Below are 52181 nucleotides of genomic sequence, written 5' to 3' on the forward strand. Positions count from 1 at the left end.
GGTGCGTGCTCATGGGCATGACTATGTGGCTCGGTACCGTCCCACGCAAAGTTATGCACATGCTGGTGGTGCTCATCGTGTGTATGGCGATGACCGTGCATGAGGGGATCGTGCTGATGCTCGTGCGCATGATGTTCCATCAGATGAATCCACACCCCGATGGCCATCAAGGCGGCCGCGAGCAAGAACATCAGCGAAACTGACTCGCCCAGGATCAGGATCGAGATGACCGCGCCCAGGAAAGGAGCCGTGGAAAAATAGGCGCCGGTGCGCGCACTGCCAAGCCCGCGCAGAGCGAGCACAAACAGCACCAGACTCACGCCATACCCAAGCAGCCCAACCACCATGGTTGACCCGAGCGTGGCCACCGCTGGCAGTTGCGACCCGATGGCCAACGCCAAACAGCAATTGACCACACCCGCCGCCAAGCCTTTGCTGCCGGCGATAAACAGCGCATCCGAGGCAGAGACCTTACGGGTCAGGTTATTGTCGATGGCCCAACAAAAACAGGCGAACGCCACGGCCAGCGGCCCCGTCCAATCATGAGCCGTCGCTGTCCCGTGCGGCCATGACAAAACGATCCCGCCCAGAACAATAGCGATCATGCCGATCACGATGCGGCGATCTGCGTTCTCTTTGAACACGACCCACGCCAGCACGGCCGTGAGCACCGACTCAAGATTGAGCATCAGCGATGCGGTGGCGCCCGCTGTGCGGGTGAGCCCGTACATGAGCGCCACAGGCGCAAGCACGCCCCCAAAGACAATGGCGCCCACCAACCAGGGCCACTCTCCGGCTGCAAGCCCGGGCCGTTTCCAGCCGTGGTCGCGAGCAAACCGAACGATGGCCAGGCCCAGGCCGCTGCCCAGATAGAGCAGCCCGGCCAACAGGATGGGCGGCGTATCCACCCCTAGGAGCTTGGCAAGCGGAGTGCTGGCGCCGAACAACGCCGCCGCCGCCAACGCGTAGAGAATGCTCACATTCATAATGGGTCGCCCTGTCAGGCTTATTGCATAAGGACGAGCATCATAGCTGTGCCCGGGTAAGAATTATGTGAATGCCAGCCTGGCTGGATTCTGTACGACTGAAGCGGCAGGATAGCCCGGCTGGCAAACCACAAGAAGGTGACGCATGACATTCCCCGCTACCGGCATCAGCACTGACCGCCTCTTACTGCTGGGCGCCCACCCTTCCCACGCTCGCGCCCTGCAAATGTACCTGCTGCAAAATCGCGCCTTTCTGCAGCCTTGGGAGCCTTCGCGTGACGACGCCTTTTTTGAACTGGACGCCATCACCGAACGCCTCCACGCCATTGCCGACAAAACCGCCAGCGGCGAAGCGTTGCACCTGCTGATATTCAGCCAGGACCAAATCATCGGCGCCTGCAACTTCAGCAACATCGTGCGCGGTGCGTTTCAGGCCTGTCACTTGGGTTATGCCCTGGCTGAATCCGCCCAAGGCCAAGGCTTGATGCACGAAGCGCTGACGGCGGCGATTGCCCATGTATTCGATGAAATGCAGCTGCACCGAATCATGGCCAACTACCGGCCAGAGAATGAGCGCAGTGCGCGCCTGCTGGCACGGCTGGGGTTTGAAAAAGAGGGCGAGGCGCGGGCGTATCTGAGGATCAACGGGGTCTGGGCGGACCATGTGTTAACGGCACTGATCAATCCGGCAAGCGACCGTCTATTGCAGCCCGAAGTTTTAAACCACTAGAATGGGATTAATTCTCACTTACGATTCTCTCTCATGAAGCTGTCTTCGCCCACCGACGCTCCTACGCTCGATGCGCTGTACCGCGGCTACCACGGCTGGTTGTTGACCTGGTTGCGGCGTCGTGTGCATTGCTCCCATCAGGCGGCCGACGTGGCGCAAGACACTTTCGTACGCTTGTTGGCATCGGGTACTTACGTGGCGCCGGGTGAGCCACGGGCTTATCTGGCCACCATCGCGCGCCGGTTGCTGATGGACAATGGCCGCCGCCGACGCCTGGAACAGGCCTACCGCGAAGAGCTCGAACGCTGCGCCGCGTACCTTGAACAGGCGCCTTCACCGGAGCAGATCCTGCAAGCCGCGCAAATGCTTGAGGCGATCGACCGGGCCTTGGCACGCATGCACAAGCGGATCCGCGACACCTTCATCCTGCGTTACCTCGAAGGCCTGGACCAGGCGCAAATCGCCCAGCGCCTGGGTGTCTCGGTGCGCACAGTACAGAACGATCTGGTGGAAGCCTTGCTGGCGTGCGATGCGTGCGCCCAGCCATGAACCAGCCTCTGCCCCACGCTGTGCTGCGCCAGGCCGCCGAATGGCTGGTGCGGCTGGATCACGAAGGCAATGCCGCCAACGAACAGGCGTTTCGCGCCTGGCTGGCCGCCGACCCGCAGCACCCGCAAGCCATTGCCCGCCTTCAGGGCCACTTGCTGCCTCTCAAACAAGCCCCGGCCCGTGCCGCATTGCGCCGGGCCCGGCAGCCTCGCCAAGGGGCAACGCTGGTCAAGTGTCTCGCCCTGGCCCTGCTGCTCGCGGGGGTGCCGGCGTACCAGTACGAGCAACGTGGCTATCTGTTCGCCGACCTGAGCACCGACCGTGGCCAATGGCGCCAGACGCTGCTGGCCGACGGCAGCGACCTGCAACTGGAAGGCAGCTCTGCGGTGAACCTGCACCTGGACGCCAGCCAGCGCCGCGTGCAACTGCTGCATGGTGAGATTCTGGTAACAGTGGCCAAGGACACCCAGCGCCCGTTTTATGTCGACACCCCGCAGGGCAGCATTCGCGCCCTGGGCACGCGTTTTATCGTCGAACTCAGCGACACCGCCACCGTGGTCAAGATGCTCGAATCCTCGACCCGCATCGACAGTGCCGGGCATACGATTACCCTCGGCCCCGGCGAGCAGGTGCGCCTGGATGCAAGCGGGCCCGGCACGCCGAAAAGCGTTGATGTGCAAGCGCAGCAGCAAGCCTGGACGGCCCACCAGTTGCTGGCCAACGACGAGCCGCTGGCGGATGTACTTGAGCGCCTGGCGCGGCATCGCCCGGGTGTGCTGATGTTCGATCGCCAGGCGCTGCAAGGCATTCGGGTGACGGTGATGCTGCCGACGGACGACAGCGACCGCGCATTGCGCCTGCTCACACGCACCCTGCCGATTGAAGTCAGCACCTACACCCCGTGGCTCACACGTGTGCGCCTGAAATCCCCCGCCGGATAATTCTTACGCACCGTTGCGTGTTTTCGGTTTTGCCGCGTCCTTTCCTTGGCCAACATCCAAAGGAGCACCGATAACATGTCTTCAACCCCCACACGCGGCGGCCTGTTGCTGGCCAGTCGACTGTTGCTTGGCTGCCTGCCCCTGGCGGTGCCGGGCCTGGCCTACGCGCAGCAGCAGGTACAGGCGTTCGACATCGCCCCCGGAAAACTCGGTGACGTGCTGACGCGTTACGCCCAGGCCGCCGGCGTGCCGATCTCGTTCCTGTCGCAACAAGTGGCCGGGTTGGACAGCCCCGGCGTGCGCGGCAGCTACAACGTGGAGGACGGGTTCGCGCAGGTGCTGGCCGGCACCGGCTTCGCAGCACGCGGCAATGCCGATGGCTACCAGCTGGAAAGCCTGCCGGTGGCCGGCGGCGCGCTGTCGCTGGGTGCCACAGAGATCACCGCGAATCAGTTGGGCACCATCACTGAGGGCAGCGGTTCCTACACCCCGGGCACCATCGCCACCGCCACGCGCATGGTGCTGACCCCACGGGAAACCCCGCAGTCGATCACCGTGATCACGCGCCAGCATATGGATGACTTCGCGCTCACTTCGATCGACGACGTGATGCGCCATACACCGGGCATCACCGTGTCGACCTTCGACAGCGAGCGTAACAATTACTACGCCCGCGGCTTCTCGGTGGAAAACTTCCAGTACGACGGCATCCCGACCCTGCGCAACTCCGCCTACTCGTCCAGCCAGACCCTCAGCGACATGGCGATCTATGACCGCGTGGAAATCCTCAAGGGTGCCACCGGACTGCTGACCGGCGCCGGCGCCCCTGGCGCGACGATCAACCTGATCCGCAAAAAGCCCACGCGGGACTTCAAGGCCAGCGTCGAACTCGGCGCCGGCAGCTGGGACAACTATCGTTCCCAGATCGACGTGAGTGGCCCGCTGACCGACAGCGGCAACGTGCGCGGGCGTGCGGTGGCGGCGTACCAGGACAAGCACTCGTTCATGGACCACTACCAGCGCAGCACCAATGTGTATTTCGGCACGCTGGAAGCCGACCTGACCGACGACACCCTGCTCACCGTCGGTTTCGATTACCTGGACAGCGACCCGCAAGGCTCGGGCTGGTCCGGCAGCCGTGCGCTGTTCGATCGCAACGGCAACCGCATCGATGTAAAACGCTCCTACAACAACGGCGCCAAGTGGAGCCGCTGGGAGCAGTACTCCCGCAGCGTGTTCTCCACCCTGGAACACAACTTCGACAATGGCTGGGTGATCAAGGGCCAATACACCCACCAACTCATGGGCTACGACGCGCCCCTGGGCTCGATCATGAGTGGCCCGTTCCCCGCCACCGGACTGTCGTCCCTGTACGCGAACAAGTTCACCGGCAACACCCGCGCCGACTCGGGCGATGTCTACGCCAGCGGTCCGTTCAGCCTGCTGGGCCGTACCCATGAATTGGTGATTGGCGCGTCGGCCTCGAACTCCCACTGGACCGGAAAGGACTACGGCGCCCCCACTTATGTGGGCAACAACGAGATCGATTTCTGGAACTTCGATGGCAACGCTCCGGAGCCGAACTGGGGTGAACCGACACGGATCATCGATGCCACGACCCGCCAATCCGCAGGCTATATGGCCGCACGTTTCAACCTCATGGATGACCTGAACCTGTTCCTCGGCAGCCGCGTGGCCAACTACAAATTGCGTGGCGAAGACGACTCCACCGAGACCGGCAAGCTGGTGCCCTACGCCGGGGTCACCTACGACCTGAACGACAACTTCACCGCGTATGCCAGCTACACCGACATCTTCATGCCGACGACCTACAGCCGCGACCGCAACAACAAATTGCTGGAACCGGATGAAGGCAAGAACTACGAGACCGGCCTCAAGGGTGAGTTCTTCGAGGGCCGGCTCAACACCAGCATGGCCTACTTCGAAGTGCACGAAACCAACCGTGCGGAGCCGGACGCCGAATACAACGCCGCGCCGACCAACCCATCCCTCGGGTATGCCGAGAAAGGCATCAAGGCCAAAACCAAGGGTTTCGAGGCCGAGATGTCCGGCGAGCTGGCGCCGGGCTGGCAGGCCCAGGCCGGCTACACCCACAAGATCCTGCGGGATGAGCATGGCGACAAGGCTTCGACCTGGGAGCCGGAGGACCAGCTCAGTTTCTTCACCTCGTACAAACTCAAGGGTCCGCTGGACCGCCTGACCGTCGGCGGCGGCGCGCGCTGGCAGAGCAGAAGCTGGCAAGTGGTGTACAACCGGCCCAAGGCGCAAAACGAAGAGTTCTCGCAGGAAGCGTATTGGGTGGTGGACGCGATGGCCAAGTATCAGGTCAGCGAACATCTTTCCGCGACGCTGAACGTCAACAACCTGTTCGACAAGCAGTACTACACCAACATCGGCTTCTATAACACGGCCTATTACGGCACCCCGCGCAACGTGATGCTCACCACGCGCTGGGACTTCTAACCGGCCAGGCGCCAGCGCCCCGTGACGTGGGGCGCTGTTGCGTCAAACAGCGTGCCGCACAAAACACTGCTCCACCACAGACTTGCCCCACTGCTGCCCCTCCTGCTCGGACGCCAGCACAAAGCCCGCGCTTTCATAAAGCTTGCGCGCCACATCCAGGCCCTTGAACGTCCACAGCCGCACCGCCGGGAACCGGTGCCCGTCACAGAAATCCAGCGCCTCTTTCAACAACCGTTTACCCAAGCCCTGGCCGTGAGCCGACGGGTCGAGGATGAAGCAGCGCAGGATCGCCTCGCCGTTTTCGCCCTCGCCATCAATCGCGATCGAACCGACGATCTGCTCTGCGTCCAGCACTGCCCAGACTTGGTTGCGCGGGTTGGCCAGGCGCCCCATCAACTCGGCCATGTCCGCCGCCACCAGGCTTTCAAACGGCTGGCCAAAATTCGCATGCTGGGCGTAGTACTCGGCGTGGATCTGCGCGATACGCCCGATGATGCCTGGCCGGTAGCCATGGGCAATGCGGTAGTGCCTCGGCTGCCGGGCGCCAGTACGTTGGGTTTGCAGGGCTGCGGCGTATTGATCGAGCCCACGGCTGACGGCCTGTTGCTGTTCGCTGGACAAGTCGCCAATCGCCTCGCCCACCTGGCGCCGGGCAAACGTTTCGATGTCGCGTAACGTCTTCTGGCCTCGTGTGGTGAGCCGCAGCTTTTTCGAACGGGCATCGTCCTCGTTGGCAAACTCTTCCAGCTCGCCCGCCTCGACCAGCTTGCGCACCATGCGGCTCACCGACGACTTTTCCAGCCCCAGCAACATGACCAGTTCAGCCGCTGTCAGCGCGCCACGCTCGCCGATTTCAACAATCGTGTGCACCGATGACGGTGGGTAACTGCTGGCCGCCAACTTCGGCTGCATGAAGCCCAGCTCTCGCACCATAAGACGCGAGGCACAGCGGATCTGATCGATAAGGTCTGGCTTGGAACGGTTCACGGGTGGGAAACCTCCTGCCCGAATGACGAGGGATATAGTTGTACCGCACAACCAAATACAGATCAATCTCCCAACCTGCAAACCACTGAGGTACATTCCCTCCCCACGGACAACAGATCATTCTCAAATGAACGGAGTCATCGCGTGTTTTCGATTTTTCGCCGCCAACGCCTTACCACCCTCTCGCTGATCACCGCCGCCCTCACCCTCGCCGCCTGCCACAGCGCCACCGCGCCGGAACTGCCGCCCGCCCCGGAGCTCGGCTCGGGCTATCGCACCGACATGAGCCCCCGCCACGCCGAGCGCCACATGGCCGCCGCCGCCAACCCGCTGGCCGCCGAAGCCGGGCGCGAGATATTGCGCAAGGGCGGCTCGGCCATCGACGCCGCGATTGCCATGCAGGCCGTGCTGACCCTGGTGGAGCCGCAGTCCTCCGGGATCGGCGGCGGCGCGTTCATCATGCTGTGGGACGGCAAGCAGGTGCACGCCTACGACGGTCGCGAAACCGCACCGGCGGGCGCTACCGAGCGGTTGTTCCTCAACGCCGATGGCACGCCGATGTCGTTCCCGCAGGCGCAGATTGGCGGGCGTTCGGTGGCCACCCCGGGGGTGTTGCGTGCCCTGGAAATGGCCCATAAAAAGACCGGCCACCTGCAATGGGCCAAACTGTTTGAGCCGGCCATTCGCCTGGCCGAAGAGGGTTTCCCGATCTCTGCGCGCCTGCACAGCCTGATTGCCGCTGACCGCTACATCAGCCGCTCGCCGGAAATGACCGCGTACTTCCTGAATGCCGACGGCAGCCCGAAGGCCACCGGTACGCTGCTGAAAAACCCGGCGCTGGCCAACGTGTTCAAGCGCATCGCCAAGGAAGGGCCGGACGCGCTGTACTACGGCCCGATTGCCGACGAAATCACCCGCAAGGTACAAGGCAACAGCAACGCCGGCAGCCTGACGCTGACCGACCTCAAGGGCTACAGCGCAGTTGAGCGGGCGCCGTTGTGCACCGACTACAAACGCTGGAAAGTCTGCGGCATGCCGCCGCCGTCGTCGGGCGGGATCGCCATTGCGCAGATCCTCGGCACGTTGCAGGCCCTGGAAACCCGCGACCCGCGTATGACGCTTGGGCTGTTGAAGCCGGTGAAGAACGATTCCCCGGCCGGCCTGGAACCGGTGCCCGAAGCGGTGCACCTGATCGCCGAGGCCGACCGCCTGGCCTATGCCGACCGCGCCCAGTACGTGGCGGATTCCGACTACGTGCCGGTGCCGGTGGCCGGGCTGGTCGCGCCGGACTATCTGGCCGGCCGTGCCGCATTGATTGGTGAGCGCAGCATGGGCGTCGCCAAGCCGGGCAAGCCTGCGGGAATTGAAGTGGCCTACGCGCCGGATCGCTCGCCGTTGCGCATTTCCACCTCGCAAGTGGTGGCGGTGGATGACGTGGGTGGTGCGGTGTCGATGACCACCACGGTGGAGTCCGCATTCGGTTCCCATGTAATGGTCCAGGGCTTTTTGCTGAATAACCAGATGACCGACTTCTCCTTCATCCCCGAAGAGAACGGCCAGCCGGTGGCCAACCGGATCGAGCCGGGCAAGCGCCCGCGTTCGTCGATGGCACCGACCCTGGTGTTTGATCGCCAGAGCGGTGAGTGGGTGGCCACGGTGGGTTCGCCGGGCGGTTCGCAGATCATCGAATATGTGAGCAAATCCCTGGTGGCCATGCTCGACTGGAACCTCGACCCGCAAGCGGCCGTCGGCCTGCCCAACTTCGGCAGTCGCAACGGCGCGACCGAGCTGGAAGCCGGGTTGTTCAGTGCTCAGCTGAAACAGGCACTGAAGGACAAGGGCCACGCCCTGAGCGAAATCGACATGACCAGCGGCGCCCAGGCGATCGTCCGGGTGCGCGATGCACAGGGCAAGGCGTCGTTGGTCGGCGGGGCTGATCCACGCCGTGAAGGCGAAGCGCTGGGGGATTGAATTGACTCACTGGAGAGCTGCGCGTGCACAAGGCAAATAACCTCGGCGCCCTGGCTGGCGTCGACCATGGGTTTTGTACGATTGACGATCCATTGCGGCCCGACGAGGTGTTCATCTGCAAGCAGGTGCACAGCGCCACGACCATTGAATGGCACCCGCAGCTTACGCCCAACACGGTGGAGGCTGACGGGGTTTTCAGCCGGGATGTGCAGCCGATTGCGGTGATCACCGCCGATTGCCTGCCGTTGCTGATGGCCTCGGAGAGCGGGGATTTTGTCGCGGCGATTCATGGCGGCTGGAAGGGACTGCAAGGCGGGATCATCGCCAATGCCATGCAACGGTTTGCCGCCGAGGGAGTGGCGTTGGACCAGTTGCGGATTGCGATCGGGCCGTCGATCAAGCCGTGTTGTTATGAGGTGAGTGGCGAGTTTGTGGCGCAGTTGCAGGCGAGCCAGGGGCATTTGTGGCGGGATGGAAATGCGCCGTGGACGTTTGAGCAGCCGGGGCCGTTGTTGGCACCGCAGATTCAGCCGCCAGCCCCCAGGCAGGCGTTGAGTGCGTGGTTTGATTTGGGCCGGTATGCGCTGATCTTGCTGGAGGCGGCAGGGATAAAACCTGAGCAGGTTGAGGTGAGCGAGGTGTGTACGTATTGCACCTCACCGGCGTTTGCGAGTTACCGCCGAAGGACCCATGACAGTACGGAGCGCAAGACGTTGTTGTATTCGTGGATTTCCAGGACTGCGCAAATCTAGTGTGGGAGCTGGCTTGCCTGCGATGACGGAGTGTCAGTCAATATTTTATTCACTGATCCACCGCTATCGCAGGCAAGCCAGCTCCCACATTTGATCTTTAGCGGCTGATCTTCAACCCCTTACGCCCCGCATGCCGCTCCAGCGCCAGCTCGATCAACCGGCTCACCAGCTCGCTGTAGCTCATGCCTGCCGCCTGCCACAGCTTCGGATACATGCTGATGCGCGTAAAGCCCGGCAACGAGTTGATCTCGTTGATCAGCACCTCCCCCTCATCCGTCAGAAACACATCCACCCGCGCCAGCCCGGCACAGCCCAGGGTTTCAAACGCTTCGATAGCCAACGCACGAATGCGCTCGCTGGCTTCAACGCTGATATCCGCCGGCACCACCACCTGGGCTGCCTGGTCATCGATGTATTTGCTGTCGTAGGAGTAGAAACCTTCCCGTACCACGATCTCGCCGCAACCACTGGCGATGGGATTCTCGTTGCCCAACACGGCGCATTCGATTTCCCGGCCTTTGACCGCGGACTCCACCAGCACCTTTTCATCAAACCCGAGGGCCAGTTCTACGGCGGCATGATATTCAGCCTCGCTGCCCACCTTGCTCACACCCACGGACGAACCCTGGTTCGCCGGTTTCACGAACATCGGCACTCCGAGTTTCTGCCGGGCTTGTTCGAAGGTGGTTCGCGCCGCCGTGCGACGGTTGAGGGTAATGAACGGCGTCACGGCAATCCCGGCATCGCGCAGCAGGCGTTTGCTGATGTCCTTGTCCATGCACACGGCCGAGCCCAGCACGTCGGAGCCGACAAACGGCAAGTCGGCCATGCGCAGCAGGCCTTGCAGGCAGCCGTCTTCGCCGAGGGTGCCGTGGACGATCGGGAAGATCACATCGACATGTTCCAACGAGGCCTGGCTGGCGGTTTCCACCAGTTGCTGGCTGGCCTTGCCCGGCACCACGGCCAGTTCACGATTGGATTGATTGAGAGCGATCAGCGCCGGGTTTTCTTCGTTGAGCAGAAAGCCCGAGGTGTCGTTGAGGTGCCAGTGGCCGGCCTTGTCGATGCCGATCAGGATCGGCTCGAAGCGCGAACGGTCCAGTGCATCGACGATGTTGCGCGCCGATTGCAGCGACACTTCGTGCTCGGCCGAACGGCCACCAAAAATAATCCCTACCCGCAGCTTGCTCATGATCGGCCTCACGTTTGAAAAGTAAGGCTTCTTACCATGAGCCGTCAGCGATTCGCTACCAGCGTGGCCCCGAACAGCACATAACAACCACCGGCAAACCGGTCCAGCCACTTGCGCGAGCGGGCATAGACGTTGGCCATCCGCTCACTGGAAAACACCAGTGCCACGCAGGAGTACCAACTGAATGACAAGGTCGCCATGGTGATCACGGCCAGGGTCAGCAGCGTCGGCGACGGTGACTGCGGCATGGTGGATGCAAAGATCGTCGCGACGAACAGCGCCGCCTTGGGGTTGGACAGGTTGCCCAGCAAACCCAGGCGCCAGGCGGAGAACAGTGACCGCCGAGGTTCGTCGGGCAACAGGTTCTGGGCCATCGACGGTGCCGAGCGCCGGAACAGTTTCAAGCCCAGGTAAATCAGGTAGCAGCCGCCGATGATCTTGAACGCCAGGTACAACATGGGTGCTGCGGTGAACAGCGACTTGATCCCCAAACCGCCTGCCAGACCCCACATCACGGTGCCGGTGGCCACGCCAGCCGACGCCACCACGCCATGGCGGCGTGAACAACTGGCGGCCAGTTGCGCGGTGTTGAAGAAGTTCGGGCCAGGCGTGACGACCGCGACGGTCCAGAGCAGGGCCAGCGAGACCAGAGGAGCCGCGTAGGCCGGATTGAACAATTCCATTTGGGATTCCGCCGAGGGCAGTGCAGGAATCAGGATCATATGCCCGGTACCCGCCCTGCACAATCGTACAAGACCCCGGCAGACAGCGGATTCAGACTGGGTTACCGTATTTCCATCTCTTTGCGCGACAACTCATCATGGCGACCAATATCGACTGGCTGCACCGCGCGCCCCACGCCAGTGGCCTGGAGCGCATCGAGGCGTATTTTGCCGGGTTTGGCTTCGACCCCCATCGCCACGACACCTATGCCATCGGCCGTACCCTGTTCGGTGTGCAGAGCTTTCACTATCGCGGCGGCATGACCCACAGCCTGCCGGGGCGGACCATGGTGATCCATCCCGATGAAGTGCATGACGGCTGGGCCGGCAGCGAGGAAGGTTTCAAATACCGGATGATTTACGTGGAGCCGGCGCTGATCCAGCAGGTGCTCGGCGGCAAGCCGTTACCGTTCATCCCCGGCGGATTGTCCAGCGACCCGTGGCTGTACCGCGCCAGTGAAGTGTTGCTGCAAAGCCTGGATTGCCCGATTGACCCGCTGCAGGAACAGGACGCGATGTTTGACTTGGCCCAGGCGCTGAATAACGCGTCGGGCATCACGGTCAATCGCAAGACCTTCGACTACCGGGCCGCCGAGCGCGCACGGGAATTTATCCACAGCGCCCTGGGACGGCCGATTACCCTCGATGAAATGGCGGAATACGCCAACCGCGACCGCTGGGCGTTGTCGCGGGATTTTCGTTTGTTGTTCGGCACCAGCCCCTATCGCTACCTGACCATGCGCCGCCTGGACCTGGTGCGCAGCCTGCTGGGCCAGGGCCAGTCATTGGTAGATGCGGCACTGACCGCCGGCTTCACCGACCAGAGCCACATGACCCGCCAGTTCCGCAGCACTTTCGGCATGCCGCCGTCGCGCTGGGTGAAGATGCTCGGGCGCTGAAATCCCGCCTTGAAACGCGATCAACCTGTAGGAGCTGGCTTGCCTGCGATGGCGGTGGATCAGTTAATAAATTGTTGGCTGACACTCCGCTATCGCAGGCAAGCCAGCTCCTACAGTTGAACTATGTCGCTGCCGAAATCGTATTCGACGCTGGAGCTCGTTCCTTAAGGGCCAACGCCAGCACCGCACCCGCCAGGGCAATCGCCGCGCTCCACCACAACGCCAGTTCAATCCCGCCCGCCTGCGCCGCGCCCGTCGACCCTCCGGCGTTCGCCAACGACACCAGCAACGCCAGCCCCAACGCACCGCCAATCTGCTGGCTGGTGGACGCCATGCCTGCCGCCACGCCCTGCTCGCCCGGCCGGATGCCCAGCCCGGCGGCCACCCACATCGCCGTCCAGGTCATGCCCTGGCCAATACTCAGGATGAAAATCCCCGGCAGCAACGACCAGAACCCCGCCCCCGTCGGCAACGCCACACATACCAAAGCGATACCCACCGCGCCCGCCAACTGGCCGCTGACCAGGGTGTTGCGCAACCCCAGCCGCGCCAATGAACGCTCCGCCAGCCAGATACCCGCGGTGCACACCAGCGTCGCCGGCAAAAACGCCAACCCCGCCTGCAACACGCTGTAGCCGTAGACCTGCTGGTAGCACACCGCCAGAAAGTAGTACTGCACGCCAAAGCTGCTCATGAACACCGCCGTCAACACCATGGCCATGCGCAACTCGCGATAGCCCAACAAGCGCAGCGGCATCAACGGATCACGGCCCCGGTGTTCGATCCACCCAAACAACCCGAGCAGCACCAACGCCAGGGCCATGCAGCCCAGGGTTGACGGCGCCGCCCAGCCCCACTCCGGCCCCTGCACCAGGGAGAACACCAGCAAGGTGCCGCCCAGCGTCACGGTCAACGCACCGCTGATATCAAAGTTGCGCCCGCGGGCCCGCTCGCCATCGGCGGGAATCCAGTAGCGCGCCGCCAGGGCACAGGCACCGGCCAATGGCACGTTCACCAGGAACACCGCTTCCCAGCCCCAGGCCTGGGTCAGCACGCCGCCGAGCAACGCGCCCAATGCCAGGCCCGCCGCAGACGCCGCGCTCCACACGGCAAACGCCCGATTACGCGCGGGCCCTTCGGCGTAGTGGGTGTTGATCAGCGCCAGCGTGGCCGGGAACAACAGCGCCCCACCCACACCCTGCACCGCCCGCGCCAGCACCAGCAGCAAGGCGCTGCCACCGAGCACCGCCGCCAGGGAAGACAGCGCATACAGCGACTGGCCAAGCATGTACAAGCGCCGCTTGCCCAACAGGTCCGCCGCCCGACCGCCCAGCAACAGGAAGCCACCAAACGCCACGCTGTAGGCACTGACCACCCACTGCAATTGCTGGGCAGAAAAACCCAGGTGGCTGCCGATTTGCGGCAGCGCGACAAACACGATGGTCGCGTCGAGGGCGATGATCAGTTGCGCGGTTGCCAGCAGCAACAGCATCCAGCCAGAGGGTCGAGAAGAAGACATCACAGCGTCCTGCCTGAAAATGAGAGGCGCCAGTTTCTTTCATGCCCAACAGATGATAAATACCCCTATCACTCTTTCAGTAATGACTTTAATCATGGATCTGAATGCTGTTCGCCTGCTGGTGCGCGTCGCCGAAACCCGCAGTTTCACTCGCGCCGCCGGAGACCTGGGGCTGACCCAATCGGGCTTGTCCCGGGCCATTTCCCGACTGGAAAACCAGCTGGGTGTGCGCCTGCTGCAACGCAACACCCGCAGCGTCAGCCTCACGCCCGACGGGCAGATGCTGTATGAACGCAGCGCGCCGCTGCTGGCGGAACTGGCCGAAGCCGAGCGGCAAATGCTCGACCGCCGTGCCTCACCGTCCGGTTTGCTGAAGATCAGCACGCCATCGTTGTTTGGCCGCAAGGTGGTGATGCCGGTGATCGGCGAGCTGACCCTGCAATACCCCGATCTGCGCATTGAAGCGGTAATGACCGACCGCCTGGTGGACATCGTCGACGAAGGCTTTGACGCCTTGCTGCGCACCGGCGATATCCAGGACCAACGCCTGATCGCCCGGGCACTGCCACCGCTGCGCTGGGTCACCGTCGCCGCACCGGCTTATCTCGCGCGTTTTGGTACGCCGCAGACCGTCGATGAACTCAAGGACCATAATTGCCTGACCGTACGTAACCTGCGCACCAGCCGGCTGGTGGACTGGCAGTTCATGCTCGATGGCAGGGTGCAGGACGTGAGTGTCGAGGGGCGGTTGATCTTTGATATCGGCGATGCGCTGGTGGACGGTGCGCTGGGCGGATTCGGCATCGCCCAGGTGATGGACTTTGCGGTGCGGGAAGATCTGGCGGCCGGGCGCCTAGTGCCCTTGCTGGAGGAATTTGCCGGGCGCAGTCGGGCGATATCGCTGGTGTATCCGCCATCGCGGCAGTACTCGCCGAAGTTGATGGCGTTTGCCGAGGCACTCAGCAAAACCCAGTGGTAACACAACCTTTGTGGCGAGGGAGCTTGCTCCCGCTCGGCTGCGCAGCAGTCGTATATCTACCGACCAAGTGTATTGGAAGGAAACAATGGGACCGCTTCGCGCTCCAGCGGGAGCAAGCTCCCTCGCCACAAAACCAGGCTGTACCGGAAGAATTGGCACTGGGCTTAAAGCTGTCGCCCATCAATCGGCTCACCAATCGTCAGGAAATGCCCGCCCGCCACATGGTGCAAGGTACGCAGCGCATCCTGCCCTTCGAAATGCCAGCGACCGTCGCTGAATACGCGCTCATCAGCCTGGGCGGCCACCACTTCGGCGAGGAACAGATCGTAGGTCTGCTGGTTATGCGGTTCCGGCAGCAAGCGGCATTCCAGCCACGCCACGCAGCCTTCAAGCATCGGCGCTTCGGTGTGTTCGCCGCTGAACGTCTGCAAGTCATATGCGGCGAACTTGTCGGTCTCGCTGCCGGTGGTGTTGCCCACGGTCTGCACGATATCGGCCTGGGCCGCACACGGTACGTTGAGCACGAAAGTGCCGGCGCCTTCGAGCAGTTGCCGGGTCCAGGTGGCCTTATCCAGCACGACGGCGACTTTGGGCGGCTCGAAATCCAGCGGCATCGCCCATGCCGCGGCCATGATGTTGCGCTGGCCGTTGTGCGCGGCGCTGACCAGTACGGTCGGGCCGTGGTTGAGCAAGCGGTAGGCCTTGGACAGCGGGACGGGACGGCGATGGTTAGGGCTCATGGACGAAAGGCTCGGAAAAAAAACCTACGATACCTCAAGCATGAGCCCGGGTGACTAGCTGCTCAGTTGATTGGCGAATTGCCCTACAGCGCTGACCACTTTCTGGGCGCCGTCCTGGATCTCGACGATCACTGTGCCCGCCTCGGCCGCCAATGCCAGCCCTTGCTCGGCCTGCAGGCGGCCATCGGTCATCAGCGCCACTGCATCGCGGGCCATGTCCTGGTTCTGGCGCACCACGCCGACGATTTCCTCGGTGGCCTTGCTGGTACGCGACGCCAGTTGCCGAACCTCATCGGCCACCACCGCAAAACCACGGCCTTGCTCACCGGCGCGGGCGGCTTCGATGGCGGCGTTGAGTGCCAGCAGGTTGGTCTGCTCGGCGATGCCGCTGATGGTCTTGACGATGCTGCCAATCACCTGGGACTGGGCGTTCAGCGCTTCAATGCCCTCACCCGCCTGCTCCATGTGCTTGGCCAGGTCGCGCATCACCTCCACCGCCTGGGTGACCACGGTGGTGCCGCGCTGGGCGCTGCTGTCGGTGTGCAGCGAGGTGCTGTAGGCGATGTTGGCCGCGTCGGCCACGGCCTGTTCCTGGTTGACCTGGTCGGTGATCACCGTGGCGAACTTGACCACTTTGTACAGCCGCTCGTTGGCGTCGAGCACCGGGTTATACGAAGCCTCCAGCCACACCACCCGCCCGTGGCTGTCCACTCGCTTGAAGCGGCCCGCGACGAATTCACCGGCGTTCAGGCGCTTCCAGAACTGCTGGTACTCGACGCTGCCGGCATCCTGCGGCTCACAGAATATCCGGTGATGTTTGCCCTGGATCTGCGCCAGGCTGTAACCCATGCCGTTGAGAAAACGGTCGTTGGCCGTCAGTACATTACCGTTGAGGTCGAACTCGATCACTGCCGTGGAACGCACCAGCGCGGTGATCAGGTTTTCGTGCTCGCGGGACGCCTCGATAGTGCGGGTCAGGTCGCTGGAGTACATCGAAATATGCTTGATACGCCCGTCACTGCCACGCACCGGTTGCACGATGGAGCGCAGCCACGCCTCATTGCCGTTGCCGCGCATCAGGCGTACGGAACCGGCGAAGTGTTCGCCACGCACCAGGGCGTTCGTGAAGCGCAGTTGAAAAGTGTCGTGCTTGACGTGCGCCGGCACCAGATCCTCGATCAGGCGGCCTTGCAGCTGGCTTGCCTGGTAAGCCATCTCTTGAAGGAAGATGGCATTGACGGATTCGATGCGCCCTTCGGGATCCAGGGTCAGGGCCATCATTTCGCTTTCCAGGCTCTCCTTGACCTGCTGCAAACTGGATAATTCTTCGCGAAGAGCAGACAGCTCCTGCTTGAGACGGGTGTTGAACATGGAGGCACCGGTGGGCAAATGAGGGCGGGATCTGACCTGCATCGGCGCTGCCGGCATTTTCTTAAGAGAGCTTTAGCCCATTGCCCAACTATATTTTTTCAGCCCCTCAACTGCCGTTGTTACGGCAGATGCCCATCACTTGGTAGTGGAGCGTGTTGAGCTTGCCGGTGGAGTCTTCGTAGGTCATGCGTGACGGCACCGCGCTGCACGAGCGGATCGGCGGCGTGACATTCACCACCTTGGCAATGTCCAGCTTCATGCCGTAGCGATACACCATCACCTCGGGCGCAGGCTTGCCCTTTCTGGCGGCGTAGGCGGCCATGGCTTGCTCATTGTTTTGCATCAATTGGGCGAAGGTGCGGTCGCCTCCACCTTCGGCCATCGCGCCAGCGGAAACGATCAGGGCCAATGCAGCGACAGTGGTTTTCAGGGTATTCATGAGGGCGTCCTCGTCTGACTTATTGAATTAAAAGTTCAGAGCAAGAATAACTAACCAAGCCTGTCGCAAAGTTCACCGACAGATTACTTATCCGTTATGTTTTATTGAAATTCCAAAATTGTAATCTGTGCGCCACCTCGCCGTTATCTCGTGTTTGCAACTATCTGCCCGGGCGCCATCACAACAAGAATGCCCCATCGATAAGAAGCTGATAGCTGCCACTACCGAGGAGCGCTACATGAGCACTAACCGCACATTTTCACTCTCCATGATTGCCGCCCTGGCGGGGCTCACCCCGCTGTCAGGCATGGCCGTGGAAGAAAAACCCGAAGGGTTTATCGAAGGCAGCACCTTGAACGTGCTGGCCCGCAACTTCTACTTCAACCGCGATGACCGCAAGGGCCAGTCGAGCCCCACCGGCAATGGCTATTCCGAAGCCTGGGCCCAGGGTTTTATCGGCAAGTTCGAATCCGGATTCACTCAGGGTCCGGTGGGTTTCGGCCTCGATGCGTTTGCGATGTATGGCCTGAAACTCGACTCCGGCACCGGCCGCAGCGGCGGCAAGGGCTCGTTCGGCGTACTGCCGGTAGACAGCGACAACCACCCCGAGGATGGCTACAGCAAGCTCGGCGGCGCGGTAAAAGTGCGTCTGCTGGATACCGTGATCAAGGCCGGTGACGTGTTCCCGCTGACCCCGGTGGTGGCCTACGGCGACTCGCGGGTGTTGCCGGAAAGCTTCCGTGGCGTCACCGCGCAAAACACCAGCATTGACGGCTTGAGCTTGCAGGCCGGGCACTTGAGCGGCATGAGCCAGCCTACTCAAAGCGGCATGGATAAAGGCTTCGCGACGTTTTATGCGGGCAAGGTGGATTCACCCTGGATCGGCTATGCCGGCGGCGACTACCAGGTGAACAAACACCTCAGCGTCAGCCTGTACACCAGCCGCCTGAAGGATGCCTGGGACCAGTACTACTTCGGCAGCGCCGCCAGCTACCCGCTGAACGATGACGTGTCGCTGTTTGGCGACTTCAACTATTACAAGGCCGTGGACGAGGGCAAGAAACGCCTTGGCGAGTTCGATAACAACATCTGGAGCGCCAGGCTCGGGGTCAAGGTCGGCGCCCACAGCCTGGCCCTGTCGCACCAGCGCAACAACGGCGATGACGACTTTGACTACCTGCGCATGTCGGACTCGATCTTCCTCAACAACTCGATCCAGTACAGCGACTTCAACTCGCCCAGGGAACGCTCGTGGATGCTCGCCTATAACCTCGACATGCAGGCCTTCGGCATTCCTGGCCTGACCTTCATGACCCGCTATGGCAAAGGTACCGGCGCCGACTACAGCAACGCCAACAGCGTGTACATGCGCCGTGACGCGGCCGGCGACCCGCTGACCGATCAACGCCGCTGGGAGCGGGATATCGAGGCGAAGTACGTGGTGCAGGGCGGTAACTTGAAAGACCTGTCGCTGCGTTTGCGCCAGGCGACCGTTCGCTCAAGTGCCTTTGAGTCGGACTTGGAAGAAGTTCGGTTGATTGTCGAATACCCATTGGCAATTCTGTAAATGAACACAACGGCAAATGCTTACATTCATTTGCCGTTGACTAACATCTGTTCACAAATTGAAGCCTGTCAGAACTGTAATATGCGCCTCACCTTCTCGTTAAGTTGCGCTTCATATACTGGTCACAACTAACGGCACACGCCTTATTTGGAGACACGTCATGAAGCCATCCCACCTGTTATTGATCAGTTTTCTCGGCGCCACTTCCACCCTCGCATTCGCCGACGACGGCGCCGACCGTTCCCGGCAGTTCCTCGCCGAGTTCCGCCAGCAACAGCAGCAGGTCCACGGTGAACAGTCCGTGGCCGAGACCGCGCCCGCCGACGCACAGAAGCAGTCGATCTGAACGGCGCACACCGAGCACATTCATCTCTGAAGCTTTTGTGTAGCTCCTTTGGAAAGAGATGAATTTTTAACGCCCCGGATGGGGCGTTTTTTTTGCCCGCCCGTTCTGCAACGCAACAACCAGTCACAAACTGGCTGATTGACCCTGTAGCTACTTCAGCCTTCAGGCTTCGGAAAATTCGAATTTCAGTCTCTCTCTATCAGTAAAAGGTAAACCCCCATGCGTATCCTTGTGGTTGAGGACGAGCAAAAAACCGCCGCCTACCTGCAGCAGGGCCTGACCGAAAGCGGTTACGTAGTCGACTGCGCCGCCAGCGGCGTGGACGGCCTGCACCTGGCCGGGCAACACGCTTATGAACTGGTGATTCTCGATGTAAACCTGCCGGCCAAGGACGGCTGGGAAGTGCTTGAGCAACTGCGCCGCGACAGCAACCAACGGGTGATGATGCTCACAGCCCGTGGCCGGCTGACTGACAAGATCAAGGGCCTGGACATGGGCGCCGATGATTACCTGGTCAAACCCTTCGAATTCCCCGAATTGCTGGCCCGGGTGCGCACGCTGTTGCGCCGCAGCGAGCACATACCGGTGCCGGAAGTCTTCCGCGTGTCGGACCTTGAACTGGACCCGCGCCGCCACCGCGCCTATCGCGGCACCCGGCGCATTGACCTGACCACCAAGGAGTTCGCGCTGCTGCATGTGCTGATGCGTCAGTCCGGCGAAGTGCTGACCCGCACGCAGATTATTTCCCTGGTGTGGGACATGAATTTCGACTGCGACACCAACGTGGTGGAAGTCTCCATCAGCCGCCTGCGGGCCAAGGTCGATGACCAGAGTGACGTCAAGCTGATCCATACCATTCGCGGCGTGGGCTATGTGCTGGAGGCCCGCCAATGAAAGCCAGCAGCCTGTCGATGCGCCTCGGGCTGACGGTGAGCCTGATGGGCGCGGGCCTGGTGGTGCTGCTCGCGACACTGGCCTACCTGGCGCTGACCCACGAGCTTGAGAAACTGGCGCGCAAGGGCCTGGAAAGCAAGATGGAGCAGATCCAGCACAGCCTCGCCCTCGGCCTGGACACCCGCGACATAAAGGCCCGCCCGCATTCGCTGATGGACCTGGTGATGGGGCATGACAATTTCTACCTGACCATCGTCGGCACCGCACCCGATGAAGCGGTGCTGCTGAGCGTCGGTGCCAAGCCACAGGAACCGTTGCTGACCGACTTCGCCCCACGCCAGACCCTCGGTTACCTGAACTGGGACGACAGCAACGGCAACCAGGTGCTCAGCGCCTCCAGCCTGATGCGCCTGTCCAGCGGCGAACGCGTGCGGGTGCTGCTGTCCCTGGACCGCAGGGACGATCAGGCATTGCTCAGTGCTTACCTGCGTTCCACGGTGATCGCCCTGCCGCTGCTGTTGCTGCTGATCGGCATCGGCGCGTGGTGGGTGGTGCAACGCGGGCTCGCACCGCTGCAACAGTTCAGCCGCGTCGCGGCCAAGGTCACCACACAGGATCTGACCCACCGCCTGGCTGTGGATAACTTGCCCAACGAGTTGGGCGAGTTGGCGCAGGGCATCAATTTCATGCTGCAACGCCTGGATGGCGGTGTGCAGCAGCTGTCGCAGTTCTCCGATGACCTGGCCCATGAACTGCGCGCGCCACTGACCAACTTGATGGGCAAGGCCCAGGTGACGTTGTCCCGGGAGCGCCCGCCCGAGGAGTACAAGGCGGTGCTGGAATCCAGCACTGAAGAAATGGAGCGGCTGGCGCGGATCGTTTCCGACATGCTGTTCCTGGCACAGGTCAGCCACCCGGCGGCGCGGGTTTCGTTTGCGCCCGTGTCCCTGGCCGCTGAAGCACGCCGGGTGATGGAACTGTTTGCGTTGAGTGCCGAAGACAAGCAACTGAGCCTGAGCCTTCACGGTGATGCCTCGGTGCATGGCGATCGCCTGATGATTCAGCGGGCGATTTCCAACTTGTTGTCCAATGCCATCCGTCATACGCCACACGCTTCCACGGTGTCGTTGCAGGTGGAAACCCACGGGCAGCAAGTCTCGCTGTCGGTGGGCAACCCGGGCCCGGGGATTGAAGCGCACCACCTGCCGAACCTGTTCGAGCGTTTCTACCGCGTCGACAGCAGCCGCGCCCGCTCCGAAGGGGGGACCGGGCTGGGGCTGGCCATCGTGCGGTCAATCATGACCCTGCATCAAGGCCTGGCAGAAGTCAGCAGCGAGCCCGGAGATTTCACTGTGTTTCGGTTGGTGTTTCCCCTTCATACCAACGCTATCTGCCAATAAACCATTGTGGTGAGGGAGCTTGCTCCCTCACCACAGGTTATTGGCCAGGCATCGGGCGGTCTTCCTGTTCTTCACGCCGGTGCGCCCAGTGATACAGCGCCGGCAATACCAGCAGGGTCAGCAGCGTCGACGAGATAATCCCGCCAATCACCACCGTCGCCAACGGGCGCTGCACTTCGGCGCCGGTGCCGGTGGCCAGGGCCATGGGGATAAACCCCAGCGACGCCACCAACGCCGTCATCAACACCGGGCGCAAGCGCGTCAGGGCGCCTTCGTTGATGGCCACCGACAATGAGCGCCCCTCTTCCCGCAGGTTGCGAATGAACGCAATCATCACCAACCCGTTCAGCACCGCCACCCCCGACAGCGCGATAAAACCCACGCCCGCCGAGATCGACAACGGAATGTCCCGCAGCCACAGCGCCATGATCCCGCCGGTCAACGCGAAGGGAATCCCGGTGAACACCAGCAGCCCGTCCTTGAGGTTGTTGAACATCATGAACAGCAAGCCGAACACCAGCAGCAATGCCACCGGCACCACGATGCGCAAGCGCTCGGAAGCTTCCTTCAACTGCTCGAACTGGCCGCCCCAGCTGGTCCAGTAGCCCGCAGGAATTTTCACCTGGGTGCCGATGGCCGTCCCGGCTTCCTCGACAAACGAGCCGATATCCCGCCCACGCACGTTGGCGCTGACGATCACCAGGCGCTTGCCGTTTTCGCGGCTGATCTGGTTGGGGCCGAGCACCAGGTCCAGGCTGGCGACTTCCGACAGCGCGATAAAACCCAACTGCCCCGCCGCGTTATTCGCCAGCGCCGGGATCGGAATCAACAGCCGCGACAGGCCTTCGATATCGGTGCGCAGCGCATCAGACAAACGCACGACCATATCAAAACGCCGGTCGCCTTCGTACATCGTCCCGGCCTGGCGCCCACCCACGGCAACGGCAATCGTGTCTTGCACATCGCCCACGTTCAGGCCGAAACGCGCGGCCTTGTCGCGGTCGATATTGATGGTCAGCACCGGCAGGCCGGAGGTCTGTTCCACCTTCACTTCCGAGGCGCCCTTGAGGGTTTGCAAGGTCTCGGCGATTTCCCCGGCGGTCTTGTTGAGCACCGCCATGTCGTCACCAAACACCTTCACCGCCACGTCACTGCGCACGCCGGAAATCAGTTCGTTGAAGCGCAGCTGGATCGGTTGCGACAGTTCATACACGCTGCCCGGCACAATCGCACTGGCGCGCTGGATGTCGGCGATGATTGCCTCGCGGGACTTCTTCGGGTCGGGCCACTGGTCCTTGGGCTTGAGCATCACGTAGCTGTCGGAGATGTTCGGTGGCATCGGGTCGGAGGCGATTTCCGCGGTGCCGGTGCGGGCGAATACCCGCTCGATTTCCGGCACCTCGGCCATCAAGGTCTTTTCCAGTTGCTGCTGCATCTGTACCGACTGCGTCAGGCTGGTGCCCGGCACCCGCAACGCTTGTTGGGCGAAATCACCCTCGCTGAGGCTGGGGATAAATTCGCTGCCCATGCGACTGGCCACCAGGCCCGACGCAACGATGGCCAGCACCGCCAGGCCGAACACCAGCGGCCGGCGCGCCATCACCCAATCCAGCACCGGCGCGTAGACACGGCGTGCGCTGCGCATCACCAGGTTTTCCTCTTCCTTGACCTTGCCGGTGACGAACAGCGCAATGGCCGCCGGCACGAAGGTCACGGACAGAATCATTGCCCCCAGCAGCGCGATCACCACGGTGAACGCCATCGGGTGGAACATCTTCCCGGCCACCCCGGTGAGGGCGAAGATCGGCAGGTACACCACCATGATGATCAGTTGCCCGAAGATCAGCGCGCGCCGCGCTTCCTTGGCCGCCGCAAACACTTCATGCAGGCGCTCGCTGCGGGTCAGCAATCGCCCGTGGCGCTGCTGGGCGTGGGCCAGGCGGCGGATGGCGTTTTCGACGATCACCACCGCGCCATCCACGATAATCCCGAAATCCAACGCGCCGAGGCTCATCAGGTTGGCGCTGACCTTGTTGGTAAACATCCCGGTAAAGGTGAACAACATGGCCAGGGGAATCACCATCGCGGTGATCAGCGCAGCGCGGATATTGCCGAGGAACAGAAACAGCACCGCCACCACCAGCAGCGCCCCTTCGAAGAGGTTTTTCTTCACGGTGCTGATGGCTTTTTCCACCAGGTTGGTGCGGTCGTAGACGGTGACGGCCACCACACCTTCAGGCAGCGAACGGTTGATCTCTTCGAGTTTTTTCGCGACCGCCAGGGACACCGTGCGGCTGTTTTCGCCGATCAACATGAACACCGTGCCCAGCACCACTTCGCGGCCATTCTCCGTGGCGGCACCGGTACGCAGCTCGCGGCCAATGTCGACCTGGGCGACGTTGCGCACCCGAATCGGCGTACCGTCGGAAGTGGTGATGACGATGTTGGCAATGTCGTCGATGGACGCGACTTGCCCCGGCGCACGGATCAGCAATTGCTCGCCGCTGCGCTCGATGTAGCCGGCGCCGACGTTGGCGTTGTTGCGCTCCAGCGCCGTGACCAGGTCGCCCAAGGTCAGGTTGTAGGCCGCCAGGCGCTTGGGGTCCGGGGCGATCTGGTATTCCTTGGCAAACCCGCCGATGGTGTTGATCTCGGCCACCCCCGGCACGTTGCGCAGTTGCGGCTTGATGATCCAGTCCTGGATCACCCGCAGGTCGGTCGGCGTATAGGCTGAGCCGTCCTCCTTGCGCGCGCCGTCTTTCGCCTCCACGGTCCACAGGAAGATTTCCCCGAGCCCGGTGGAGATCGGCCCCATCATGCTTTCGATGCCATCGGGGAGTTGCTCGCGAGCCACCTGCAAGCGTTCGTTGACCAGCTGGCGGGCGAAGAACAGGTCGGTGCCGTCCTTGAAAATCACCGTGACCTGGGACAAGCCCGAGCGCGACAGCGAGCGGGTCTGCTGCAAGCCCGGCAGCCCGGCCATGGCGGTCTCGATGGGAAAGGTGATGCGCTGCTCGGTTTCCAGCGGCGAAAAACCCGCCGCCGCCGAGTTGATCTGCACCTGGACGTTGGTGATATCCGGCACGGCGTCGATGGGCAATTTCTGATAGCTGGCGATACCGACACCGGCCATCAACAGCACCGCCAACAGCACGATGATGCGCTGCTCGATGGCGAATTGGATAAGGCGCTCAAACATGGGAAATCACTCGCAGGGTCAATGGGCGTGCTCGGCCGAGGCCTTGCCCAACTCGGACTTGAGGATGAAGCTGCCGACGGTGGCCACCTGCGCGCCGGCGTCGAGGCCCTGGCGCACTTCGACGAAACCGTTTTCGCTGACGCCCAGTTCGATATGCCGGGTCATGAAGCCGTCGCTGGTGCGCACGAACACCGAGGGTTTGTCCTCGACGGTCTGGATCGCCTCCTGGGGGACGGTGACCTTGGCCGGGTAGGTGTCGGTGGCGACCTGCACGGAAACGAACAGCCCTGGACGCCACGAAGCATCAGGGTTCGGCACCGTGACGCGCACGGTGGCCGTGCGGGTCTGCTCCCCCAGCAAGTTGCCGACATAGGCCACGGTACCGAGCACTTCGGTGCCCATTTCCGAGGACGTGACCTTCACCGGTTTGCCGACCCGGACCTTGTTCAAATCCTTGGGGAAAACGCCGAAGGTGACCCACACCTGGGACAGGTCCGACAGGGTGAAGGCGTTGCTGGTCTCGCTCACCACTTCGCCGACACCCAGGTGTTTTTCCACCACCACGCCGTCGAACGGCGCCCGCAGTTCGTAGCGATTGCCACCAACCAATACGGCGCTGCCGCTCAGGGCGTTCATCTTTTGCCGGGCATTGTTCAGGGCGATTTCGGCCTCTTGCAGCGCCTGGCGCGCCAGCAGGTAATCCTGTTCGGCGGAGATCCTGTCCTGCCACAACTGGCGCTCGCGCTGGAAGGTGGTGCGGGCCAGTACCACCCGGCGCTCACTGGCCGCCAGTTCACTGCGCTGATCGGAAATCTGCTGGCTGGCGATCACCGCGAGCAGCTCGCCCTTCTTCACCGATTGGCCGAGGTTGACCTTCACCAACTCCACCACGCCGGCAGCACGCGGCACGATGTGGGAGGTGCGGTCTTCGTCGAAACGCACCTCGCCCGGCATCGAAAGCACAGTGCTGATCTGCCGGGATTGCGCCGGGGCCAGTTGAATACCGGCGGCCTGGACCTGCTGTTCGGTCAGCTCGATCTTGCCTTCCTCTTCCGCCTCTGCCGCACCGCTGATGGCCGGCCACGCCAGCATCAGCGCAACGGCCAGCGCCATCCTGTGTTTGTTGTTCATGGAACGCTCCTGAAAAAATCAAAACCGGGCGAGGTCGCCGTAAATCCGTTCGATGCGCACCCAGGCTTCGGTGGCCTGGGCGGTCGCCGCGAGGTATTGGGTGCGGGCCGCGATCAAGGTGCGCTGGGCGTCGAGTACGTCGAGGAAGTTGAACTTGCCCATCTCGAAACCGCGGGTGGCGCTGTCCACCGCGCTTTGGGCGGCGGGCAGGATCTGTTGGTTGAACGAGCGCACTTCGGTATTCGCGGTTTGCCAAAGGTCCAGGGCCTGGCGGGTTTCGGTGCGCAGGCGCAGTTCGGTAGCGTTGCGCAGGTCGCGGGCCTGGTCGGCACGGCGACTCGCGGCCAGCACGTTGCCCTGGTTGCGGTTGAACAGCGGGATCGGCATCGACACGCCCACCACGTTGACCCGCTCGCGCACGCTGGCGTCGTATTGGCTGCCGATGGACACGTCGAGGTCGGGAATGCGCTGGGCTTTTTCCAGGCCCAGGGCCGCTTCGCCCTGGACGATTTGCAGCTCGGCCAGGCGCAGTTCGGCGGTCTGTTCCAGGCGCGCCAGCAGCTGCGCGGGCGACGGTAATGCCGGGGCGGCCTGGGCTTGGGTGGCGACGGCCTGGAAATCGGTGCTGGCCGCGCCAGTACTGGCCGCGAGGCGCCGGTAGGCATCGCTCAGGCCCATCTGCGCGCGGTTGAATTCCAGGCGGATTTCCGAGAGTTGCACCTGGGCGCGGGTGGCTTCCACCGGGGACGTTTTGCCGGCGGTGACGCGACCATTGGCCACCACCAGGCCGCGCTCGGCCAATGCCACTGAGCGCTGGGCCAGGTCGAGGCGTACCTGGGCGCGAAGTGCACCGTAGTAACCGTCGATGACCTCCGCTCGCAGACCGTTGCGGCGCTGTTCCAGGGTGAGTGCGGCCGCCTCCTGGGCACGGGTGGCGACATCAATCCGGGCGCCGCGCTTGCCACCCAGCTCCAGGGTTTGGCTCAGTTTTACGGTGGTGGTGCGCGAGTTGCGGCGGGTGTCTTCGGCGTCCCAGGAGGCCACCGGATTCGGGATCAAACCGGCCTGCTGGCGACCGCCTTGGGCGATGTCGATTTCCCACTGCGCAGCGGCCATGTCGGGGTTGTTAGCGAAGGCGGTTTGCAGGGCCGATTCGAGGGTCAGGGTTTGCGCGTTTGCGCCCTGGACCGTCATCAGCAACAGCACCGAAGCGCCGATAAACGTGCGGACAAAAGTTGGCATAACAAGAGTTCCATGCCCATGAATTAACAGGTGGGCAATGTAACTTTCGGTACTTATCAGAGGAGTGGCCAGAACATTACAAATCCGTTAGCAACGGCTCTGGCGCGGGCTTTTGCTTTAAGCTCCGGGCAACTTTTCCACTGCCCAGCGGGATCCTCGACATGCGTATTCTGGTTATCGAAGACGAACCTAAAACCGCCGATTATCTACATCAGGGATTGAGCGAAAGTGGCTATATCGTCGACTGTGCCGCCACTGGCGCCGACGGCCTGCATTTGTCTCGCCAGCACGCCTACGACCTGGTGATGCTCGACGTGAATTTGCCGTTGATGGATGGCTGGGACGTGCTGCAACGCATCCGCCAGAACAGCAGCACCCGCATCATGATGCTGACCGCCCAGGGCCGCCTCGCCGACCGGATCAAGGGCCTGGACCTGGGCGCCGATGATTACCTGGTCAAGCCGTTTGAGTTCCCCGAATTACTCGCGCGGGTGCGCACCTTGATGCGCCGCAGCGTGCATTCGCCGGTGCCGGATGTGTTGCGGGTGGCCGACCTGGAATTGGATCAGGGCCGCCACCGGGCGTTTCGCGGTTTGCAGCGCATCGACCTGACCACCAAGGAGTTCGCCCTGCTGCACCTGCTGATGCGCCAGAGCGGCGTGGTGCTGTCGCGCACGCAAATTATCTCGTTCGTGTGGGACATGAACTTTGATTGCGACACCAATGTGGTGGAAGTGTCGATCCGCCGCCTGCGGGCGAAGATCGATGACCCGTTCGAGCGCAAGTTGATCCATACCTTGCGCGGCGTGGGTTATGTGCTGGAAGACCGTGAGTGACGGTCAGGCGTGCACCTCGTCGTGCTCGTCATGCTGAAAACCTTCGCCTTCGATCTGGATCGTGGCGTGGGAAATATCGAATTGTTCATGCAGTAACTCCGTCACCTGGCTGAGGATCTGTTGCTCGCTGCCTTGCGCCGAATCCGCCACCAGATGAGTACTCAGCACATTTTTGCCGCTGGTGAGGGCCCAGATATGCAGGTCGTGCACGTCCTTGACGCCGGGAACGCCGCGAATCGCCTGCTCCACCTTGTCGATATCAATGCCATCCGGCACACCTTGCAGCAGCACGTTCATGCTTTCCTTGAGCAGCGTCCAGGTGCGGGGCAACACCCAGAAGCCAATCGCTGCCGCCACCACCGAATCCACCCAGCCCCAGCCGGTGTACATGATCACCAGCGCCGCGATGATCACGCCGATGGAGCCGAGCATGTCACTCCAGACTTCCAGGTAAGCGCCCTTCACATTCAGGCTTTCGCCGCTGGCCGCACTCAGCAAGCGCATGGAAATCAGGTTGACGATCAGCCCCAGCACCGCGATCACCAGCATGCCGGTGGACTGGATCTCGGCGGGCGCCTGCAAGCGTTGATACGCCTCATACAGGATGTAGAACGCCACGCCGAACAGCAGCAGCGCATTAAACGCTGCCGCCAGGATCTCGAAACGCGCATAGCCGAAGGTGCGCTTGCGGTCGGCGGCGCGCTTGGCGACCTGGATCGCCACCAGGGAAATCCCTAGCGCCAGGGCGTCGGTCATCATGTGCGCGGCATCGGACAACAGCGCCAGGCTGCCGGTGATAAAGGCGCCGATCACCTCGGCGATCATAAAGCTGCCGGTCAGTGCCAATGCGATCCATAACAGCCGTTCGTGGCCGGCGCGTACCTGGGCGTGGCTGTGTCCTGCACTCATGAAATATCCTCGTGGGTGGTCGTCCGGTTGATCATAGAGCTCTAGGCCAAAACCACCGGCACGAGTTGCAAAATTGTCATCTCGCCGTCAGCTGGGCGTTAAGCCATGCGCACCAAAATTGAACATGAACGCTCTGGAACCGTTGTATCAGGTATGCTTTTCGAGCAGGAAACAAAAAGAAACACATTAGCCAACCTGTTCGATAAGGAGTCCCGTTTTGGAGTTATCGACTGCCGCGTGGATGGTTCACGACACCCGCCTCATGTTCTGCGTATTACTGGCCATCGCCAGCATCATTGTGTTGATCAGCGCGACCAAGCTGCCGCCCTTCCTGTCGATCCTGATCGGTACGTTTATCGCGGGTGTCGGCGCGGGCTTGCCGCCGGAAGAAGTGGCCAAGGCCTTCAGCAAAGGCGCCGGGGCGATTCTCGGTGAAGCCGGGATCATCATTGCCCTGGGCTCGATGCTCGGCGCGTTGATGGCCGAGTCCGGCGCTGCCGACCGTATCGCCACCACCCTGCTGGGGTTGGGCAAAGGCAAGTCATTGCCGTGGGTGATGGCGCTGGTGGCGATGGTGATTGGCCTGCCGCTGTTCTTCGAAGTGGGCCTGGTGATGATGGTGCCGATCATCTTCGTGATGGCCAAGCGTTCGAACCAGCCGCTGCTGAAAATCGCGATCCCGGCGCTGGCGGGGATGACCACCCTGCACGCCTTGATGCCACCGCATCCGGGGCCGCTGATTGCGGTCAGCGCGTTGCACGCCGACCTGGGCCTGACCATGTTGCTGGGCTTTTGCCTGGCAGTGCCGGCCGTGATTCTGGCCGGCCCGTTGTACGGCAACTGGCTGTCCAAGCGCATGCACGTGGATGAGCCGGCCGACATTGGCGCGCTGTTCAGTGCTCCGCCCAAGGCGCCGCGCCAGCCGAGTTTTGGTGTGTCGCTGCTGATCATCCTGTTGCCGGTGATCCTGATGCTCGGCAGCACCCTGGCCAAGGTTGCCATGTCGCCGGAAAGCCCGGTGGCACTGACCTTGAAGTTCCTCGGTGAGCCGTTGATCGCGCTGGGCCTGGCGGTGATTGCCGCGGTGATCTGCCTGGGCTGGGCCAGCGGCATGCCGCGGGCCGATGTCGGCAACACCCTGCGCAAGGCGCTGGCGCCGATCGCGGTGCTGCTGCTGACCATCGGCGCCGGTGGCGGGTTGAAGCAAACCCTGCTGGATGCCGGCGTGAGCCAGACCATCAGCAAGGTGGCCGAAGGCGCGCACATGCCGTATCTGTTGCTGGCCTGGTTGATTGCGGTGGCGCTGCGTCAGGCCACGGGGTCGGCGACCGTCGCCACCACGACAACGGCGGGCATCCTCGCGCCGATGATGGCGGGGTTGGCTGCGACGCAAAGCTCACTGGTCGCCCTGGCGATTGGTGCCGGCTCGGTGTTCTTCTGCCACGTCAACGATGCCGGCTTCTGGATGGTGCGCGAATACTTCGGCTTGCAACTGAAGCAGACGATCTGGGTGTGGTCGGTGTTGCAGACCATTGTGTCGGTGGTGGGCCTGGTGGGCACGCTGCTGATGTGGCACTTCCTGACGTAATGATCGTTCCCACGCTCCGCGTGGGAATGCATCCGTGACGCTCCGCGTCACACGAGCGGACGCGGAGCGTCCAGTGAGGCGTTCCCACGCAGAGCGTGGGAACGATCAGGTAGGTTGGCGCTTGCCAAAATGCGCCGCACTCACTGCGCCCACCGCGCCCATCGCCACGCAATACCCCACGCAGATCCACGGGCTGGTCGGCATCAACGCGATCAACATCAGCGGCGTGGTACTCGCCCACAGCGCATAGGCAATGTTGTAGGTGAAGGAAATCCCCGACACCCGCACCTGCGCCGGGAACAGGTTGACCATCACCGACGGCACCGCGCCCACCACCCCGCAACTCAAGCCGGCAATTGCATACGCTGCGCCCAGCCACACGCCACCGGCAATCAGGCTCGCATAGAGCACGGCAATCCCCACCGGCAGCAGCAGGCTATAGACCAACACCGCACGCCAGGCGCCGATGCGGTCCACCAGCAGCCCGGCCAACGCGCAACCGATATTCAGGAACACGATGCCCAACGCGCTCAGGGCGAAGGTGTGGCTGGGGCTCATGCCGAAGGTTTTCTGCATCATGGTCGGGGTGATCACCACCAGTACGACGACGGCCGAGGTGAGCACGCAGGTGAGGATCATCGCCGGCAGCAGCGCGCTGCGATGTTCCCGCAGGACGGTACGCAGCGGCAGTTCGGCGCCGGCCTGGCGACGGGCCTGCATTTGCAGGAACACCGGGGTTTCGCTGAGCCAGCGCCGCAGCCAGACACCGATCACGCCGAACACGCCGCCGAGCAGGAACGGGAAGCGCCAGGCGTAGTCGAGGATTTCGGCCGGGGTGAAGACTTGCGCCAGCAGCGTCGCCGTCAGCGCGCCGAGCAGGTAGCCGAAGGTCAGCCCGGCCTGGAGGAAGCCCAGGGCATAACCACGATGGTTGTCCGGAGCGTGTTCGGCGACAAACACCCAGGCGCTGGGCACTTCCCCGCCCACTGCCGCACCCTGGAGGATGCGCAGCGCCAGCAGGATCAACGGTGCGAAATAACCGATTTGTGCGTAGGTGGGCATGATGCCGATCAGCAGGCACGGCAGCGCCATCATCAGGATGCTCAGGCTGAACACCCGTTTACGCCCCAGGTGATCGGCGAAGTGTGCCATCAGGATTCCGCCCAGCGGGCGCGCGAGGTAGCCGGTGACAAAGATGCCGAAGCTTTGCAGCAGACGCAGCCACTCGGGCATTTCCGGCGGGAAGAACAGCTGGCTGAGGGTCAGCGCGAAAAATACGAAGATGATGAAGTCGTAGATTTCCAGGGCCCCGCCCAGGGCAGCCAGGCCCAGGGTTTTGTAGTCGGAGCGGGAGAAACGCTGCGCCTGTGGATAAGAGGTGGCAGTCATGGAAAAGCTCGGCAGACAAACGAAATGGCCTGCAGGTTATGAGCTGGGCCCGGTGATGGCAATCTCGCCGGATATATTTGCTTTACTCATTGATCAATGAAGATAACTACATTCCCAAATGAATAGCCGTAGAGGAACATGCAGCAAAACTGCCGCCCCCATAATAAATACAAATAGAGGTACTGAACGTGGCCGATGCTATCGAAGACAGCCGCTACGCCCGATTCGCCCTGCGTTGTTCAAACTTCGCCGAGCGCTGGTTCCCTGACTCCTGGGTGTTTGCCGCCCTCGCCGTGATCATTGTCGCCGTGGCGACCCTGGGCATGGGCGCCGCGCCGACCGAGGCCGCCAAGGCGTTTGGTGACGGTTTCTGGAGTTTGATCCCGTTCACCATGCAAATGGCCTTTGTGGTGATTGGCGGTTACGTGGTCGCCAGCTCCCCGCCCGCCGTGAAGTTGATCGACCGCCTGGCGCGCATCCCGAAGAACGGCCGTTCTGCCGTGGCCTGGGTGGCGCTGATTTCGATGGTCGCCTCGTTGCTCAACTGGGGCCTGTCCCTGGTGTTCGGTGGTTTGCTGGTGCGTGCGCTGGCCCGGCGTACGGATTTGCGCATGGATTACCGCGCGGCCGGTGCTGCGGCCTACCTCGGCCTGGGTGCCGTTTGGGCGCTGGGGCTGTCGTCGTCAGCGGCGCAGTTGCAGGCCAACCCGGCCAGTTTGCCGCCGTCGATCCTGTCGATCACCGGGATGATCCCGTTCACCGACACCATCTTTCTGTGGCAGTCCGGCGTGCTGTTGCTGGCGCTGATCGTGGTGTCGCTGATCATCGCCTACGCCACCGCGCCCGGGCCGAACTCCGCCCGTGACGCCAAGGCTTGCGGTATCGACCCGGCCTTCAACATGCCCAAGCCGCAACCGCCGACCCGTCCGGGCGAGTGGCTGGAGCACAGCCCGTTGCTGACCATCCTGCTGGCGTTGCTGGCCGCCGGTTGGTTGTTCCACGAGTTCTCGACCAAGCCGGCGATCAGCGCGATCTCGGGGCTGAACACCTATAACTTCCTGTTCCTGATGGTCGGTGCCTTGCTGCACTGGCGCCCGCGCAGCTTCCTCGACGCGGTGGCCCGTGCGGTACCCACCACCACCGGGGTGCTGATCCAGTTCCCGTTGTATGGCTCGATTGCGGCGTTGATGACCGTGGTGAAAGGCAGTGACGGCGCGACCCTGGCGCACCATATCTCGACCTTCTTCACCTCGATTGCGTCCCACGACACCTACGCGCTGTTGATGGGCGTGTACTCGGCGGTGCTGGGCTTCTTTATTCCTTCGGGCGGCGGCAAGTGGATCATCGAGGCGCCGTACGTGATGCAGGTCGCCAACGACCTGGAATATCACCTGGGCTGGGCGGTGCAGATCTACAACGCCGCCGAAGCGCTGCCTAACCTGATCAACCCGTTCTATATGCTGCCGCTGCTGGGCGTGCTGGGGTTGAAGGCGCGGGACTTGATCGGCTTTTCGTTTGTGCAGTTGCTGGTGCATACGCCGCTGGTGTTGTTCCTGCTGTGGGCGTTGGGCACGACGCTTAAATATTTGCCGCCGGTGATGCCATAGGGCAGCTGCCAGTAACCTTTCTGATCAAACGCGTCGGGGTTGTCCCACTCACTACGGTGGCAACCCCTGATTTCTGCCGCCAACGCCTTTGATTAACCTGATTCGGATAACGCCTCACACCCCCCAAGGAAAATCCGATGACGCCCCTATCCAAATCGCTGGAAGAGTTGATCAATGCTATTTACAAGGACGGCAACGTGTCGTTCGTTGAGTACCAGGGCCTGCGCGACAATGCCGATTGCCGCATGGCCACTGTTATCAAGGAGTTTGGCCTGCACAACAACGTGACGGCGTTCCAGAAAGCCATGGATGTGGCCATGCAACTGCTGCAGTCCTGCGTCATCGATGCCAAGAAAGCCAAGCTGACTGACACGGGCGAAGCCATCGTCAAGGATGCGCTGGCGTCCCAGGTAGAGTACTTGCGCGCCGGCAGCCAATTGGCACTGCGCTTGTTATGAGTGGCCTGTAGCGTTCAAGGCACTGTCTTCGTTCCGTCACATTGCATTGCTACCGTCCTGCGAAATATCTTGCAACATTCAACCAGCAGGAACTCCCAGCAATGAGCGACGAGCACGAAGACCGCCCTTCCCAAGACATTGAAGCCAAACCGCCAGTCGACACCAGCCGGCGGCGCTTCCTGGGAGGCGCGGCCGTGCTGGGCGTGGGTGCGACCCTGAGTGCCTGCGGCAATACCAGCGAGGCACCCGGCAAGCCGGTGGAGCGTCCGCTGACGCCGCAAGAGCTGGACAAGGCTCTGCACGAACAGGTTAAAACCGTGGTGGTGATCTACGCCGAAAACCGCAGCTTCAACAACCTGTTTGCGGATTTCCCCGGGGTCGAGAAACCATTGTCGGCCCTCGCCCCTGCGGACTATCAGCAGCGCGACCGCGACGGCAGCCTGCTGAGCACCCTGCCCCCGACATGGGGCGGCGTGTTGCAAGTTGGCCCGCAGACCGTGGATGGCGTCACGTACCCCAGCGAAGTGCAATACCAGGAAAACCTGCCCAACGCTCCGTTCGCCCTCAAAGGCCCGAATGGCGAAGACCAGCCCCTGAGCCTGGTCACCCGGGATTTGTGGCACGTGTTCTATCAGAACCAGATGCAGATCAATGGCGGTAAAAACGATGCGTTCGTGGCCTGGGGCGACTCCGGCGGCCTGCTGATGGGCCATTACGCCCAGAGCCGTTACGCCCTGCGCTTGTGGGACGTGGCGAAGGAGTTTGTGCTCTGCGATAACTTCTTCCAGGGCGCGTTTGGCGGCTCGTTCCTCAACCACCAATACCTGATCAGTGCCACCCCGCCGGTGTACCCAAACGCTGCGCAATCGGTGGCCAAGGCACAGATCGCCACGCTGCAAAGCGACGACCCGACCGACCCGCGCCTCAAGCCTCTGGACAAGTCCCCGGCCAGCGCCATGACCGGCCCGCCGCAATTCGGCCCCAGCGCACTGACCCCGGACGGTTTCGGCGTGAACACCCTGGCCCCGCCTTACTGGCCTACCTGGATTCGCGACCCCGAGCGCCCGGATTACTCCAAGCCCGACTTGCCTAACGTGCTGGTGCCACAAACCCACGAGCACATCGGCGACAAACTGTCGAAAAAGAACGTCGACTGGGCCTGGTACGCCGGTGCGTGGCAAGCAACGCTGGATCAGTTCAAGGACTCGGGCGGCATTCCGAAGATTCCGAACTTCCAGTACCACCACCAGCCCTTCAACTACTTCAAGCAGCAAGGCCCGGAAAACCCGGCTGAGCGCAATAAACGCCTGCGCGATGGCGGCCTGGGGGATGACGCCAGCACCAACAAGTTCTTCGCCGATGCCCAGGCCGGCAAGCTGCCTGCGGTGACCTTCTACAAACCCCAGGGCAACCTGAATATGCACGCCGGTTACGCCGACGTCGCTTCGGGCGACCGGCATATCACCCGCGCCTTGAAGGTGCTGCAGGAAAGCCCGCAGTGGAAGAACATGGTGGTGATCGTCACCGTCGATGAAAACGGCGGCTGGTGGGACCACGTTGCACCGCCAAAAGGCGATCGTTGGGGCCCGGGCACGCGGATTCCGGCACTGGTGGTCTCGCCGTTCGCGCGCAAGGGCACGGTGGACCATACCGTCTACGACACCGCGTCGATCCTGCGTCTGATCACCCGGGTGTTCCAGCTGGAAACCCTCGACGGGCTCAAGCAGCGTGACGACGCCATGACCGCGCGCGGCCAGAAACCCATGGGTGACCTGACCAACGCCCTGCACTTCAAGGTGTAGACGCACTTGCTCAAAAGCGACAAGCGCGCAGTTTTTCTACGCGCTTTTCCCGGTCAACCGCTACTGTGTGAGGGTGGGCATTCACCCCGCGCAGACGGGCTTTCGCTGACAGGGAACCATCCATGTTCAAACTCACCAGGTTGTCCTTCACCCTGGCCGCACTGACCTTGAGTGCGGTCGTACAGGCTGATATCACCGTACCGCTGGGTACCCCGCAACGGGTCACCCAGTTGTTCGCGTACCCGAACAATTGCAGCGTCATCTGTTTTCGTCCCTGGACGCTGGAACAGACCGTCGAGCACTACCTGAACCAGAGCCTGCAACGCGACGGTTACAGCCGGGCCAAAGTCAGCGTCAAGACCGAGCATGACCAGGTGCTGGCCACGTTCAGCGGTGTGCCAGACGGTTATGGCCAGCCGTTGACCACCTTGCTCGATACCGCCGACCTGGCTTACCAGGGCGCCAGCAAACTCAATGGTGATGGCAAATGGCAGTTCAATTGGTACCTGTTCCTGCCGCTGGGCATGGCCCTGGAAAACCGCAAGAGCATCGAGCTGCTGCACTTCCCGCCGGATTATTCCCTGACCCACTTCCAGGACTACCTGGAGTCGGCCACCACCGACCGCTGGGCGACCTTGCTCACGGCCAACGGCATCCCGGCGACCCAGACGCCGGAATACCAGACCATCATCGACATCGCCCCGATCGCCGCCCCTGCCACGGCGGGCAAGGACCTGGAAGGTGTGTACGGTTACTTCACCGACTATCAGACCCGGATGGTCAAGGAGCTGAGCCAGCACGCGGGCGGCGCGTTGCCGATGGTGGCCTTCGGCGCGCCGGTGCGCAGCTGGATCAAGCAGCAATACGGGCAAACCGTTGCCGTACTGGGCCTGGCGCAAATCAGCCCGGCCGTCGGGAGCCAGGTCGCCGTACTGGGTGCCAATCACCCGAGCTACATCTGGTATGCCGCCAACCCCGACACCTACGACGGTGACGAGCAAAAGGCCGACGAGGCCGGTTTGAAGGTGATGGGCCAGGACTTGAGCGCCGCCTGCTGGCAGGCCTCGATGGGCCAGAAGCCCCCCAGCGATCCGAATGTGCAGCTCAAAGGCTGCATGAACACCTGGCAGGTAACGCGCAAGGAGCAGACCTGCGAACTGTTCTACACCTCTATCCGCGAGCTGACGCCCGATCAAGCGAACGCCAAGTGTGCCCAGCCGGCGATCAAAACCCAGCTGAGGCAATTGAAAAGCGCAGTGCCAGAACCGGCGATTGAAGCACCGGCGCTCTGAAGCAGGCTGCAAGAAGGGCGTTTTCCTACATAAAAGATAGCCAATTTCTACTGTCAGATTTGACAGTAGAAATTGGTTCCCACTTAAGCGAGTCTTGAGCCGCGCCCATCCGCTGCAAGACTGGCAGTCAAGACACCACCGGCAGGTCGATGCAGCCCCTCCTGGAGAGTCATGAAAACTCAAGCCATGGACAAGGCTAAAACCGCTGTGAGCAAGTGTCTTTACCCGTTCGCGACCGCCCTCGCCGAACACGGCTACCCCCGCGCTCGCGACTATGAAGTGGTGCGTACCCGAGACGGTTCAGGCGACGGAATCAAGACCCGCGTCGCCTTTGACAGCCGCCTGTGTATCGCCAGGGTGTCCGGCTACGCATTGAATGAGCGGCGCCTGCATACGGTGCAGATGTCCTCGCGTATCCACTTGTACGACCCGTGGTTCAGCGGCCTGCTTTCGCACTCGTGCAACCCGAACGCGTTTCTCGACATGACGTACCTGGAACTGTGGTCCGTTCAACCCATTCCCGCTGGCGCCCTGCTGACCATGGATTACGCCCACACCGAGGACGTATTGTTCCGACAGTTTCGCTGCCAGTGCGGCGAGCTCAACTGTCGGGGCTGGATCACCGGCATGAAGGAGCCGTTGAATCCCGAGGGTCAGCAATTCATGGAGCAGTGGCGCGAACGCAAAAGCCCTTAGACCGCACCCAGCGGGCGCAGGCGGTATTGCGGCGGCAATTGCTCGAAGCCACTGATGGTGGTGTTCAGGCTTTTCCAGCGGCCGTCCTTGATCCCGTAAATGCAGCCATGAACCGACAGGCTCTGCCCGCGGTGCCAGGCATTCTGCACGATGCTGGTGTGGCCGACGTTGGCCACCTGCTGGATCACGTTCAGTTCGCACAGGCGGTCTACGCGTTCCTCTTCCGTGGGCAACTGGGCCAGCACGTCGCGGTTTTCGTAGTACAGGTCACGGATGGTGCGCAGCCAGCCGTCGATCAGGCCCAACTGGTTGTCCTGCATCGAGGCGCGTACGCCACCGCAGCCATAGTGGCCGGTCACCAGAATGTGTTTGACCTTGAGCACGTCGACTGCGTACTGGATCACCGACAGGCAATTGAGGTCGGTGTGCAATACCACATTGGCCACGTTGCGGTGCACAAACAGGTCGCCAGGCAGCATGCCGACGATCTCGTTGGCCGGCACGCGGGCGTCGGAACAGCCGATCCACAGGTATTCCGGGGTTTGCTGGCGGGCGAGCTTGGCGAAGAATTCGGGATCTTCCTGTTTGATCGCATCCGCCCAGCGTTCGTTGTTATCAAGCAAGTCTTGTAGTTCGTTCATCAGGGAAAGCCTCAGGAATGATGCGCAGTTTTGACACTCGACCGCCCGTCCGGGTCACGCCAACAATAAAGATAGCCGGCGGCAATTTCTTGAATCTTGGGGAGCCATGCCTGTCCACACACTATAAGCCCCACAGTATGAGGAATCGCCATGACTGAATCACGACGTCCCTACGGCGCTACACAGCCGGAACCGATTGATGACAACGAAGATCGCATGGGCGAAATGCGCGAGCTGGATTTTGACAAGGAGGAGCCGACTGCGGAAATCGGCGACGAAATTCCGCCTCGGGAGCGTGAGCACCTGATGCCCGACGAACGGGTGCGCGAAGCCGGGATGACCGGTGCTTCCACTGACGATCATGACTCAACCGATGATGACATGAGCCCGGAAACGCTGATCCATGAGGATGGCGCGCGGGATGCGCAGGAAGCAGGTGAAGACCATCCGGCGGATTACGATTTGAGTATCGTCGATGAAGACGAGATCGGCGGCGGCAATGGCCTGGATGAGGCCGAGTTGGCCGATATCGATCCAGTAGACGGCAACCGCTGACACCCTGCCGAACTGAATGTGGGAGCGGGCTTGCTCCCACATTGGGCCCTGTGTTTAGTCGACCAGGGTGCAGGCCATCACCACCGCATCTTCGCGGCCACCGACGGCGGGGTAATAATCCCGCCGACGGCCAATTTCGTTGAAACCATAACGCTCGTACAGCCGGAACGCGCCGGTGTTGCTGTCGCGCACTTCCAGGAAACATTCCCGCGCCTTGGCCTCGTAGGCCCGGGACATCAGGTGCTCCAGCAAGCTCAAGCCCAGGCCACGGCCCTGGTTTTCCGGCTTGACGGTGATGTTCAGCAAATGCGCTTCATCGAGGATGATCTGCACCACCCCGTGGCCCACCTGCTGCTCGCCTTCGAACATCAGCCAGATCTGGTATTTGCCCAGCCCGTCGAGAAAAATCCCGCGGGTCCAGGGGTGGCTGAACGCTGCGTATTCGATCTTCAGTACAGCGTCGAGGTCCGCCTCGGTCATCGGGCGGAAGGATAAAGCTTCACTCATCGGTACTTTTCCAGCGCGCCATCAGCCGGCGCATGGCTTGCCAGACATCAGCCTTACGCTGTGGCTCTTCCATTAATAGTTCCAGGCCCGGCAGGGCCCAGACGGAGCCCAGGCCTTCGACCTGCAGTTCGCGGTACCAGGCCTCGGCATTCGCTTCGCCGGCAAAACGCACGGCGGGCAGGCCGATCAGCCACAGGCACACGCAGGGTTCGTCTTCCAGGCGCGCCGAGACAAAACCTTGCACAAAATCCCGTGCAGCTTCCGGGCCCTGGTCCATGGTGCCCCGGGCCAGCAGCGGCCAGCGCACCGGCTCGCCAACGATTTGCGGACTGTCGGGCAGGCCGGCGGCGCGCAACATGTCCTTGAGCAGCAGATAGGCCGGGTCGCGGGCCTGGAAGCGCTCGCCTGTGGGTAACTCCACCAGCAGCAGGCATCGCCCGGCCCGCAGCAGTTGCAGGGCAAAGCGTGGCGGCGGTACGACCGGAGCCTTGACCACGGCAGGCGCCTCTTCGGCGACGACCGGCTTGGCCACCGGCGACGGGCGCGGCACTTCGACCTTTGGCCGGACCACCGGGGTTTCTGCCACGGGCTTGACCAGCGGCACCGGCGCAGCCGCCTCCTCACCCGAAGGCTCGAAAGCCTCGAACGGTTCCGGGGCCTCCAGCAGCTCGGGCCGCGAAGGGGCGGCGAACGGTAATTCAGTGCGCGGCAGCCAGTTGACCACCTGCATGGCGGTCAAGTAAGCGCGACGTCGGGACTCGATAAGCAAAGGTCGGCCACTTGTGGATAACTAAAGAACAGGGATTCTACCGCCCTTCGACGAAGATCGCCCGCAGTTGATCGCTCCGGTGAGCGCCTCACGACCGGCTGTGGATAAATCCCGGCACCGATGCAGTACAATCGCTGCTTTTAATCGCTAACCAGCCGGCCATTCCGATGATCGAACCCAAGCGCGTCTTGCGCGCCCTCGCCGAACACTGGGCCCTGCTTGAGCCACTGTGCGAACACTTCGACCAAGGCACCCTGAGCCTCAGCGAACTGCGCGCCCAGCTGGCCGCCCAACAACTGGACAGCACGCCACAGGACATCACCAGCCTGCTGGACGTGTGGATTCGCCTGGATATCCTGGTGCCTGTCGCCAAGAGCCCGAACCGTTTCGAGCTCAACGCACAGATCCACGACTTCCTGGCGTATCTTCGCAAGGAGCACCGGCTAGGCCTGTGCCTGGAAATCGAAGCCTACCTGCGCCACCTTGAGCGCCTGGCGGGTTATATCCAGGACGCCTTCGACATCCGCGACGGCCATGACCTGGCGCGCCAACTGCGCCTGCTGGACATGCGCGTGCGCGACGTGCTGAAAAAACTCGCCAACGACGAACAGGCCCTCGCTGCCGTGGCCGATCGCGCCAAGACCAGCGACCGGCAGATCCCGTTGCGCCAGCGCTACGCCGAAGTACTGGCGACCTGGGACGAATACGTCGAGCCGATGATTCAACTGGTGAACGCCGACGGCGCCTTCGAACAAGGCGTGCGCAAGGTGGAAAACGTACTGTTGCGCATGCTCACCGAGCAGCAGCGCCTCGGCCACCTGGTGGACGACGACATGCTGCTGCGCACCCACGCGCGCATCCTCGAAATGCAGACCAGCGCCCAACTGACCTTGCGTCACGCCCGGGAACTGCTGCTGCCGTTGCGGGAAGAAGCGCGCCGGCACAATGCCGTGACCCGGGGCGCGGCGCTGGCCTTGTCGGCGATTCGCCGCAAGGGCCTGGACGCGGTGCCGCAAGCGGCGATGCCGATGTTCACCCGGCCGCAAAGCACCTTTCTTGGCAGTGCCAGCCAGGTCGAAGCCTACGTGTACGCCCTGGCCAACTTCGAACCGAAGCCGGCGCGTTTCCCCAAGGCGCACAAATCCCACAAGGGCGAAGCCCCTCGCGCACCGCGCACGGTCAAGGAAATGCTCGAGCGCTGTGAAGACGCGCTGCCGATGCCGGACCTGATGACCTGGCTGCTGGAGCAGGAACCGGACGGCGCAACCGACGAGTTGCTGTACTGGTTCTCACGCCTGTCGCGGGAAAAACGCTTCAAGCGCGAACGTCTGGAACGACGGGATTACCACACTCACGAGCACCAGGTCAGCCTGCGCTCATTCGCCCTGCTTCCAGCCAGTATTGATACGGCCGGGAATTCTGCGAGCACCCCTCATGCATCTTGATCTATCCGAACTGTCCCAGCTGGCGCCGATCTTTCGCGAGCTGTTCAAGGGTTACCACGTCAGCCGCCGCGACCCGGAGCTGTACGCCCAACTGTCGAACTTCCAGGACCAGTACCGCACGTTGTTCAAGGCCCTGGGCTTTGAGTTGGTGTGCGACACGCGGGGTTTCTACTACTTCGTGCCGGACTCGGCCGTGGCCGCCGCGCAGGTCAACAAGACCGCCCAGCGCCTGGCGTTGTTCACCTTCATCATCGTCGAGCACCTGGCCGACCAGGGCCGCGACCCGATCGCCGTGCTCGACGGTGGCAGCCTGGGCCGTGACGAACTGCCGTCGTTGCTGGAAAAGTACCGCGACCTGTTTATCCAGGCCGAAGTGCAGACCGTCGAGGAACTGGAAGAAAAAATCATGCGCCGCATGACCCAGCTGGGTTTTGCCGGTGAAGAGAACGGCATCTACCGCTTCCTGCCGCCGATGCACCGCTTCCTCGATGTGTGCCTCTCGGTCCAGCAAGACCGCGACCTGGCCGCGAGCATCCACAGCGTATTGCCGTTGCCGGCCCCGGTGATCATCGACGAAGACAGCGATGAAAAACTGCTGAAGACCGATGACCCGCTGGACTTGAGTGACTTTGCAGAAGAAAGCGAAGAAGACGCCCTGGCCCGCGCCATTGCCGAAGAACAGGAGACCGACGCATGAGCAAGGAACGCTACGGCATCCGCCGCTTCGCCCTTTTGAACACCGCCGGTTACAGCCTGGGTTTGTTCCCGCTGGAAGAACCGCTGTCGGTGTACGGCGCGAACAACCTCGGCAAATCGGCGTCGATCAACGCCTTGCAGTTCCCGATTCTGGCGCGCATGTCGGACATGAGTTTCGGCAAGTACACCCTGGAGCAATCCCGGCGTTTCTACTTTGCCACCGACACCAGCTACATCCTCGTGGAAGTCTCGCTTCCCCATGGCCCGCACGTGATCGGCGTGGTCGGTCGCGGCCCGGGCGGTGGTTTCGGTCACCAGTTCTTTGCCTACGCCGGCAAGCTGGACCTGGCGCACTACCAGAAGAACGACACCTGCCTGCGCCAGAAAGAGCTGTTCACCAACCTTGAGCGCGAAGGCCTGAAAGCCTATGAGCTCAAGCCCGATGAGCTGCGGCGTTTGCTGGTGGGCGGCCATACGTCGATCCCGCTGGACCTGACCCTGATTCCGCTGCGCTCCACCAGCGAGCAGAGCCTGAAGACCTTCCGCGCGCTGTTTATCAATTTGCTGCACATGCGGGAAATCACCGCGGCCAAGTTGAAGCAGCTGTTTCTGGATGCGTTCGAACACAGCCTGCGTTCCGGCAGTGTCGATTACATCGCGGCGTGCGAAGAAGCCTTCCGCGATGTACGACGCATGGAGCAGGACTACAACTCGCTGGTGGCTGCCGGCCCTCTGGTAGAAGCCTTGGCCAACGGCGTGAAGCAGCGGGACATTCTGCGGGGCAAGCTGCATCGCCTGTCACCGCTGCTGGATTCGTTGCTGGGCACCTGGTCGGACTACGCCAGTGCGCGCAAGGAAGAACTGACGATCCAGGCCGAGCATTACCGCAACGAGCAGGATTCGCTGCAGAACGACCAGCGCGGCGGCACTCAGGAGCTGATGCGCCTGGAGCGGGAAATCAGCGGGATTCAGCGCTGGCTGGGTGAGCTGTCAGTGCTCAAGCACCGCTTCGCGCTGGTGGATGACGTCAAGGTGCTGGAGCAGCAACTGCTGGCCGCCAAGGATGCTCACGATGAACTGGCCGGGGCCTTGGCGCAGTCGCGCCAGTTCAGCGCCGAGGATCTGGACGAACGTCTGCGGGACCTGGAAAAACGCCTGAAGTCGGTGAAGCAGCAACTTGATCACGCCGACAACAACAGCTACGCCAAGCTGCGGGAAGAATTCTCGCAGCAGGATGTCGAGCGTCTGATGCGCCTGTTCAACAGTTCGCTGTTCAGCTTGCCGCTGGGTGAGCATGGCATCACGCTGGACGAGGACGGCCTGTGGGTGAAATCCCTGGAGCAGATCCTTGATGGCTTCAAGGGCGAGCGTTTTGAAGTGCCGGGGCTGGCCATCGACATCTCGCACATTGAACCACCAGCGTTGCAGGCACTGGCTGACCGCGCCGCGTTGCGCGACCAGAAAGAGCGTCTGGAAAAAGAACTCAAGCAACTGAAAACCCAGCAAGCCGTGGCGGCCGACCGCGCGGCGAGCAAGACCCAGACTGAAGCGCTGTACCAACAGGTACTGGACGCGCAGAAGGCGCTGGAAGATTTCCGCCGTGCACAAACCCTGAGCGCCGAGGAAGGCGAGAAGCTGGAAAGCCTGGCGCAGATGGAAGCGGCCCAGGACGAATTGAAACGCTCCAGCGATGCGTTTACCGAGCGCGTCCAGCAACTGTCGGCCAAGCTGCAATTGGTAGGCAGGCAGATTGGTGATATGGAAGCCAAGCAGCGCACCCTGGATGACGCATTGCGTCGTCGCCAGTTGCTGCCGGCAGACTTGCCGTTTGGTACGCCGTTCATGGACCCGGTCGACGACTCCATGGACAACCTGCTGCCGCTGCTCAATGACTACCAGGACAGCTGGCAAGGCCTGCTGCGCGCTGATGGCCAGATCGACGCACTGTACGCACAGGTGCGCCTCAAGGGCGTGGCCAAGTTCGACAGTGAAGACGATATGGAGCGCCGCCTGCATCTGTTGATCAACGCTTACGCGCACCGTACCGATGAAGCCCTGACCCTGGGCAAGGCCCGGCGGGCGGCGGTCACGGATATCGCGCGCACCTTGCGCAATATCCGCAGCGACTACGACAGCCTTGAGCACCAGTTGGCGTTGTTCAACCGTGAGATCAACAAGCGCCAGGTGTCCAACCTGCAGAGCTTCCGCATCGTGCTCGCGCCGAACAAGGAAGCCCTCAAGCATATCGACCAGATCATCCACAGTGCCGGTCAGTATGAAGAAGGCGAAACCCTGTCGGTGTTCGATCTGAGCCAGAGCGCCGAGCAGGACAACAAGAACGAGGAAGCCAAGGAATACCTGGCGCGCCTGGTTGCGGCCAACCATAACCAGTTGGGCCTCAAGGACTTGTTCGAACTGGCGTTCGAGATCACCAAGGTCAACGGCCAGCCGATCATTCACACCGACATCGATGGCGCCGCCTCCAACGGCACCACCATGACCATCAAGGCGCTGACCAACATGTATTTGTTGCTGCACTTGATGGACCGCGACCAGGCCGGTCGTGTGCGCCTGCCGTACTACCTCGATGAAGCCGCGGACATCGATGAGAAGAACCAGGCGGCATTGCTGGAGACCAGCTTGCAACTGGGCTTCGTGCCGATTCTGGCGAGTGTGAAGCCGCAGGTTTCCGCCCAGGTGGCAATCGACCTGGAAGGCGGCAGCGGGCCGAACGGGATCTACATTGATGAGGCGGACTGGAAGTACATCCGTCGTCACGATGTGGTGAAGGCAACGGTGAATGTGCAGGCGGATGAGCCGGAGCTGGATGAGGTTTAATCAGTTGCGCTGAAATGCAAAAAGGCCGCGATCTTCTGGATCGCGGCCTTTTTTTTGTGTTCTTGAGGGTCTCTTCGCGAGCAAGCCCGCTCCCACATTCAATCGGGTTCCTTCAATGGGAACTGGGTCAAATGTGGGAGCGGGCTTGCTCGCGAAGGCCGCGCCTCGGTCTATTTGCCGAGTGGGATTTTAGGCGCCCAGGTCAGCCATTCATCTTCAAATTTGTCGAACAGCGGGAAGGTCTGCTGGGGCCGTGCAGCGTTGCCCATACGCTCGCCGTCCGGCGTGGCAAAGGCGATGCCGCCGGCGACCAGGGTCTCCAGGGACTCAGTGCGAACAGTCGCGCCCTTGAACAAGCCGAAGTCGAGCCCGAAGCCGCTGGTGTTCCAGAACCGGCTGCCACTGCGCACCAGAGGCGCGTACTTGGGCTCGATCAGGATGTGAACCAGCACACGGTCGGCGGTCTGGCCCAGCTCGTAGCCGGTAACTTTGCCTACGGTGACTTCGCGGTAAGTGACCGGAACGCCTTCCTTCAACGAGCCACGGCGTGCGGCGCTGAGTACCAGGCTCAGGCCCTCCTCCTGATGAACGGCTTCTGGCGGCTTGTCCAGCGCGACGAAACTCTTCTGTGGGCCGATGCTTTTGGTCGCTGGCTGTACTTCGATGTACTGGCCGGTCACCAGGGTTTCCAGGTTCGACGTTTTCATCAGGCCCAGTTCAGGCTTGACCACCCAGAACTGACTGCCGGCCCGTGCAATGCGGTCGGCCACTTGGGTGATACGCGCGCTGAGCAGCACCGATTGCATGTCGGCGCTCAGGTCGACACTTTCGATCTTGCCTACGTCCAGGCCCTTGAAGCGCACTGGCGTACCCGGGCGCAGGCCATCGGCGCGGTCGACCTTGATGGTCACCAACGTACCGTGCTGGTTGGCGGCTTCGCGATCCGGGAACAGACGGAAACGCGGGATGCGCTTTTTCAGCGGCACATTCGGCTCCGGGGTTTCGAAGGCGATACCGCCCGCCATCAGGCTGGCCAGGGATTCGCTTTTCACCTGGATGCCGCCGGTAAGCCCACCGGTCAGGGTCACGCCGCTGGCATTCCAGAAACGGGTCGAACCATTGACCAGGCCTTCGTATTCTTTCTCGATATGGACGCCGATCACCAGTTGCTTGTTCTTGCGGGAGAACTGGTAGCTCTGCACGGAACCGACCTTGACCTGCTTGTAGAGGATCGGGCTGCCGACATCCAGGGAGCCGAGGTTGTCGGTGAAGAGCACCATGTGCAGGCCGGGGGAACGCAGGTCCAGTGGCGGCGCCTTGGCGCGGGCGACGTACTCCCGTTGTGGCGCGGTGCCCTTGTCGCCGGGACGGATGGCGATGTAGTTACCTTTGACCAACGCTTCCAGCCCGGTGATGCCCGCCAGGGAGATAGACGGCTTGACCACCCAGAATTGGGTGTCCTGGACGAGGTAGTCTTCGGCCAGTGGGTCGAGGGTCAACTCGGCATTGGCGCTGGACAGGTCCGGATCGATCTTCAGGGTTTTCAGGCTGCCGACCTGGATGCCTTTGTACATCACCGGGGTGCGGCCCGCCTGGAGGCCTTCGAAGTCGGTGAGTTTGACTTTGACCTTGATGCCCGCCGCGGCTGCATCGAAATCTTCGTACAGGCGGAACGGCAGGCTCGGGTCCGTCGGTGGGCTGTCCTTGCGATTCTCCGGCGTGGCGAAGGCGATACCGCCGGCAACGATGCTGGCCAGGGATTCACTGCGGACTTTTACGCCGGAAAGGTTGGCGTCGATGCTGATGCCGCTGGCGTTCCAGAAACGCGTGTGTTTGCGCACCAGGCTGGCGTAGGTCGGCTCGATGTAGACCTTGATTTCAACGGTGGTCTGGTCTTCGGAGAGCAGGTAGCTTTTGACCTGGCCGACCTGGATCTGCTTGTAGAACACCGGGCTGCCACGGTTCAGCGAGCCGAGGCGATCAGCTTTGATCGTCAGGTGCAGGCCGGGCTTGGCGTCGGATAAAGGCGGTTCTTCGGACAGGGCCTTGAACTTGCGCGTCGGCTCACCATCGCCTGGGCTGGCGGCGATGTAGTTACCCGAGACCAGGGTTTCCAGGCCGGTGATCCCGGCCAGGCTGACACTTGGCTTTACCAGCCAGAAGCGGGTGTTGGTCTTGAGGTATTGCTCCACATCCTTGTTCATCTCGATGGTAGCAATCACCCCGCGATTGTTACCTTCGTCATCCAGGGCCAGGGTCTTGACCTTACCCACGGACATGCCTTTGTAGACCACTTCGGTCTTGTTGGCCTGGATGCCTTCGCCGCTTTCAAAGCGTACCTGAATCTCGATACCTTGCTGGTTGTACGCACGCCATCCCAACCAGCCACCGATGATCAGGGCAATCAGGGGCAGCACCCAAATGGCCGACCAGTTGGAAGCTGGGCGGGTTTTAGCCTTAGGCAAATCACTCATGGTCGTCGTCCGACTCCGTGTTATCCCAAATCAGTCGGGGATCAAAAGTTACTGCGGCAAGCATCGTCAAGATCACCACACTGGCGAACGCTACGGCACCGAGATTGGCCTCGACACTGGCAAGTCGCCCAAAGTTTACGACTGCCACCAGGATGGCAATCACGAAGATATCCAGCATGGACCAGCGGCCAATGAACTCGATAAAGCGGTACATGATAATGCGTTGTTGCGCGGAAAGTGGCTGGTGACGCTGCACCGAAAACAGCAGCAGCCCAATACCCACCAGCTTGAAGGTGGGCACCAGGATGCTGGCGATAAACACTACAGCGGCGATGGGGAACATACCGTGCTGCATCAACTGGATCACGCCGGACATGATGGTGCTCGGATCGCCTTGGCCCAGGGAGCTTACGGTCATGATCGGCAACAAATTGGCCGGGATGTACAAGATGGCTGCCGTGATCAGCAGCGCCCAGGTGCGCGTCAGGCTGTTCGGACGACGGGCGTGGACCAGCGCGCCGCAACGGGTGCAGGTTTGCTCGTCGGTGTCCGGGTCTTGTTTGTTTAGTTCGTGGCATTCGGTACAGATCAGAATGCCCGCATCAATCGCCCGCATGAGCATCCTCTCCTGACAGCGCTTCCCAGATCTGGTGAGGTGACATCACCACCTCCAACAATATCTGGACCATTAACAGACTGACGAAGCAGGCCAGGCCCAGCCCAACGGTGATGGTGGCCATGTCGGCCAGCTTTACGATCGCCACCAGCACGCCCATCAGGTACACCTCGAGCATTCCCCAGTCCTTGAGGTGGTGGTAAATGCGATAAAACAGCAGGCCGTAGCTACGACCGATGTTCCAGCGAATGCTCAGCAATACCGCCAGTTGGCACAGGAGCTTGAGCAACGGAATGCCCATGCTGCAGAGGAACACCACCACGGCGACGCCTTGCATACCGGTGTCGAACAGACCGACCACGCCGGTCCATACGGTGTCCTGCGAGGACTGCCCGAGTAGATTGAGCTGCATGATGGGTAAAAAGTTCGCGGGGACGTACAACAGCAGCGCGGCAATCACTAACGCCAGGCTTCGTTCAACGACGTTGTGGCGGTGAGCGTACAGCTCGTAGCCGCAGCGTGGGCATTGGGCCTTTTCACCGCGGGCAAGCTCCGGCTTGCGCATCAGCAGGTCGCACTCATGGCATGCCACCAGTTCGTCCAGCGGTAAGTCTGACACCTCAAGGGTATCAACCGGGTCGGGCATATAGGGCTCGGACTCTAAAAAAGATTAGGTGCCTATTCTAGTGTTCTGGTTCAGAAATAACTGTGCAAATTTGTCGGGGGATTCAGTAGCGTTTGTGCGCGCGAGGGGGGATTGGGACGAGGGGATTTAGACCAATGCGTGGCATCAGGTAGCCCGCGGTATGCGCCCGGTTAACCCACCTTGCGTGATTTTACGCGGCCTGCTGGCACAAACTTTCGCCTTTATTAGTGGTTGTGTATTATCAGGGCTGGCCGATGCTGCCAGCCGCTCGCTCCGTAAAGGAAAGGTGAAAGCATATTTTTACAAACCACATCGTATCTCTCTTGATGGTCGAGGTTTGGCAAGGCGAGCACCAAAATGCTTCGACTCCAGGAGAAATAATGTCTTCAATCCAGAAAGCCAAACAGATGGCCAAGAGCCTGCGTGCTTCGTTGGAGAAGCGCAATCAGGAAGTGTCGCACTCCGTTGCACTCGAACTGGTGGCACAGCAACTGGGCTATAAGGACTGGAACGTAGCATCAGCGATGCTTCCGGATGAAAATCCTCAACCCGCTGTAACATTCGACAAAGCAATTCCCATATTGCGAATATTTGACGAAACCAAGGCCCGCGAGTTTTATATTGATTTTCTGGGCTTCAGCGTCGAGTTTGAGCACCGATTCGAAGCGGATCTACCGCTGTATTTAGGGATCAATCGAAACGGGTTACAGCTCCACTTGTCCGAACATCATGGTGATGCCAGTCCAGGGTCGACGATATTTGTTCCGATGCAAAATATCGAAATGCTTCGTGATGAGCTACTTGGCAAACGGTACGGATACGGTCGTCCGGATATTGTCCAGCAGGGATGGGGGCAGGTTCTGGAGGTTTATGACCCTTTCGGTAATCGGATAAGATTCTGCCAAAGCTGAATCCGCTGGACGCTAGATTGGATCTGATCCGTCTCGGATCCTATAGCTAGCGGAATAGCGCCTACCTAAATCCACTTACGTGCTTAGGTAGGCGTCCACCAATGTGGCAACAACTGATCAACCTCACTCGCCCGTTGCGTCGGCAGGCGTGTAAGTACATCCTTCAGGTATGCATATGGATCATGCCCATTGAGCCGCGCAGACTGGATCAAACTCATGATCGCTGCGGCACGTTTGCCACTGCGTAGCGAGCCTGCGAACAACCAATTCGAGCGGCCAAGAGCCCACGGCCGGATTAGGTTCTCGATTTGATTGTTGTCGATGGGCACAGCACCATCTTCCAGGTAGCGCGTCAGCGCTATCCAGCGTTTGAGGCTGTAATCCAGAGCCTTGGCCGTAGCAGAACCCTCGGGCACAAGTTCGCGTTGGGCCAGCATCCACTCATGCCGTTTTTCGGCGATGGGCACCGCTGTTTCCTGGCGTAATCGCCAGCGATCTTCGTCGCTCATTTCCTTGGCGTTTCGCTCGACTTCGTACAGTCCGCCAATCGAGTGAAGAGCCTGTTCCGCCAACTGGCTTTTATTGGCGATATGCAAGTCGAAGAACTTGCGGCGCGCATGGGCCATGCAGCCGATTTCGGTGATGCCCAGCTCGAAGCTGGCCTTGTAGCCGGCGAAGTCGTCACAAACCAGCTTGCCGTTCCAGGTGCCCAGGAAGTTACGCGCATGTTCGCCGGCACGGCTGGGGCTGAAGTCGTAGACCACGGCTTTGAGTGCCGAAAACGGCGCCGTGCTGTAGGCCCACACATAGGCGCGGTGGGTTTTCTTCTCGCCGGGCGCCAGCATTTTTACCGGCGTTTCATCGGCGTGAACCACACGCTGGGCCAGCACCACTTCGCGCAGCGCATCGACCAGCGGCTGAAGCTGCACGCCAGTTTGGCCCACCCACTGCGCCAGTGTCGAACGCGGGATGGCTAGACCGGCACGACCGAAGATCTTTTCCTGTCGATACAGCGGCAGGTGGTCGGCGAACTTGGCCACCATCACGTTGGCCAGCAGGCCCGCCGTGGGGATACCCTTGTCGATTACCTGCGGCGGCACCGGCGCCTGGATCAGCGTTTCGCATTGGCGGCAGGCCCATTTCCCACGAACGTGCTGTTCGACGGTGAACACGCCCGGCGTGTAGTCCAGCTTCTCACTGACATCTTCGCCGATGCGCTGAAGCTGGCAGCCGCAGGTGCATTGGGTGTTGTCTGGCTCGTGATGGATCACGGTACGCGGGAACTGCGGCGGTAACGGTGCACGCTTGGGTTGCTGGCGTGGTTCTGTCTGCGCAGGTGCAGGATGAAGTGCTTTTAACTCCGCCTCGATGGCTTCTAGGTCGGTATTGAGCAGGTCATCGAGTAAGCTGCCTTGCGCCGGGCTGATCTGCTCGCTGCGCTTGGCGAACTTGTGGCGTTTGAGAATGGCGATTTCGTGAGTGAGTTGCTCGATGATCGTCTCATCACGATGAATCTTTCTGTCCTGGGTGTCGATCTTGGACATCAACTGCGCAGCCAGTGCGCGCAGTTGTTCAGGAGTCATTTGGTCGAGATCGGGCAAGGAAGTCATGCCGTGGATTTTACCAAAGCAGCCCGAGTGCTACAGCTGAAAGGAGCGTTTAAAGCAATGTGATTGCGCCGCCCGCACCGACTCGTTGCCAGGGCAATCCAAGTACCAGTGCCTGAAGTTGTTCGGGGTCGAGTTCGACCTCCGTCCCCCGATGGATGCCTGGCCAATGAAACTTACCTTGGTTCAAGCGCCGCGCCGCCAGCCAGATACCGACGCCGTCGTGCACCAGGACTTTCATCCGGTTCGCCCGGCGGTTGGCAAAGAGGTAAGCGCAGTGCGGCTTCGCCGCACCGAACACCGCGACCACTCTGGCCAACGCGGTCTCAGTGCCGGCGCGCATGTCCATGGGCTCGGTGGCGAGCCAGATGGCATCGACACGAATCATTGGGCCAGGCCACGAATAAAACACGCGCAGCCGTCCGGATCCGAGGCTGGCCACTTTACGGTGATGGATTTATCACCCAGAGGCAGCGAGATGGTGACCATCTCTTCTGTTGCTCGCCTTGGTACCGCTTTTACTGGAACAAAAGCCGGCAAGGTTGCAGGCGATTGATCCCGGTAAGCAGGTAGCCACTTGCGGATCACGTTAGCGTTGATGCCGTGATGGATGGCCACGCTGGAAATCGTCGCTCCGGGTTGCAGACATTCCTGGACGACCTGGGCTTTGAATGGTTTGGGGTAAGAGCTTCGTTGGCGCATGAAAGTCCTAGCGATAAGGGCGATGGTGTCCGCTTAAAAATACGCGGACACCATCGCCCTTAATGCTGGAGTTCGGTAGGTGCCTTGGCCGGACGGTTACAGCCCGCGTTACCGTTGGAGTTTTTCGCCAGCAAGCTCGCCATACTTTCCGACCGCC

The 52181-nt window shown here is 61.7% G+C and carries 46 protein-coding genes and 1 pseudogene (1 of these 47 cut by a window edge); 24 read left to right on the plus strand and 23 right to left on the minus strand.

Annotated elements, in window-relative coordinates:
- Positions 1–986, minus strand: partial view of a DMT family transporter gene (locus HX814_RS15735; RefSeq protein WP_102604724.1) — the 5' portion only. 55 nt of this gene lie to the left of the window's left edge; the window shows 986 of its 1041 coding nt (coding positions 1–986); it begins with the start codon at positions 984–986; its stop codon lies beyond the left edge, outside the window.
- A 145-nt stretch (positions 987–1131) separates the two neighbouring features.
- Here HX814_RS15735 and rimJ point away from each other — a divergent pair, with 145 nt between their 5' ends.
- The 4 genes from rimJ (at position 1132) to HX814_RS15755 (ending at position 5690) form a co-directional block, all read left to right on the plus strand.
- Complete coding sequence (gene rimJ / locus HX814_RS15740; protein WP_177009600.1) at positions 1132–1716, plus strand: ribosomal protein S5-alanine N-acetyltransferase; 585 nt, start codon at positions 1132–1134, stop codon at positions 1714–1716.
- A 33-nt stretch (positions 1717–1749) separates the two neighbouring features.
- A complete protein-coding gene (locus HX814_RS15745; protein WP_003217834.1) occupies positions 1750–2265 on the plus strand; it encodes a sigma-70 family RNA polymerase sigma factor in 516 nt (171 codons plus the stop codon).
- Entirely contained in the window at positions 2262–3206 is a 945-nt protein-coding gene (locus HX814_RS15750) for a FecR domain-containing protein (protein WP_102368112.1), read from the plus strand. The genes HX814_RS15745 and HX814_RS15750 overlap by 4 nt, the downstream gene beginning before the upstream one ends.
- A 75-nt stretch (positions 3207–3281) precedes the next feature.
- Positions 3282–5690: a TonB-dependent siderophore receptor gene (locus HX814_RS15755; RefSeq protein WP_087693778.1), complete on the plus strand. Its 2409-nt coding sequence runs from the start codon at positions 3282–3284 to the stop codon at positions 5688–5690.
- Positions 5691–5732: 42 nt separating this feature from the next.
- On the opposite strand, the gene HX814_RS15760 is transcribed toward HX814_RS15755, so the two are convergent.
- Positions 5733–6623, minus strand: coding sequence for a bifunctional helix-turn-helix transcriptional regulator/GNAT family N-acetyltransferase (locus HX814_RS15760; protein WP_218175019.1), 891 nt, complete (start codon positions 6621–6623; stop codon positions 5733–5735).
- A gap of 198 nt (positions 6624–6821) precedes the next feature.
- On the opposite strand from HX814_RS15760, the gene ggt reads away from it, so the two are divergent.
- Positions 6822–8648 (plus strand): gamma-glutamyltransferase, encoded by a 1827-nt coding sequence (ggt, locus tag HX814_RS15765; protein WP_102604727.1) that lies wholly within the window; start codon positions 6822–6824, stop codon positions 8646–8648.
- A 23-nt stretch (positions 8649–8671) separates the two neighbouring features.
- Complete coding sequence (locus tag HX814_RS15770) at positions 8672–9400, plus strand: polyphenol oxidase family protein (protein ID WP_177009602.1); 729 nt, start codon at positions 8672–8674, stop codon at positions 9398–9400.
- Positions 9401–9497: 97 nt separating this feature from the next.
- Here HX814_RS15770 and ddlA read toward each other — a convergent pair whose 3' ends face one another.
- Together ddlA and HX814_RS15780 are read right to left on the minus strand one after the other, a co-directional pair.
- Positions 9498–10592, minus strand: a complete 1095-nt coding sequence (gene ddlA, locus HX814_RS15775; RefSeq protein ID WP_177009603.1) for a D-alanine--D-alanine ligase — start codon at positions 10590–10592, stop codon at positions 9498–9500.
- Positions 10593–10636: 44 nt separating this feature from the next.
- Complete coding sequence (locus tag HX814_RS15780) at positions 10637–11275, minus strand: LysE family translocator (RefSeq protein ID WP_008437491.1); 639 nt, start codon at positions 11273–11275, stop codon at positions 10637–10639.
- Positions 11276–11412: 137 nt separating this feature from the next.
- Here HX814_RS15780 and HX814_RS15785 point away from each other — a divergent pair, with 137 nt between their 5' ends.
- Positions 11413–12213, plus strand: coding sequence for an AraC family transcriptional regulator (locus HX814_RS15785; RefSeq protein WP_003214430.1), 801 nt, complete (start codon positions 11413–11415; stop codon positions 12211–12213).
- 121 nt (positions 12214–12334) lie between these two features.
- Here HX814_RS15785 and HX814_RS15790 read toward each other — a convergent pair whose 3' ends face one another.
- Complete coding sequence (locus tag HX814_RS15790) at positions 12335–13705, minus strand: MFS transporter (protein WP_218175021.1); 1371 nt, start codon at positions 13703–13705, stop codon at positions 12335–12337.
- A gap of 121 nt (positions 13706–13826) precedes the next feature.
- Between HX814_RS15790 and HX814_RS15795 the strand changes: the two genes are divergently transcribed.
- Positions 13827–14711, plus strand: coding sequence for a LysR family transcriptional regulator (locus HX814_RS15795; protein WP_177009605.1), 885 nt, complete (start codon positions 13827–13829; stop codon positions 14709–14711).
- Positions 14712–14875: 164 nt separating this feature from the next.
- Here the strand turns inward: HX814_RS15795 and HX814_RS15800 are convergent, their stop codons facing one another.
- The 4 genes and pseudogenes from HX814_RS15800 to HX814_RS15810 form a co-directional block, all read right to left on the minus strand.
- The gene (locus HX814_RS15800; RefSeq protein ID WP_003214424.1) at positions 14876–15451 is read right to left on the minus strand and encodes a flavin reductase family protein; all 576 of its coding nucleotides are present in this window, start codon (positions 15449–15451) and stop codon (positions 14876–14878) included.
- 54 nt (positions 15452–15505) lie between these two features.
- Positions 15506–15937, minus strand: coding sequence for a methyl-accepting chemotaxis protein (locus HX814_RS31700; protein ID WP_371132413.1), 432 nt, complete (start codon positions 15935–15937; stop codon positions 15506–15508).
- 108 nt (positions 15938–16045) lie between these two features.
- Positions 16046–16879 (minus strand): annotated as a pseudogene (locus tag HX814_RS31705) (PAS domain-containing protein); the annotation flags it as partial.
- A 49-nt stretch (positions 16880–16928) separates the two neighbouring features.
- Entirely contained in the window at positions 16929–17261 is a 333-nt protein-coding gene (locus tag HX814_RS15810; protein ID WP_134325733.1) for a DUF2790 domain-containing protein, read from the minus strand.
- A 238-nt stretch (positions 17262–17499) separates the two neighbouring features.
- Here HX814_RS15810 and HX814_RS15815 point away from each other — a divergent pair, with 238 nt between their 5' ends.
- From HX814_RS15815 to HX814_RS15830, 4 genes are all read left to right on the plus strand, one after another.
- Positions 17500–18828: an OprD family porin gene (locus HX814_RS15815; protein ID WP_134325732.1), complete on the plus strand. Its 1329-nt coding sequence runs from the start codon at positions 17500–17502 to the stop codon at positions 18826–18828.
- 160 nt (positions 18829–18988) lie between these two features.
- On the plus strand, positions 18989–19174 hold the full coding sequence (locus tag HX814_RS15820; protein WP_008437498.1) for a hypothetical protein: 186 nt from the start codon (positions 18989–18991) through the stop codon (positions 19172–19174).
- A gap of 219 nt (positions 19175–19393) precedes the next feature.
- A complete protein-coding gene (locus tag HX814_RS15825; protein WP_003214417.1) occupies positions 19394–20068 on the plus strand; it encodes a heavy metal response regulator transcription factor in 675 nt (224 codons plus the stop codon).
- Positions 20065–21468: a heavy metal sensor histidine kinase gene (locus HX814_RS15830; RefSeq protein WP_102368100.1), complete on the plus strand. Its 1404-nt coding sequence runs from the start codon at positions 20065–20067 to the stop codon at positions 21466–21468. The genes HX814_RS15825 and HX814_RS15830 overlap by 4 nt, the downstream gene beginning before the upstream one ends.
- A gap of 37 nt (positions 21469–21505) precedes the next feature.
- On the opposite strand, the gene HX814_RS15835 is transcribed toward HX814_RS15830, so the two are convergent.
- The 3 genes from HX814_RS15835 to HX814_RS15845 are packed head-to-tail and all read right to left on the minus strand — an operon-like array spanning position 21506 to position 27040.
- Positions 21506–24667 carry a CusA/CzcA family heavy metal efflux RND transporter gene (locus HX814_RS15835; protein ID WP_177009606.1) on the minus strand — a complete coding sequence of 1054 codons (3162 nt, stop codon included), beginning with the start codon at positions 24665–24667 and terminating at the stop codon, positions 21506–21508.
- 18 nt (positions 24668–24685) lie between these two features.
- Positions 24686–25798 carry an efflux RND transporter periplasmic adaptor subunit gene (locus tag HX814_RS15840; protein WP_177009607.1) on the minus strand — a complete coding sequence of 371 codons (1113 nt, stop codon included), beginning with the start codon at positions 25796–25798 and terminating at the stop codon, positions 24686–24688.
- 18 nt (positions 25799–25816) lie between these two features.
- Positions 25817–27040: a TolC family protein gene (locus tag HX814_RS15845; RefSeq protein ID WP_177009608.1), complete on the minus strand. Its 1224-nt coding sequence runs from the start codon at positions 27038–27040 to the stop codon at positions 25817–25819.
- 161 nt (positions 27041–27201) lie between these two features.
- Between HX814_RS15845 and HX814_RS15850 the strand changes: the two genes are divergently transcribed.
- On the plus strand, positions 27202–27876 hold the full coding sequence (locus HX814_RS15850; RefSeq protein ID WP_008437506.1) for a heavy metal response regulator transcription factor: 675 nt from the start codon (positions 27202–27204) through the stop codon (positions 27874–27876).
- 3 nt (positions 27877–27879) lie between these two features.
- On the opposite strand, the gene HX814_RS15855 is transcribed toward HX814_RS15850, so the two are convergent.
- Entirely contained in the window at positions 27880–28785 is a 906-nt protein-coding gene (locus HX814_RS15855; RefSeq protein ID WP_003214407.1) for a cation diffusion facilitator family transporter, read from the minus strand.
- Between the two features lie 217 nt (positions 28786–29002).
- Here HX814_RS15855 and HX814_RS15860 point away from each other — a divergent pair, with 217 nt between their 5' ends.
- On the plus strand, positions 29003–30373 hold the full coding sequence (locus tag HX814_RS15860) for a gluconate:H+ symporter (protein WP_008437508.1): 1371 nt from the start codon (positions 29003–29005) through the stop codon (positions 30371–30373).
- A gap of 105 nt (positions 30374–30478) precedes the next feature.
- On the opposite strand, the gene HX814_RS15865 is transcribed toward HX814_RS15860, so the two are convergent.
- A complete protein-coding gene (locus tag HX814_RS15865; RefSeq protein ID WP_177009609.1) occupies positions 30479–31762 on the minus strand; it encodes an MFS transporter in 1284 nt (427 codons plus the stop codon).
- A 188-nt stretch (positions 31763–31950) separates the two neighbouring features.
- On the opposite strand from HX814_RS15865, the gene HX814_RS15870 reads away from it, so the two are divergent.
- The 5 genes from HX814_RS15870 to HX814_RS15890 all read left to right on the plus strand — a co-directional run bounded on the left by HX814_RS15870 (position 31951) and on the right by HX814_RS15890 (position 37617).
- Positions 31951–33369: a short-chain fatty acid transporter gene (locus HX814_RS15870; RefSeq protein WP_008437512.1), complete on the plus strand. Its 1419-nt coding sequence runs from the start codon at positions 31951–31953 to the stop codon at positions 33367–33369.
- Positions 33370–33506: 137 nt separating this feature from the next.
- Positions 33507–33827, plus strand: a complete 321-nt coding sequence (locus HX814_RS15875; protein WP_010177091.1) for a hypothetical protein — start codon at positions 33507–33509, stop codon at positions 33825–33827.
- Between the two features lie 101 nt (positions 33828–33928).
- Entirely contained in the window at positions 33929–35629 is a 1701-nt protein-coding gene (acpA, locus tag HX814_RS15880) for an acid phosphatase (RefSeq protein ID WP_177009610.1), read from the plus strand.
- Between the two features lie 122 nt (positions 35630–35751).
- Complete coding sequence (locus HX814_RS15885; protein WP_177009611.1) at positions 35752–36921, plus strand: hypothetical protein; 1170 nt, start codon at positions 35752–35754, stop codon at positions 36919–36921.
- 171 nt (positions 36922–37092) lie between these two features.
- Positions 37093–37617, plus strand: coding sequence for a hypothetical protein (locus HX814_RS15890; protein WP_003214386.1), 525 nt, complete (start codon positions 37093–37095; stop codon positions 37615–37617).
- Here HX814_RS15890 and can read toward each other — a convergent pair.
- The gene (gene can / locus HX814_RS15895; RefSeq protein ID WP_003214385.1) at positions 37614–38258 is read right to left on the minus strand and encodes a carbonate dehydratase; all 645 of its coding nucleotides are present in this window, start codon (positions 38256–38258) and stop codon (positions 37614–37616) included. The two genes, HX814_RS15890 and can, sit on opposite strands and share 4 nt — an antisense overlap.
- A gap of 150 nt (positions 38259–38408) precedes the next feature.
- On the opposite strand from can, the gene HX814_RS15900 reads away from it, so the two are divergent.
- A complete protein-coding gene (locus HX814_RS15900) occupies positions 38409–38813 on the plus strand; it encodes a hypothetical protein (RefSeq protein WP_003214383.1) in 405 nt (134 codons plus the stop codon).
- Positions 38814–38867: 54 nt separating this feature from the next.
- Here the strand turns inward: HX814_RS15900 and rimI are convergent, their stop codons facing one another.
- Together rimI and HX814_RS15910 are read right to left on the minus strand one after the other, a co-directional pair.
- Positions 38868–39320, minus strand: a complete 453-nt coding sequence (rimI, locus tag HX814_RS15905; RefSeq protein WP_003214382.1) for a ribosomal protein S18-alanine N-acetyltransferase — start codon at positions 39318–39320, stop codon at positions 38868–38870.
- Entirely contained in the window at positions 39313–40050 is a 738-nt protein-coding gene (locus HX814_RS15910; RefSeq protein WP_003214379.1) for a hypothetical protein, read from the minus strand. Before HX814_RS15910 ends, rimI begins: the two co-directional genes overlap by 8 nt.
- Before the next feature lie 206 nt (positions 40051–40256).
- Between HX814_RS15910 and mksB the strand changes: the two genes are divergently transcribed.
- From mksB to mksF, 3 genes are read left to right on the plus strand one after another with little or no spacing between them, the layout of a single operon-like run.
- The gene (gene mksB / locus HX814_RS15915) at positions 40257–41534 is read left to right on the plus strand and encodes an Mks condensin complex protein MksB (protein ID WP_003214377.1); all 1278 of its coding nucleotides are present in this window, start codon (positions 40257–40259) and stop codon (positions 41532–41534) included.
- A complete protein-coding gene (gene mksE, locus HX814_RS15920) occupies positions 41524–42231 on the plus strand; it encodes an Mks condensin complex protein MksE (protein ID WP_003214375.1) in 708 nt (235 codons plus the stop codon). Before mksB ends, mksE begins: the two co-directional genes overlap by 11 nt.
- Positions 42228–45068 (plus strand): Mks condensin complex protein MksF, encoded by a 2841-nt coding sequence (gene mksF, locus HX814_RS15925; RefSeq protein WP_008437530.1) that lies wholly within the window; start codon positions 42228–42230, stop codon positions 45066–45068. The genes mksE and mksF overlap by 4 nt, the downstream gene beginning before the upstream one ends.
- A 170-nt stretch (positions 45069–45238) precedes the next feature.
- Here mksF and HX814_RS15930 read toward each other — a convergent pair whose 3' ends face one another.
- From HX814_RS15930 to HX814_RS15940, 3 genes are read right to left on the minus strand one after another with little or no spacing between them, the layout of a single operon-like run.
- Positions 45239–47542 (minus strand): PqiB family protein, encoded by a 2304-nt coding sequence (locus HX814_RS15930; protein WP_003214369.1) that lies wholly within the window; start codon positions 47540–47542, stop codon positions 45239–45241.
- Positions 47535–48158 carry a paraquat-inducible protein A gene (locus HX814_RS15935; RefSeq protein WP_003214366.1) on the minus strand — a complete coding sequence of 208 codons (624 nt, stop codon included), beginning with the start codon at positions 48156–48158 and terminating at the stop codon, positions 47535–47537. Before HX814_RS15935 ends, HX814_RS15930 begins: the two co-directional genes overlap by 8 nt.
- Positions 48145–48804 carry a paraquat-inducible protein A gene (locus HX814_RS15940; RefSeq protein WP_017478595.1) on the minus strand — a complete coding sequence of 220 codons (660 nt, stop codon included), beginning with the start codon at positions 48802–48804 and terminating at the stop codon, positions 48145–48147. Before HX814_RS15940 ends, HX814_RS15935 begins: the two co-directional genes overlap by 14 nt.
- Positions 48805–49184: 380 nt before the next feature.
- Between HX814_RS15940 and HX814_RS15945 the strand changes: the two genes are divergently transcribed.
- Positions 49185–49715 carry a glyoxalase superfamily protein gene (locus HX814_RS15945; RefSeq protein ID WP_145187290.1) on the plus strand — a complete coding sequence of 177 codons (531 nt, stop codon included), beginning with the start codon at positions 49185–49187 and terminating at the stop codon, positions 49713–49715.
- A gap of 83 nt (positions 49716–49798) precedes the next feature.
- On the opposite strand, the gene HX814_RS15950 is transcribed toward HX814_RS15945, so the two are convergent.
- From HX814_RS15950 to HX814_RS15960, 3 genes are read right to left on the minus strand one after another with little or no spacing between them, the layout of a single operon-like run.
- A complete protein-coding gene (locus tag HX814_RS15950; RefSeq protein WP_177009612.1) occupies positions 49799–51325 on the minus strand; it encodes an IS66 family transposase in 1527 nt (508 codons plus the stop codon).
- Between the two features lie 49 nt (positions 51326–51374).
- On the minus strand, positions 51375–51710 hold the full coding sequence (tnpB, locus tag HX814_RS31515) for an IS66 family insertion sequence element accessory protein TnpB (protein WP_177009613.1): 336 nt from the start codon (positions 51708–51710) through the stop codon (positions 51375–51377).
- A complete protein-coding gene (locus tag HX814_RS15960; protein ID WP_098950582.1) occupies positions 51707–52024 on the minus strand; it encodes a transposase in 318 nt (105 codons plus the stop codon). The genes tnpB and HX814_RS15960 overlap by 4 nt, the downstream gene beginning before the upstream one ends.
- Positions 52025–52181 lie beyond the last annotated feature (157 nt).

The organism is Pseudomonas sp. C8002 (assembly GCF_013385765.1).
Lineage (GTDB): Bacteria > Pseudomonadota > Gammaproteobacteria > Pseudomonadales > Pseudomonadaceae > Aquipseudomonas.

Coding starts and splice junctions, on each gene's coding strand:
- HX814_RS15825 (WP_003214417.1), top strand. CDS start 19,394: ATGCGTATCCTTGTGGTTGAGGACGAGCAAAAAACCGCCGCCTACCTG.
- acpA (WP_177009610.1), top strand. CDS start 33,929: ATGAGCGACGAGCACGAAGACCGCCCTTCCCAAGACATTGAAGCCAAA.
- HX814_RS15875 (WP_010177091.1), top strand. CDS start 33,507: ATGACGCCCCTATCCAAATCGCTGGAAGAGTTGATCAATGCTATTTAC.
- HX814_RS15835 (WP_177009606.1), bottom strand. CDS start 24,667: ATGTTTGAGCGCCTTATCCAATTCGCCATCGAGCAGCGCATCATCGTG.
- HX814_RS15760 (WP_218175019.1), bottom strand. CDS start 6,623: ATGGTGCGAGAGCTGGGCTTCATGCAGCCGAAGTTGGCGGCCAGCAGT.
- HX814_RS15850 (WP_008437506.1), top strand. CDS start 27,202: ATGCGTATTCTGGTTATCGAAGACGAACCTAAAACCGCCGATTATCTA.
- tnpB (WP_177009613.1), bottom strand. CDS start 51,710: ATGATTCGTGTCGATGCCATCTGGCTCGCCACCGAGCCCATGGACATG.
- HX814_RS15960 (WP_098950582.1), bottom strand. CDS start 52,024: ATGCGCCAACGAAGCTCTTACCCCAAACCATTCAAAGCCCAGGTCGTC.
- HX814_RS15820 (WP_008437498.1), top strand. CDS start 18,989: ATGAAGCCATCCCACCTGTTATTGATCAGTTTTCTCGGCGCCACTTCC.
- HX814_RS15855 (WP_003214407.1), bottom strand. CDS start 28,785: ATGAGTGCAGGACACAGCCACGCCCAGGTACGCGCCGGCCACGAACGG.
- HX814_RS15950 (WP_177009612.1), bottom strand. CDS start 51,325: ATGACTTCCTTGCCCGATCTCGACCAAATGACTCCTGAACAACTGCGC.
- HX814_RS15885 (WP_177009611.1), top strand. CDS start 35,752: ATGTTCAAACTCACCAGGTTGTCCTTCACCCTGGCCGCACTGACCTTG.
- HX814_RS15810 (WP_134325733.1), bottom strand. CDS start 17,261: ATGAATACCCTGAAAACCACTGTCGCTGCATTGGCCCTGATCGTTTCC.
- HX814_RS15940 (WP_017478595.1), bottom strand. CDS start 48,804: ATGCCCGACCCGGTTGATACCCTTGAGGTGTCAGACTTACCGCTGGAC.
- HX814_RS15865 (WP_177009609.1), bottom strand. CDS start 31,762: ATGACTGCCACCTCTTATCCACAGGCGCAGCGTTTCTCCCGCTCCGAC.
- HX814_RS15830 (WP_102368100.1), top strand. CDS start 20,065: ATGAAAGCCAGCAGCCTGTCGATGCGCCTCGGGCTGACGGTGAGCCTG.
- HX814_RS15900 (WP_003214383.1), top strand. CDS start 38,409: ATGACTGAATCACGACGTCCCTACGGCGCTACACAGCCGGAACCGATT.
- mksE (WP_003214375.1), top strand. CDS start 41,524: ATGCATCTTGATCTATCCGAACTGTCCCAGCTGGCGCCGATCTTTCGC.
- HX814_RS15890 (WP_003214386.1), top strand. CDS start 37,093: ATGAAAACTCAAGCCATGGACAAGGCTAAAACCGCTGTGAGCAAGTGT.
- HX814_RS15910 (WP_003214379.1), bottom strand. CDS start 40,050: ATGCAGGTGGTCAACTGGCTGCCGCGCACTGAATTACCGTTCGCCGCC.
- ddlA (WP_177009603.1), bottom strand. CDS start 10,592: ATGAGCAAGCTGCGGGTAGGGATTATTTTTGGTGGCCGTTCGGCCGAG.
- HX814_RS15800 (WP_003214424.1), bottom strand. CDS start 15,451: ATGAGCCCTAACCATCGCCGTCCCGTCCCGCTGTCCAAGGCCTACCGC.
- HX814_RS15750 (WP_102368112.1), top strand. CDS start 2,262: ATGAACCAGCCTCTGCCCCACGCTGTGCTGCGCCAGGCCGCCGAATGG.
- HX814_RS15930 (WP_003214369.1), bottom strand. CDS start 47,542: ATGAGTGATTTGCCTAAGGCTAAAACCCGCCCAGCTTCCAACTGGTCG.
- HX814_RS31700 (WP_371132413.1), bottom strand. CDS start 15,937: ATGCGCGACCTGGCCAAGCACATGGAGCAGGCGGGTGAGGGCATTGAA.
- HX814_RS15845 (WP_177009608.1), bottom strand. CDS start 27,040: ATGCCAACTTTTGTCCGCACGTTTATCGGCGCTTCGGTGCTGTTGCTG.
- rimJ (WP_177009600.1), top strand. CDS start 1,132: ATGACATTCCCCGCTACCGGCATCAGCACTGACCGCCTCTTACTGCTG.
- HX814_RS15745 (WP_003217834.1), top strand. CDS start 1,750: ATGAAGCTGTCTTCGCCCACCGACGCTCCTACGCTCGATGCGCTGTAC.
- HX814_RS15780 (WP_008437491.1), bottom strand. CDS start 11,275: ATGGAATTGTTCAATCCGGCCTACGCGGCTCCTCTGGTCTCGCTGGCC.
- HX814_RS15755 (WP_087693778.1), top strand. CDS start 3,282: ATGTCTTCAACCCCCACACGCGGCGGCCTGTTGCTGGCCAGTCGACTG.
- rimI (WP_003214382.1), bottom strand. CDS start 39,320: ATGAGTGAAGCTTTATCCTTCCGCCCGATGACCGAGGCGGACCTCGAC.
- mksB (WP_003214377.1), top strand. CDS start 40,257: ATGATCGAACCCAAGCGCGTCTTGCGCGCCCTCGCCGAACACTGGGCC.
- HX814_RS15935 (WP_003214366.1), bottom strand. CDS start 48,158: ATGCGGGCGATTGATGCGGGCATTCTGATCTGTACCGAATGCCACGAA.
- HX814_RS15785 (WP_003214430.1), top strand. CDS start 11,413: ATGGCGACCAATATCGACTGGCTGCACCGCGCGCCCCACGCCAGTGGC.
- can (WP_003214385.1), bottom strand. CDS start 38,258: ATGAACGAACTACAAGACTTGCTTGATAACAACGAACGCTGGGCGGAT.
- HX814_RS15840 (WP_177009607.1), bottom strand. CDS start 25,798: ATGAACAACAAACACAGGATGGCGCTGGCCGTTGCGCTGATGCTGGCG.
- HX814_RS15815 (WP_134325732.1), top strand. CDS start 17,500: ATGAGCACTAACCGCACATTTTCACTCTCCATGATTGCCGCCCTGGCG.
- HX814_RS15790 (WP_218175021.1), bottom strand. CDS start 13,705: ATGCTGTTGCTGCTGGCAACCGCGCAACTGATCATCGCCCTCGACGCG.
- HX814_RS15795 (WP_177009605.1), top strand. CDS start 13,827: ATGGATCTGAATGCTGTTCGCCTGCTGGTGCGCGTCGCCGAAACCCGC.
- HX814_RS15945 (WP_145187290.1), top strand. CDS start 49,185: ATGTCTTCAATCCAGAAAGCCAAACAGATGGCCAAGAGCCTGCGTGCT.
- mksF (WP_008437530.1), top strand. CDS start 42,228: ATGAGCAAGGAACGCTACGGCATCCGCCGCTTCGCCCTTTTGAACACC.